Annotated in this window: 34 protein-coding genes and 1 tRNA gene; 12 read left to right on the forward strand and 23 right to left on the reverse strand. The window is 67.8% G+C overall.

Translation table 11 applies throughout. The annotated features are described in order from the left end of the window. Nucleotides 1-246: 246 nt before the first annotated feature. A complete protein-coding gene (locus ACWCPQ_RS30645; RefSeq protein WP_449905360.1) occupies nucleotides 247-1,068 on the reverse strand; it encodes a crotonase/enoyl-CoA hydratase family protein in 822 nt (273 codons plus the stop codon). A 148-nt stretch (nucleotides 1,069-1,216) separates the two neighbouring features. Here ACWCPQ_RS30645 and ACWCPQ_RS30650 point away from each other — a divergent pair, with 148 nt between their 5' ends. The 4 genes from ACWCPQ_RS30650 to ACWCPQ_RS30665 all read left to right on the forward strand — a co-directional run bounded on the left by ACWCPQ_RS30650 (nucleotide 1,217) and on the right by ACWCPQ_RS30665 (nucleotide 7,763). Then, the gene (locus ACWCPQ_RS30650) at nucleotides 1,217-1,690 is read left to right on the forward strand and encodes a YbaK/EbsC family protein (protein WP_449905362.1); all 474 of its coding nucleotides are present in this window, start codon (nucleotides 1,217-1,219) and stop codon (nucleotides 1,688-1,690) included. A gap of 72 nt (nucleotides 1,691-1,762) precedes the next feature. Further along, nucleotides 1,763-2,326 (forward strand): flavin reductase family protein, encoded by a 564-nt coding sequence (locus tag ACWCPQ_RS30655; RefSeq protein WP_449905364.1) that lies wholly within the window; start codon nucleotides 1,763-1,765, stop codon nucleotides 2,324-2,326. Between the two features lie 143 nt (nucleotides 2,327-2,469). Continuing rightward, a complete protein-coding gene (locus ACWCPQ_RS30660; RefSeq protein WP_449905366.1) occupies nucleotides 2,470-6,399 on the forward strand; it encodes a Pls/PosA family non-ribosomal peptide synthetase in 3,930 nt (1,309 codons plus the stop codon). Continuing rightward, nucleotides 6,399-7,763, forward strand: coding sequence for a M1 family metallopeptidase (locus ACWCPQ_RS30665; protein ID WP_449905368.1), 1,365 nt, complete (start codon nucleotides 6,399-6,401; stop codon nucleotides 7,761-7,763). The genes ACWCPQ_RS30660 and ACWCPQ_RS30665 overlap by 1 nt, the downstream gene beginning before the upstream one ends. Here ACWCPQ_RS30665 and ACWCPQ_RS30670 read toward each other — a convergent pair. Together ACWCPQ_RS30670 and ACWCPQ_RS30675 are read right to left on the reverse strand one after the other, a co-directional pair. Further along, nucleotides 7,748-7,936, reverse strand: a complete 189-nt coding sequence (locus ACWCPQ_RS30670) for a hypothetical protein (protein ID WP_449905370.1) — start codon at nucleotides 7,934-7,936, stop codon at nucleotides 7,748-7,750. The two genes, ACWCPQ_RS30665 and ACWCPQ_RS30670, sit on opposite strands and share 16 nt — an antisense overlap. Nucleotides 7,937-7,952: 16 nt before the next feature. Next, nucleotides 7,953-8,441 carry a DUF2752 domain-containing protein gene (locus ACWCPQ_RS30675; RefSeq protein ID WP_449905372.1) on the reverse strand — a complete coding sequence of 163 codons (489 nt, stop codon included), beginning with the start codon at nucleotides 8,439-8,441 and terminating at the stop codon, nucleotides 7,953-7,955. Nucleotides 8,442-8,684: 243 nt separating this feature from the next. Between ACWCPQ_RS30675 and ACWCPQ_RS30680 the strand changes: the two genes are divergently transcribed. Together ACWCPQ_RS30680 and ACWCPQ_RS30685 are read left to right on the forward strand one after the other, a co-directional pair. Beyond that, entirely contained in the window at nucleotides 8,685-9,737 is a 1,053-nt protein-coding gene (locus ACWCPQ_RS30680; RefSeq protein WP_449905374.1) for an alpha/beta fold hydrolase, read from the forward strand. A gap of 143 nt (nucleotides 9,738-9,880) precedes the next feature. Then, nucleotides 9,881-10,801 (forward strand): NADP-dependent oxidoreductase, encoded by a 921-nt coding sequence (locus ACWCPQ_RS30685; RefSeq protein ID WP_449905414.1) that lies wholly within the window; start codon nucleotides 9,881-9,883, stop codon nucleotides 10,799-10,801. Between the two features lie 75 nt (nucleotides 10,802-10,876). On the opposite strand, the gene ACWCPQ_RS30690 is transcribed toward ACWCPQ_RS30685, so the two are convergent. Next, nucleotides 10,877-11,350, reverse strand: coding sequence for a DUF1772 domain-containing protein (locus ACWCPQ_RS30690; RefSeq protein WP_449905376.1), 474 nt, complete (start codon nucleotides 11,348-11,350; stop codon nucleotides 10,877-10,879). 54 nt (nucleotides 11,351-11,404) lie between these two features. Further along, the gene (locus ACWCPQ_RS30695; RefSeq protein ID WP_449905378.1) at nucleotides 11,405-11,812 is read right to left on the reverse strand and encodes a DUF4267 domain-containing protein; all 408 of its coding nucleotides are present in this window, start codon (nucleotides 11,810-11,812) and stop codon (nucleotides 11,405-11,407) included. Between the two features lie 86 nt (nucleotides 11,813-11,898). Here ACWCPQ_RS30695 and ACWCPQ_RS30700 point away from each other — a divergent pair, with 86 nt between their 5' ends. Next, nucleotides 11,899-12,498 carry a TetR/AcrR family transcriptional regulator gene (locus ACWCPQ_RS30700; protein ID WP_449905380.1) on the forward strand — a complete coding sequence of 200 codons (600 nt, stop codon included), beginning with the start codon at nucleotides 11,899-11,901 and terminating at the stop codon, nucleotides 12,496-12,498. Between the two features lie 6 nt (nucleotides 12,499-12,504). Here ACWCPQ_RS30700 and ACWCPQ_RS30705 read toward each other — a convergent pair whose 3' ends face one another. Continuing rightward, nucleotides 12,505-12,891, reverse strand: coding sequence for a DUF1304 domain-containing protein (locus ACWCPQ_RS30705; RefSeq protein ID WP_449905416.1), 387 nt, complete (start codon nucleotides 12,889-12,891; stop codon nucleotides 12,505-12,507). Between the two features lie 272 nt (nucleotides 12,892-13,163). On the opposite strand from ACWCPQ_RS30705, the gene ACWCPQ_RS30710 reads away from it, so the two are divergent. Both ACWCPQ_RS30710 and ACWCPQ_RS30715 read left to right on the forward strand, forming a co-directional pair. Next, complete coding sequence (locus ACWCPQ_RS30710; protein ID WP_449905418.1) at nucleotides 13,164-14,420, forward strand: lipase family protein; 1,257 nt, start codon at nucleotides 13,164-13,166, stop codon at nucleotides 14,418-14,420. 980 nt (nucleotides 14,421-15,400) lie between these two features. Further along, entirely contained in the window at nucleotides 15,401-16,009 is a 609-nt protein-coding gene (locus ACWCPQ_RS30715; RefSeq protein ID WP_449905382.1) for a hypothetical protein, read from the forward strand. Between the two features lie 198 nt (nucleotides 16,010-16,207). Here ACWCPQ_RS30715 and ACWCPQ_RS30720 read toward each other — a convergent pair. The 5 genes from ACWCPQ_RS30720 to ACWCPQ_RS30740 form a co-directional block, all read right to left on the reverse strand. Then, a tRNA-Thr gene (locus ACWCPQ_RS30720) sits at nucleotides 16,208-16,283 on the reverse strand. 57 nt (nucleotides 16,284-16,340) lie between these two features. Continuing rightward, nucleotides 16,341-17,531: a DNA polymerase III subunit delta' gene (locus ACWCPQ_RS30725; protein ID WP_449905420.1), complete on the reverse strand. Its 1,191-nt coding sequence runs from the start codon at nucleotides 17,529-17,531 to the stop codon at nucleotides 16,341-16,343. Between the two features lie 131 nt (nucleotides 17,532-17,662). Continuing rightward, entirely contained in the window at nucleotides 17,663-18,169 is a 507-nt protein-coding gene (locus tag ACWCPQ_RS30730) for a DinB family protein (protein WP_449905384.1), read from the reverse strand. Between the two features lie 67 nt (nucleotides 18,170-18,236). After that, nucleotides 18,237-21,152 (reverse strand): type I DNA topoisomerase, encoded by a 2,916-nt coding sequence (gene topA / locus ACWCPQ_RS30735; protein WP_449905386.1) that lies wholly within the window; start codon nucleotides 21,150-21,152, stop codon nucleotides 18,237-18,239. A 953-nt stretch (nucleotides 21,153-22,105) separates the two neighbouring features. Then, entirely contained in the window at nucleotides 22,106-22,312 is a 207-nt protein-coding gene (locus ACWCPQ_RS30740; RefSeq protein WP_011206895.1) for a cold-shock protein, read from the reverse strand. 432 nt (nucleotides 22,313-22,744) lie between these two features. On the opposite strand from ACWCPQ_RS30740, the gene ACWCPQ_RS30745 reads away from it, so the two are divergent. Further along, a complete protein-coding gene (locus ACWCPQ_RS30745) occupies nucleotides 22,745-25,141 on the forward strand; it encodes a DEAD/DEAH box helicase (RefSeq protein WP_449905388.1) in 2,397 nt (798 codons plus the stop codon). Nucleotides 25,142-25,351: 210 nt separating this feature from the next. Here ACWCPQ_RS30745 and ACWCPQ_RS30750 read toward each other — a convergent pair whose 3' ends face one another. The 7 genes from ACWCPQ_RS30750 to ssd form a co-directional block, all read right to left on the reverse strand. Beyond that, the gene (locus ACWCPQ_RS30750; RefSeq protein WP_449905422.1) at nucleotides 25,352-25,747 is read right to left on the reverse strand and encodes an Rv3654c family TadE-like protein; all 396 of its coding nucleotides are present in this window, start codon (nucleotides 25,745-25,747) and stop codon (nucleotides 25,352-25,354) included. Nucleotides 25,748-25,767: 20 nt separating this feature from the next. Beyond that, nucleotides 25,768-26,106: a TadE family type IV pilus minor pilin gene (locus ACWCPQ_RS30755; protein ID WP_449905390.1), complete on the reverse strand. Its 339-nt coding sequence runs from the start codon at nucleotides 26,104-26,106 to the stop codon at nucleotides 25,768-25,770. 65 nt (nucleotides 26,107-26,171) lie between these two features. Next, nucleotides 26,172-26,336 (reverse strand): DUF4244 domain-containing protein, encoded by a 165-nt coding sequence (locus tag ACWCPQ_RS30760; protein WP_449905424.1) that lies wholly within the window; start codon nucleotides 26,334-26,336, stop codon nucleotides 26,172-26,174. 153 nt (nucleotides 26,337-26,489) lie between these two features. Then, complete coding sequence (locus ACWCPQ_RS30765; RefSeq protein WP_449905392.1) at nucleotides 26,490-27,086, reverse strand: type II secretion system F family protein; 597 nt, start codon at nucleotides 27,084-27,086, stop codon at nucleotides 26,490-26,492. Between the two features lie 85 nt (nucleotides 27,087-27,171). After that, nucleotides 27,172-27,990: a type II secretion system F family protein gene (locus ACWCPQ_RS30770; protein WP_449905394.1), complete on the reverse strand. Its 819-nt coding sequence runs from the start codon at nucleotides 27,988-27,990 to the stop codon at nucleotides 27,172-27,174. After that, nucleotides 27,990-29,189: a TadA family conjugal transfer-associated ATPase gene (locus tag ACWCPQ_RS30775; protein ID WP_449905396.1), complete on the reverse strand. Its 1,200-nt coding sequence runs from the start codon at nucleotides 29,187-29,189 to the stop codon at nucleotides 27,990-27,992. Before ACWCPQ_RS30775 ends, ACWCPQ_RS30770 begins: the two co-directional genes overlap by 1 nt. After that, nucleotides 29,186-30,292, reverse strand: coding sequence for a septum site-determining protein Ssd (gene ssd / locus ACWCPQ_RS30780; RefSeq protein WP_449905398.1), 1,107 nt, complete (start codon nucleotides 30,290-30,292; stop codon nucleotides 29,186-29,188). Before ssd ends, ACWCPQ_RS30775 begins: the two co-directional genes overlap by 4 nt. 385 nt (nucleotides 30,293-30,677) lie before the next feature. Between ssd and ACWCPQ_RS30785 the strand changes: the two genes are divergently transcribed. Beyond that, the gene (locus ACWCPQ_RS30785; protein ID WP_449905400.1) at nucleotides 30,678-31,511 is read left to right on the forward strand and encodes an HAD family hydrolase; all 834 of its coding nucleotides are present in this window, start codon (nucleotides 30,678-30,680) and stop codon (nucleotides 31,509-31,511) included. A 482-nt stretch (nucleotides 31,512-31,993) separates the two neighbouring features. Here the strand turns inward: ACWCPQ_RS30785 and ACWCPQ_RS30790 are convergent, their stop codons facing one another. The 5 genes from ACWCPQ_RS30790 to ACWCPQ_RS30810 form a co-directional block, all read right to left on the reverse strand. Continuing rightward, nucleotides 31,994-32,740, reverse strand: a complete 747-nt coding sequence (locus ACWCPQ_RS30790; protein ID WP_449905402.1) for an oxidoreductase — start codon at nucleotides 32,738-32,740, stop codon at nucleotides 31,994-31,996. A gap of 95 nt (nucleotides 32,741-32,835) precedes the next feature. Next, nucleotides 32,836-34,473 carry a dipeptide ABC transporter ATP-binding protein gene (locus ACWCPQ_RS30795; protein WP_449905404.1) on the reverse strand — a complete coding sequence of 546 codons (1,638 nt, stop codon included), beginning with the start codon at nucleotides 34,471-34,473 and terminating at the stop codon, nucleotides 32,836-32,838. A gap of 32 nt (nucleotides 34,474-34,505) precedes the next feature. After that, nucleotides 34,506-35,468 (reverse strand): ABC transporter permease, encoded by a 963-nt coding sequence (locus tag ACWCPQ_RS30800; protein WP_449905406.1) that lies wholly within the window; start codon nucleotides 35,466-35,468, stop codon nucleotides 34,506-34,508. Nucleotides 35,469-35,482: 14 nt separating this feature from the next. Continuing rightward, on the reverse strand, nucleotides 35,483-36,409 hold the full coding sequence (locus ACWCPQ_RS30805) for an ABC transporter permease (protein WP_449905408.1): 927 nt from the start codon (nucleotides 36,407-36,409) through the stop codon (nucleotides 35,483-35,485). A 40-nt stretch (nucleotides 36,410-36,449) separates the two neighbouring features. Then, nucleotides 36,450-38,063 carry a peptide ABC transporter substrate-binding protein gene (locus ACWCPQ_RS30810; RefSeq protein ID WP_449905410.1) on the reverse strand — a complete coding sequence of 538 codons (1,614 nt, stop codon included), beginning with the start codon at nucleotides 38,061-38,063 and terminating at the stop codon, nucleotides 36,450-36,452. Nucleotides 38,064-38,317: 254 nt separating this feature from the next. On the opposite strand from ACWCPQ_RS30810, the gene acs reads away from it, so the two are divergent. Next, on the forward strand, nucleotides 38,318-40,270 hold the full coding sequence (gene acs, locus ACWCPQ_RS30815) for an acetate--CoA ligase (RefSeq protein ID WP_449905412.1): 1,953 nt from the start codon (nucleotides 38,318-38,320) through the stop codon (nucleotides 40,268-40,270). Nucleotides 40,271-40,609 lie beyond the last annotated feature (339 nt).

Genomic DNA, 40,609 nt, shown 5'->3' on the forward strand with positions numbered 1-40,609 from the left:
GGGTCATACGGGCCCTCCTGGAAACCGGCCGGACGGCCGCTGTCGGTGAACCCGGTGGTGCGATCCAGTGGATCCTCGAGACTCGAGCCTTCGGCTCATGCGCTCTCGAGGCCTGAACGGCGAGACGGGCCTCAACCCTTTGAGGTGTCTCGTAAAACTCGACACATGCGGGTTGCGGGGCATTCGACGTGCGGTCGCATGCGACTTTTTGGGGGCCCGGGGTCGGTGGGGAGGGGTGGGGTGGGGTCAGCGGCCTTTGTAGTCGGGGGTTCGCTTTTCGAAGACTGCTTGGATGGCTTCCGTCAGATCCTCCGACGGCAGGAATGCCGCGTTCCAGGCGGAGACGTAGCGCAGGCCCTCGGTGACCGCGGCGGAGTTTCGTCGGCCCAGTACGTCCTTCACGCCTTGAACCACCAGGGGCGGGTTCGCGGCGATTTCGCGGGCGGTGGCGTGGGCCGCTTCCAGTACCGCTTCCTGATCGGCGAAGACGTCGTTGACCAGGCCGATCTTCTCCGCTCGCGCGGCGTCTATGTCCTTCGCCGTGAAGGCCAGCTCGCGCAGATGTCCTTCCGAGATAATCCCGGGTAGCCGCTGTAGCGAACCCACATCCGCCACGATGGCGACCTTCGCCTCACGCAGACTGAACTTGGCTTCGGCGCTGGCGTAGCGGATATCCGCGGCGGCGATCAGATCCAGTCCGCCACCGATGCACCAGCCGGAAACGGCGGCGATCACCGGTTTGCGGCATTCCGCGACCGCGGTGATCGAGGCCTGGAGGCGGCGGATATCGGCGAGGAAATCGGTGCGCGGCGCGGCGAGCGCGCGGTCGGCCATCAGCGGGCCGAAGGTACCGCTCATCGCGGGGAGGTCCAGGCCGTAGGAGAAGTGTTTCCCGGACCCGGTGAGCACGATCGCCCGGACCTCGGGATCGGCGTCGAGGCCGTGGAAGATCTCCGGCAGCTCCCGCCAGAAATCCGGGCCCATCGCATTACCCTTACCCGGCCCGGTGAGCGTCACACGGGCGACGTGATCATCGGTTTCGACGGTGAAAGCCTGCCAATCAGTCATCTGCCCAGCTTAATGGGGACGGATTCGGCGGCGACGGCCGTGCACCGGGCGGTCGGACTCCACCGGCACGACATCGCAGACAGATCGGTCCGGTCCGGTCAGTGGGTAATCGGGCGCGCGATATCGCGGATCGCTCTACCCTGTGCCCATGCGCAGGTCGCTTCCACAGATAACCTGCCGGGTCTCGGATACTCTGATCGCCCGTGGTCACCACGGGCTGATCGTCACCGCGCCGGAATCGGCGACCGGTCCTGCCGAGACCGCCGAGGCGCTGGAGGTGGAGCTCGAGGCGCTGGTGCACGCACAGGTCTTCCTCCTCGGCGACGATCCGATCCTGCTGCTGGTCTCGGCGGCGCACCGGGTGGATCCGGAACATACGGGCGCGCGCCTGGAGGGACCGCTGATTCCGGCGCCACCCCATCTGGTGGTGCGCTACACCGGGCAGCTCCCGGGCAGTGTCGCGCCGGTCGGCCATCCGGCGAACCTGCCCACCTGGGTGGATTCGGGTCTCGCGGCGCATCGGGAACTGTGGGCCGCGGGCGGCAGTCCGGGCACCGTCTTCCGCACCTCCTACCGGGAGCTGCTGCGGATCACGGCGGGGCTCTCCCTGGACCTGGATTGACCCCGGCCGGCACCTTCCCGGACAGTGGACCGGCCCGCCCCGGAGGGCCGATCCGGGCGTAGCGTCGGCGAGGTGACCGAAGCACCACGGCCCGATACCGGAATCCGGATCCCCGACGACCTCAGCGGTATCACCGCCGAGCAGTACCGCGCCTCCATGCGCCACTACCCGTCCGGGGTCACCATCGTGACGCTCGAGTCGGCCACCGGCCCGGTCGGATTCACGGCGACCTCGTTCGCCTCGCTCTCGCTGGACCCGCCACTCGTCTCGTTCAACATCAGCGATACGTCGTCGAGCCTGGCGGCCCTGACCGCCGCCGACTCCGTGGTCATCCATTTCCTGGGTGAGCACCAGCGCCATCTGGCCCAGCGATTCGCGCGGACGGCCGCGCACCGGTTCAGCGATCCCGCACTGTGGAGTGCCCTGGACACCGGTGAGCCGGTACTGCACGGCACTCCGCTCTGGTTGCGTACCACGGTGGAGCAACTCATCCCCATCGGCGACCACACTTTCGTGGTGGGCCGGGTGGTGCGGGTGCACGACGACACCGACGAGGACGAGACATCGGCCGCTCCCCTGCTCTACTACAACGGCCGGTACTACCGGCCCACCCCGCTCGCCGACGACACCGACTGATCCTGCCGCGACCCGTCCGCCGACATCGAGTGTTACCGATCGCCGAGTAATCTGGTCACCCGGTCGACCGCTGTTTGCCATGCGGTAACCCTCGTATGAGACAACCAGTCCGTCGGCTGGGCGATGGAAGGTGGGCCGGACACATGCGGTCGCAGGTGGATGCGGAGAGCGCGCTGAGGCGGGCCGCGGCTGCGCCACCGGCGCGGACGCTGGTCGATATCGTCACCCAGACGGCCGCCGCGTACCCCGACGCACCCGCGATCGCGACCGCCGACCGCAGCCTGAGCTACACCGAGCTCCTGATCGAGATCGACAACTCGGTACGGGACCTGCTCGCCGCCGGGGTCCGGCGCGGCGACCGGGTCGGGGTCCGGATGCCCTCCGGCACCTGGGAGCTCTATCTCACGATCCTGGCCGTCCTGCACGCCGGCGCGGCCTATGTTCCGGTGGACGCCGACGACCCGGCCGAACGCGCCGAACTGGTTTTCACCGAGGCGCGGGTGACAGCGGTGGTGACGGCCGACGGTATCCGTCCGGTCGCCGACCGCCCGGACGCCCCCGGCGCGGACCGGGCAATCGACGAGCAATCCGGCGCGCATCCGACGGTCGACGACGATGCCTGGATCATCTTCACCTCGGGCTCCACCGGTACACCCAAAGGGGTCGCGGTGACCCACCGCAACGCGGCCGCCTTCGTCGATGCCGAGGCCCGCCTGTTCCTCCGCGATACTCCGCTCGGCCCCGGCGACCGCGTCCTGGCCGGCCTGTCGGTCGCCTTCGACGCCTCCTGCGAGGAGATGTGGCTGGCCTGGCGGCACGGCGCCTGTCTGGTGCCGGCCCCGCGCGCCCTGGTCCGCACCGGCGCCGACCTCGGGCCCTGGCTGGTCCGGCAGGGCATCTCCGTGGTGTCGACCGTCCCGACTCTGGCCGCGACCTGGCCCGCCGAGGCCCTGGAATCGGTGCGGCTGTTCATCTTCGGTGGCGAGGCCGTTCCCCCGGAACTGGCCGAACGCCTCGCCGACCCCGATCGCGAAGTATGGAATACCTACGGCCCCACCGAGGCCACCGTGGTCGCCTGCGCGGCCCTGCTGGATGGCATCGGACCGGTGCGGATCGGGCTGCCGCTGGACGGCTGGGACCTGGTGGTGGTCGACGCGGACGGGGTACCGGTCGGTGAGGGCGAGGCCGGCGAGCTGGTGATCGGCGGGGTCGGCCTGGCCCGCTATCTCGATCCCGCCAAGGACGCCGAGAAATACGCACCGCTGGACACTCTCGGCTGGGACCGCGCCTATCGCAGCGGCGACCTGGTCCGCAACGAAGAGGCCGGTCTGATCTTCCTCGGCCGGGCCGACGACCAGGTGAAGATCGGTGGCCGCCGGATCGAACTCGGCGAGATCGACAACGCGCTGCAGCACCTGCCCGGTGTCGGTGGCGCGGCCGCTGCGGTGCGCACCACCGCGACCGGAGCCCCGGTGCTGATCGGCTATCTCACCGGCGTCACGGAGGACTACGACCTGGCCGCCGCCCGCACCAGGCTGGCCGAACACCTGCCGGCCCCGCTGATACCGCGCCTGGTGGTGATTCCCGAACTACCGACTCGCATCTCGGGCAAGGTCGACCGCAATGCGCTGCCCTGGCCGCTCGCCGACGCCGACCGCACCACCGAGCACGGGCTCACCGGGACCGCCGCCTGGGTTGCCCAGCTGTGGACCGATGTCCTCGGCGCCGAGATCACCGGCGCCGACGCCGATTTCTTCGCACTCGGCGGCGGTTCGCTGTCGGCCGCCCAACTGGTCACCGCGCTGCGCGCGCGGTATCCACAGGTCACGGTCGCCGAAGTGTACGACCACCCGCGGCTCGGAGCGCTCGCCGAACTGCTCGAGCAGAGCGCACCGGCCGTCGCCACCGAAACCCGCCCGGTCCGGCCGACCCCACCGTCCGCCCAGTGGATCCAGGTGCTGGCCACGGTGGCCCTGACCACGCTGACCGGGTTGCAGTGGGTGACCTGGCTCGCTGTCGCCTCCGGCGTCGCCGCGTGGTTCGAACTGCTGCCCTGGCTGCCGCGGCTGTCCTGGTGGTGGACGGCGCTGCTGTTCCTGGTGTTCATCACCCCGCTCGGCCGCATGGCGATCTGTGTGGTGGGCGCCCGGACGCTGCTCGCGGGTGTGCGGCCGGGCAGTTATCCCCGCGGCGGGTCGGTGCATGTGCGACTGTGGGCGGCGGTCCGGCTGTCGGAGGCCAGCGGGGCGGAGAATCTCTCCGGTGCCCCGTGGATGGTGCCGTTCGCGCGCGCGCTCGGCGCGAAGGTCGGTGAAGGTGTCGATCTGCACACTCTGCCCCCGGTCACCGGCATGCTCGAACTGCGCGACGGCTGCAGTGTGGAACCCGAGGTCGACCTGTCCGGTTACTGGATCGACGGGGACACCGTGCACATCGGGTCGATCGTGGTGGGTAAGGGCGCGGTGGTCGGCGCACGTTCGGTGCTGCTGCCCGGGACGAGAATCGGGCGCGACGCCGAGATCGCGGCCGGTTCGGCGGTGTCGGGGAAGGTGAAGGCCGGTCAGGAATGGGCCGGTTCGCCCGCGGTCAAAGTCGGCAAGGCCCGGCACCGATGGCCCGCCGAGACACCGCAGCGGGCGGTGCACTGGGTGCTGGCGTTCGGGATCGGCTCGCTGGCGCTGGGCGCGCTGCCGCTGTTCGGTCTGGCGGCGGGCCTGGTGGTGATCGCGTGGGGTATCCGGGATACCGCGGATTTCGGTGCCGCGCTGCTGCCCGCGTTCCTGTGGCTGCCGGTCGCCACTGCTTTCAGCCTGATGGTGTACGCCGTCACCACCGTGATCGCGGTGCGGCTGCTCAGTATCGGCCTCACCGAGGGCTACCACCCGGTGCGCAGCCGGGTGGGCTGGCAGGTCTGGGCCACCGAACGGCTGCTGGACTCGGCCCGCACCTTCCTGTTCCCGCTCTACGCGTCCCTGCTCACACCGGTCTGGCTACGCCTGCTCGGCGCGAAGGTCGGCAAACACGTGGAAGCGTCGACAGTGCTGCTGCTGCCGAAATTCACCACTGTCGCCGACGGCGCCTTCCTGGCCGACGACACCATGGTCGCCAGTTACGAACTCGGCGGCGGCTGGCTGCACATCGGCGAGGCCAAGGTCGGAAAGCGCGCCTTCCTGGGCAATTCCGGGATGGCCGCGCCCGGCCGGCGGGTCCCGAAGAACGGTCTGGTCGCGGTACTGTCCGCGGCGCCCACCAAGGCGAAGGCGGGCTCCTCCTGGCTGGGGAGCCCGCCGGTTCGGTTGCGCCGGGCCGCGGGCACCGCCGATACCGACCGCACCTTCGATCCCCCACTGCGGCTGCGTGTTTTCCGCGGTGCCTTCGAGACGTGCCGCCTGGCCGCGGTCGTGGTGACCTTCGCCATCGGCCTCGGCGTCCTGCTCGGGCTGGCCCGGGTGGCCGATCGGTTCGGTTATCCGGCGGCGGCACTGCTCTCCGGTGTGGTGCTGATGGTCGCCGGCGCGGTGGCCTGCGCGAGCGCGGTTACGGCGAAATGGGTACTGATCGGCCGGATCCGAGCCGGTGAGCATCCGCTGTGGAGTTCGTTCGTATGGCGTAACGAGGTATCGGACGCCTTCGTGGAAACCGTCGCGGCGCCGTGGTTCGCCCGGGCGGCGACCGGTACGCCCGTACTGAACCTGTGGTTGCGTGCGCTCGGCGCGAAAATCGGCCGCGGGGTATGGTGCGAGTCCTATTGGCTTCCGGAGGCAGACCTGGTGACACTCGGTGACGGTGCGACCGTGGAACGCGGTTGTGTGGTGCAGACCCACCTGTTCCACGACCGCATCATGGCCATGGACACGGTGACTCTGGAACCGGGTGCGACCCTCGGCCCGCATTGCGTCGCGCTGCCCGCCGCCACGATCGGCGCCGCCGCCACCGTGGGCCCGGGCTCCCTGGTGATGCGCGGCGATACGGTGCCCGCCTCCACCAGATGGTGGGGAAACCCGATCGCCCCGTGGTCCGGCCCGGTGGCCGAAATCGATACCGATCCGACCGAAGAGGAGACGGACAGCTGATGGGGAGCAGGTTCTACGACGCCCCCATCGACGACTATCTACCGCAGAACGGCAACCGGGGCTATCGGGTATCGCGATACGAACTCGACTTGAACTACAAGGTCGCCAGCAACCGGCTCGCCGGGCGAGCAGTGATCACCGCCGTCGCGACCGCCGAACGCCCCCGCTTCTCCCTCGATCTGTCCCAGGCTCTCGCGGTTTCGAAAGTACTGATCAACGGCGGAAAAGCCGGTAAGTACACCCATCAGCACGGCAAGCTCACCGTCACCCCCCGCGAGCGCATACCCGCCGGCGGGATCCTGCAGCTGGTCGTGCAATACGCCGGTGCGCCCAAACCGGTGCGCGGCCCCTGGGGTGAGGTCGGCTGGGAGGAACTCACCGAGGGATCGCTGGTGGCCAGTCAGCCCAACGGCGCCGCGTCCTGGTTCCCCTGCGACGACCATCCCAGTTCCAAGGCGAGCTACCGGATCTCCATCACCACCGACACCCCCTATTTCACGCTCGCCAACGGCGAACTGGTCGGCAAACAGACCAAGGCCGGTCAGACCACCTGGATCTACGAGCAGACCGAGCCGATGGCGAGCTATCTGGCAACCGTGCAGATAGGTCGCTACCGTCGACATCAGCTCACCGACCGGCATTCCCCGGTCCCGATCCACGCGGTGATCCCCACGGCGCTACGCGCCGCCTTCGACCACGATTTCGCCCGGCAACCCGAGATGATGTCGGTGTTCAGCGATCTGTTCGGCCCGTACCCGTTCCAGAGCTATTCCGTGGTGGTCACCGAGGACGAACTCGAGATCCCGATCGAGGCCCAGGGCATCTCCATATTCGGCGCCAACCACTGCGACGGCCGCCGCGGCGCCGAACGGCTGGTCGCACACGAACTCGCGCATCAGTGGTTCGGCAACAGCCTCACGATCCAGCACTGGTGCGATATCTGGCTGCACGAGGGTTTCGCCTGCTACGCGGAGTGGATCTGGTCGGAAGCAGCGCACGGGCCGAGCGCCGACCAGCTGGCCCGCGCGACCTGGCACACCCTGCATCGGGAGCCACAGAACATCCTGGTCGGCGACCCGGGTCCGACCCTGATGTTCGACGATCGGGTCTACAAACGCGGAGCCCTCACCCTGCACGCACTGCGACTCGAGCTCGGCGATACCTCCTTCTTCCGGCTCATCCGCGATTGGACGGCCCGTCACCGCCACGCCTCGGTATCCACCGAGGAATTCACCGATCTGGTCGGCCATTACAGCGTGACACCGATGCAGCCGCTGTGGCAGGAGTGGCTGTATTCCGAAGCCCTGCCGCAGTTGCCGCCGGTCGGCGGCAGCGCGGGGCATCCGGGTCAGAACACCAGGTAGCGGCCCGCGAGCTGTTCGACCAGTGGATCGTCCTCGGCGACGCTGTCCAGCGCGTCGAGATCGGTGACCACGGCGATGAGTCGGGGGTCCTCGGGCTCGCCACCCGGCGGGCCGTCCTCGGCGAGCTGGCGCCGCAATTTGTCGCGTACCCGGTCCTTGAGTGAATCGCGCATCGGAAAGCCTCGTCTGTCAGACCGGCGTCAGCCAGGTGCCCCAGGGGGTGTTGCGCAGTATGGTGTAGACCGCCATCGAGCCGAGCAGCGTCCACATCGTGACACTGCTGATCCCCGGCAGGCGTGGACCCTCGCCACGCCATCCACGGATCGCCCAATCGCCCACCCACAGCGCGTAGAGCGCGAGCACCGGCAGCGCCAGCAGATTGCTGTGCAGGGAATCGACGATATGTCCCTCGGTCAGGTTGTGCACTGCGCGCATACCCCCGCAGCCGGGGCAGTACACACCGAACAACGCATAGACGGGGCACAGACCATAAGCGCCCTCGACATGCGGGTCACGTACGTGCAGCAGCAACACCGCCGCCGCACCCGCGGCCGCGGCCGCACCGGGTAGCAATATGCCGCGCCACCCGGCCGGCGACATCCTGCCCGCCGACCCGTCCGCTTCCGGAACCACGGGGTCCACGAGCTCGCGCGGTTCGGCTGCGTCGGAGTCGTTCACGTCCTCAACGGTAGTCGCGGCGCGCGGGTTGATGCCACAACCAACGGAGGTGCTTGCTCCGTTTCCACCGTTCCAGGTATAGAACTTCCGCCGAATGGGCATTCTGGGCTAACAGTGCCCCTAACCGCACCGATATTCGGGACAACGCAGACATCTCGGAAGACGCGTACCGGAACGGCGCTTGCTCTTGTAAGCATCCAGCTTGCAGAGCTACCGTGTCAGCAGGCACAAAGGAGTGTTCTGATGCTGGTGAAGTCGATTACCGCGCTGTCGCAGGCGCACGAAGGCGCGCTGACCGCCCCATACCGAGCTGCGTTGCGCGCACGCCGATTCCGAACGGCGCACTACAACGCGCCGGCCGCCGTTCCCGAGGTCGTTGCGGTGACCACTGTCGACGGTGCCCGCCTGCGAGTGCACTCCTACGGTCCCGCCGACGGCGAGCCGATCGTGCTCGTCCACGGCTGGAGTTGTTGTATCGAATACTGGCACCCCCAGATCAATGCCTTCGCCGACCGCTACCGTGTGATCGCCTACGATCAGCGCGGCCACGGCGACAGCACGCTCGGTCGCGCCCCGCTGGGCGACAGCACCCTCGCCGATGATCTCGCCGCGGTCCTCGACGCGACACTGCGGCCGGACCAGATGGCCATGCTGGTCGGGCACAGCATGGGCGGTATCACGCTGCAGGCCTGGGCGGCCCGCCATCCACAGCAGGTGGCCCGGCGCGCCCGCGCGGTCGTCCTCGCAAACACCACCTCGGGCAATATCCGCTACGACACCGATCTGCTGCCGCTGCTGAACAAACCGCTCAGTGTGGGAAATCAGCCGTTGACTCTGCTCGGTTCGCCGATCCGGCTACCGATGATCGTCGCGGAGTCCATCCTCACGTCCCCCCTGCCGCTCCCCGGCGGCTGGGCGGCCCGGGAAATCCTCAAGGAACGGATCATGGCCCGCGGCGCCACCAACGAGCAGGCCGATTTCGCTCTGAACATCGTCCGCTCGTGCCGCCCGCTCGCCCGCGGCCGCCATGCCGCGATCCTGGCGGATATGCAACTGGGTGCGGCTGCGGCGAATCTGACCGTGCCCACCACGATCATCGCCGGCCGCTACGACCGGCTGCTGCCCGAACGTATGTCGCGACTCATCGCCGACACGATGGAAGCGGCCGGGCACCGGCCGGATTACCAGGTCTGGCCCACCGGCCACCTGGGCAATATCGAGCGGATCGACCATTTCAACACCGAGCTCACCGCCATCCTGAACCGCACCAGCCCGCAGTCCGTAGCCGCGGGCTGAGCGGAAGTCCCCGAGTCCGGTCAGTGTCGCCCGGCTCGGCGGACCCTCCGCATCCGCCCGGGCCACCGGGAATCCGGAGCCGGAATATCAGTTGCGGCGCGTCGTTGCGCGCAGGTGACGGCGGCAACCGATAGGACTGGATGATGCGCGCAGCCACCTACGACGAATACACCACCGAAAACAGCGATGTGCGAGTGCGTGACCTGCCGAAACCCAAGGTGTTCCCGGGTTCGGTGCTGATCGAGGTGCGCGCGGCCGGAGTGAACCCGGTCGACTGGAAGCTGATGTCGGGCGCCCTGGACGGCCTGATCGATGCCGTGTTCCCGGTGATTCCCGGCTGGGATGTCGCCGGTATCGTGGTCGAAACGGGTATCGATACACCTGAATTCGAGATCGGCGACGAGGTGCTGGCCTATGCCCGCAAAGATGTTCTGCAGGCCGGAACCTTCGCGGAACTGGTCGCCGTGGAGGCCGCGCATGTGGCGCGCAAACCAGCGGACCTGCCTTGGGAACAGGCCGGTGCGCTGCCGCTGGCCGGCGGAACTGCCTTGCGCACCCTCGATATTCTGGGGGTGACCAGCGAGGACACCGTGCTGATCCATGCCGCGGCCGGCGGCGTGGGCAGTCTGGGAGTCCAGATCGCCCGGGCGCGCGGGGCGCGGGTCCTGGGCACCGCTTCCGAACGCAATCACGATTTCCTGCGCGATCTGGGCGCCGAACCGGTGGCCTACGGGGAGGGCATCGTCGAACGCATCCGTGAGCTCGCTCCCGACGGCGTACAGGCCGTGGCCGATTTCGTAGGCGGCCAGCTCGACACCACGCTGGCGGTGCTGGCCCGGGGCGGGCGCCACGCCTCGATCGCGGACGGCACGGTCACCGAGCACGGCGGCCACTCCGTCTGGGTCCGTCCGGACGGCGCCCATACTCAGCGGCTCGCCGACCTCGCCGCCAAAGGCGATCTCACGGTCCCGGTCGCCGCGACCTTCGCTCTCGAGGAGATCGCCGATGCTTTCGCCGCAGGCCAGTCGGGCCATACCCGTGGCAAGAACGTGATCGTGCTCTGACCTGCGAGGTCCTCGACATACAACTGTGGCCCGCGCCGGAGGATTCTTCGGCGCGGGCCACTGTTCCGATCCGGGTCAGATCGCCGCAAGAGCGACCACCAGCCCGATCAACGCGATCAGCTGCAGACCGACCCGGGGGTAGAGGATGCTCTCCCAGCGGTCCTGCAGAGCGCGGGCATCCGGCGGAATGATCCCGGACTGCGCGGCCGCCTTCTGCGCGGTATTGACCGGCTTGGCGATACGCACATAGAGCGCCAGCCAGGCGACGAGGGCGAGCACAGCCAGACCCGCCGCGACAGCGGGCACGGTGTACCCGCCCACCGCGGCCAGCACTGCGGCCAACAGTGCGCTCACCACTCCGGTGATACCGATCGGCGGCATACGGGAGTCGGCATAGTAGTGACCCCAACCCGCGCTGATGGTCAGGCTCGTGTCGTCGAGCCGGCGGTTGACCGATCGCGTGACCAGCGCGGCGACAGTATCGGCGCCGTAGACGACGGCATTGGTGAGCACCGCGATCGCGGCGAGGATCTGGATGGATACGGACATGGTGGATCTCCTGAATTTCGCGGGTTTCGTACGGTCGAGGTCGGTATTCGGCGGTTACGCCCGAGTGGGCGCCGGGTCGCGCGGTTCGCGGATGAGCAGCACACCGGCGAGCGCGACCAGCGCGGCAGTGAGGCCGTGGATTCCGAAAGCGGCCGCGGTGGAACCGTCATAGGACAGCACCGTGGTCATATCGCCGATCGGGACCAGGGCGAGCGCGAGCATGGAAACGCCGAGCGCGAACCGCTGTCCGAGCGCCAGCAGACCGAGGATGAGGAGTCCACACACGGTGTCGCGAACGCCTTTGAGATTCATGAACGCCACGGCATCGCCGGTCGGCCACGCCGGGAGCCCGAATCCGGGGGCGATCGACTCGGGAGCGACCAGGTAGCTGATCCCGATGTAGAGGATGAACGCGGCCCCGAGCAGCGACAGGGCGGTAGCGAAACGACGAGTGGTGATCATTGTTGCTCCGAAATCTAGCAGTGCTATTGCTTAGAGCGACAGTAACCTAACCTGGCTATCTTGTCTAGCAGTGCTAGAGTTTTTGTATGAGTGTGCAGAACAGGCGCGAACGAGAACGGGCCGAACGCCATCGGCTGATCATCGATACCGCACGGGAGCTGGCGGAAACCGAAGGCTGGGACGCGGTCACCGTCCGCAAGCTGGCCGACCGGATCGAATACAGCCAGCCCGTGCTCTACAGCCACTTCACCGGGAAACGCGCCATCGTCACCGCGGTAGCGGAAGACGGGATCGCCGAACTCGCCGTCAGGTTGCGCGCCGCCCGGACATCCGCGGACACCGACTCCGAAGCGCTGGCCGCGCTCGCTCGCGCCTACAGCGAATTCGCGGCCGAACGACCGGCGGTATACGACGCCATGTTCGCCATGTCCACCGATCTGCGATTCGGGCCCGGCGCACCACAGCAGCTACGCGATGCGTTCGCCGAACTGGTCGCCGTACTGGCCCCTTTCGCCGGTGACGACGACGTCGAAACCTTCACCGAAACAGGCTGGAGCGCGCTACACGGCCTGGCCACTCTCGAACGCCGCGAACGACTGCGCCCGGGGCTGCGGGAAGACCGGTTGGCGATTCTGTGCCGGCTGCTGGAGCGGGGCCGGGCCGCGAACTCCGGGCAGAGCACCTGACCCACATCACCCGGTGAGCGCCCAGATCACCCCGAGAACCACCGTCACCAGCGGCGCCGCCCCCTGTTTCAGCGCCGCCGCACGCTTGTCCGGCGACGACACCAGCAGCACCAGCGCGGCAGCCGCCATCGACCCCGTCCCGGCCAGGATCAACGCCAGGCCAACCCCCCGATCCCCGACTGCCGCGACAATGATCCCCACACCGGCGACGATCGCCAGAAACAGGTTGTAGAAGCCCTGGTTGTAGGCGAGTTCACGGGTCGCCACCGCCTCCTCGGCGGTGGTGCCGAACACGCCCCGCGCCGCGCCCGTCCAAGCGAACGACTCCAGGTACCAGATGTAGACATGCAGCAGCACCGAGACCGCCGCGACTATTGCGATGGCGATGAGCACAGTCACTGACATTAGCCCACGAACCACTCCGATCAGCGGTTGTCACCGCCCGCGCAATTCGCCCGGCCGACCGGCGGTTCGTTGATTCGCCGACCCCGGTGCGTTTCAATGCAGCGGCGTCCGAAAAGACATGCTCGCTGCTCAGGCTTCTGCACATACATCGGACCGTGCGGCTCCCGGTTCCCGGAAGCGCCGCGCGGTAGCGCCCGGTGCTCGCCGGGGAAACGGAGTCGACCATGAGGACGATCGCATCCGGTTCCGGAGCCGGGCCGATGGTGGGCCGGGCACTGGTCACCGCGGCCCTGCTGTTCACCGGCGGCATATCGGCCACCCCGGCCACCGCACAACCCCCGGCACCACCTCCGTCCGAGGACCCCTTCTACACCTACGACCAACCCCTGACGACCACCGCACCGGGCACGGTCCTGCGTTCCCGGCCGGCCACGTTCGCCTTCGCCGATCTGTCCACACCCATCAACAGCACCCAGGTGGTGTACCGGACCACGGACCAGCACAACGCGCCCACCACCTCGGCCACCACCGTGCTCCGCCCTCTCGTCCCCGGACCCACCAGGCTGCTGTCGTACCACACCGCCTACGACGCGCTCGGATCACAATGCGCCCCCTCCTACACACTCACGGGTCACGCCGACAACCGCGGCGCGACCGCCGAACAGGCCATGATCGCCGGCTACCTCGCCGCCGGATACACCGTCGCGGTGCCGGACTACGAGGGCCCGGACCTGGAATGGACCGTCGGACGACAGTCCGGCTACGCCGCCCTCGACGGAATCCGGGCCGCCGAACAGATACTCGGCCTGCCCACATCGACACCGGTGGCGATGACCGGATACTCGGGTGGCTCCGTACCCACCGAATGGGGTGCCGAACTCGCCCCCCACTACGCCCCGGAACTCGCCCTGATCGGCGCCGCCGCCGGTGGACCGCCGGTACACCTCGGCCACAACCTCCCCTACGTCAGCGGCAGCACCGACTGGGCCGGCGTCATCCCGGCCGTGGTCGTCGCCCACCGCCGCACCTACGGAATCGACACCGACTTCTTCCTGTCCGAACGCGGCACCGAACTCGCCGACGCCGTAGCGAACCTGTGCATCGGCCAGTTCGCGGCAAAGTACCCCGGACTCACCGACGCCGAAATGGTCCGCGCCCCCTACGACTCCCTCCTCGACGTCCCCGCAGCCGTGAACGCCGTGAACGACAACATCATGGGCACCGCCGGACTCCCCACCGTCCCGCTGCTCCTCGCCGTCGGCCAGAGCGATCCGATCGGCGATTCCGTCATGGTCGCCGGTGATGTGGAAGGTCTGGCCCACCACTACTGCGAGCGGGGAGTCCCGGTGACCTATGCCAGGTACGACCGTCACGACCACGCTGCCGCATTCGCCCGCTTCCAGGTCCAGGCCGCACAATTCCTCGCCGACCGGTTCAGCGGCGCACCACCCACGACCAACTGCGCAGAGGTCGGCCCGGGAAACTCCCTGGCACCGGTGCCCGTCCCGGCCGAGTGACCGGCCGAAACACCCACGTCCTCGGCCCGATGGCGTCGACCCGTTTCGTCACGGTGACCACGGCCCCATCCGATCCGGATCGGAGGCGGCAGCGCCGGCGAATGCTCGCTCACCCAGCACGACTGAACACCGGACGACCGGATCCGCTCGAGTTCGACCGCAACCTCCCGGCCGGCCCGAGCCCGCTGTTCGGCCGAGGCCTCGGCTTTCTTCTTCGCCATGGCATCAAGTGTCGTCATCACAGCACCTTCCCGCTGACCATCGGTCAGCGAATCAGGCCGGAAACACCCTTGAATCCACAGTCCCCCACCGGGGCAGTCGGGGGACAAACCGGCGGCGGGGCTGTATCAACCCTGTCCGGTGGGATTCCTGCGGAGTGCCACACGCTGTGGCACCGTTGATATATGGACGAGATGGGTGTCGGGGCACGAGCTGCCAGGGCCCGCAAATTTGCGCGCCTCACTCAACCCAACTCGCGTACAAGGCGAACATCTCGCTATCGCTGCTGCGTAAAGTCGATCAGGGCGCTCGGCCCGCTTCACCCGCTTTCATCGCGGCGCCGGCCCGTGCCGTCGGGGTCGGCGTCGCGGATCTCACCGGCCAGCCGTACCCAGCAGAGCCGAAAGACGCCGGTGCTCACGCAACCATCCCTGAGTTGCGCCGGGCGATCGTGGCCTTCGGCGACGAGCCGGCCACTGCGCCAATGACGTTCGGCGAACTCATCAGCGCCCTGGATCGCGTGCGGGAAGGGATGCGCCGAGCGCGATACAGCGACTTGACGGCGGACCTACCCGACGTTATCCGAGGTCTGCACCTACTCGCTGACGCCGAAAGCCACGGACGACGACTGGAGGAGACTCACTCCGCTCTCGCCTACGCCTACAGCAAGGCCATGTTGTTCGCATACCAGTGGTTACCTCGATCTCGCCGGGCTGGCGGCAGAGCGTTGTTCGTGGGCGGCAGAACGCAGCGGGAACCAGGTGTGGCCGATTGCCGCCGAATACAACCGGGCGTTGATCCTGTTGTCCTCCGGCGCCTACATGGGCGGTCAGAGAATTATCGAGCATGCCCACGCTGCCAGCGAAGAACTGGCGACAACGGCTGATCTTCTGGCTGTTCGCGGGGCATTGCACCTGCGAGGGTCCATCCTGGCCGCACGAGCACTGGATACCGATGCCGCCGAATCGCATCTGCGGGAAGCACACGGTATCGCGGAAGCGGTCGCGCCAACTCGCTACCGCAATTACGGGACCGGGTTCCGCCCCTCGAACGTCGATATCCACTCTGTGGCCGTTCCGGTCGAGCTATCGGATTGGACTACTGCCGTAACCCGTGCCGAGCAGGTTCGTCTGCCCCCTTCGGTAGCCCCCTCGAGGGTCGGCCACCACTACATCGACCTCTCGCGGGCCTGGCTCCTGCACGGCGATAAGCAACGAGCATTGAGCAGCCTCGAACGCGCACGTGCGGTGGCGCCCGAGTTGACCCGCAATCACCCTCAAGTGCACGAGACCGTCAGAGCGCTCGCTCACACCCGCCGTGGCACCGACACTCTGGCACGGTTCGCGAAGTGGGCAGATGTGAAGGTTTGACCCACCTACCGAACGATACTTCCGCCACATTCACCGGACGATCAACACCACAACTTGGTGACGACCACCATGAGCATCTACATAGAGGCAATCGAACGACACAGCGTGGGGCGGCGTCGTGGATGGATGGGATGTTCCGGGACCAACAGCGACTGTCGTCAACACTGTCGTCATCAGCCCCGGAATACCGGGGAAAGGTGGAGCCGCCTAGGAGAATCGAACTCCTGACCTTTTCATTACGAGTGAAGCGCTCTACCGACTGAGCTAAGGCGGCGTGCCTTTCGGCGTGGCGAGTCTATCGTCTCCGACCTGGGAACGCGAAAACGGCTGGTCAGGAGGTTTCTGCAATGAGGGTAGCGGCCATGGCGGCGACCGCGAATCGGGGTTTGACATTCTGGTCGAGGGCTTCGCGGCAGGCGAGGATCGCGTCGATGGAGCGGAGCAGGCCCTCCGGGCGGACCCGCTTTGCCAATTCGCGGGCGCGGTCGGCCATATCCGGGTGGGTCATGGTGATACCGGCGGTGTCGCCGAAGCTCACGGCCAGAGCGTCACGGTAGAGGCCTGCGATATCGAGCAGGGCCCGGTCGAGCGAGTCTCGGCCGGTGCGGGTGGCACGGGATTTCTGGCGGCGTTCCAGATCCTTGAGGGCACCCGCCGAACCGCGGGTGGCGCCTGCCGCGCCTTTACCGGTGCCGCCGGCACCCAGCGCGGTGGCGAGTTCGTCGCGCTCGTGCTCGTCGCGTTCGGCGCTGAGCTGTTTCGCCTCGTCGTCGGCGGCTTTCACCAGCTCGTCCGCTGCCGGATAGCCGGTGCCGCGGGTTACCGCGGTGACCAGGTCCAGGGCCCGGCGGCGGCGGTCCCGGGCCTCGTCGTCGGTGGCGAGACGCCGCGCGCGGCCGAGGTCACCGCCGCTCACCCCGGCCGCCCATTCCGCTGTCTCGGCGTCGAGGCCGTCGTGTTCGCGCAGTACCCGGGCGATCGCGGGGGCGCCGGGGGTGACCAGATGCACATGGCGGCAGCGGGAGCGCAGCGTGACCGAGATGTCCTCCGGATCCACCGACGGCGCACACAGCAGGAACACTGTCCGTTCCGGCGGCTCCTCGACCACTTTGAGCAGGACATTGCCCGCGGCCTCGGTGAGCCGGTCGGCGTCCTCGATCACCACCACCTGCCAGCGCCCGGTGCTGGGGCGCCGGGCCGCGATCTGGACGATCCCGCGCATCTCCTTGGTCGAGATGCTCAGGCCCTCGGGAACCACACGGCGGACGTCGCCGTGGGTTCCGGCCATCGTCGTGGTGCAGGCATGGCACTGCCCGCAACCGGGTTGTCCGGGATCGGTGCACTGCAGCGCGGCCGCGAAGCACAGGGCGGCCGTCGAACGACCGGAGCCGGGCGGGCCGGTGAACAGCCAGGAGTGGGTCATCGCCCCCTCGGCGATCCCGGTCCGGCCGGCGATCGCGGCGGCGGTCAGATCGGCCGTCACCGAACCCTGACCCACGAGACGCTCGAAGACACCCACCACGCTCACACCCTAACCGTTGGTCGCAGCGCCGACCCCGACTCGCACAGGGCCGACAGGGTCGGGCCCGGCACCGTTCCGCGGGGCCTGGCGGACGCCGCCGGCGGCGCCGCGCGAACAAAACTCGGACCCGTTCATCCGGCACGCTGGGCGGTGGTGTTCGCACCGTCCAGCTGTTCGCGGATGATATCGGCGTGCCCGCTGTGGTGGGCGATCTCACGCAGGATGTGCAGGATCAGGAACCGCGCGGACCACCACACCCGGCCGGGAACCCACGGATTGGTGGGGGTGGGAATCGATGCGTCCAGATCGTCCACCGAGCGAACGAGTTCGGCGGTGTTCGCGGCGACGCGCTCCCACTCGGCGAGCAGTCCGGCGACTGTCTCGTCGTCGCCGATGAGGTATTCGCCCGCGTAGTCTTCCAGCTTCGTTTCGGCGTTCTCGTCGCGTTCGACCAGGACTTTCGTCCAGCTACGTTCGCATCGGACGATGTGGTGCAGCAGGCCGCCGAGGGTCAGTTCACTGGTAGTGGTGCGTCGGCGCGCCTGCTCTTCGTCGATACCGCGCAGGGTTATCCGGAACATCTCTCGTTGCTCGTCCAGCAGTTGGACGAGATCCTCACGTTCCCGGTCGGCGGGCATCGGCGCTCCTTGTCGTCGGACGATTCGCGCGCGACTCTACTTCGGCGGTCCGACAGACACCCGCGGTCTAATCGTCGCTCTCGGGCGCCGACCGTCCCGCGGACTGTTTCGCCGGAGCTTTTTTGGCCGGAGCCTTCTTGGCGGCGGTCTTCTTCGCGGCAGCTTTCGCCGTGGTCGTCTTCTTGGCCGCCGTGGTGGTCTTCTTCGCGGCGGTCTTCTTGGCCGGAGCCTTCTTCGCGGTCTTCTTCGCCGCCTTCTTCACCGGACCCCGCGCGCGGCGGTCGGCCAGCAGTTCGGAAGCGCGTTCGTCGGTGATGGATTCCACTTCGTCGCCCTTGCGCAGGCTGGCGTTGGTCTCACCGTCGGTCACGTAGGGGCCGAAGCGGCCGTCCTTGATGACCATAGGTTTACCGGTGGCGGAATCGTTGCCGAGTTCCCGGAGCGGCGCGGCTGCCGCGGCCTGTCTACCTCGGCGTTTGGGTTCGGCATAGAGCTTCAACGCCTCGTCGAGGGTCACATTGAAGATCTGGTCCTCGGTGGCCAGCGACCGGGAATCGGTGCCCTTCTTCAGGTACGGCCCGTAGCGGCCGTTCTGCGCGGTGATCTCCTCCCCGGAAGCCGGGTCGGCGCCGACCACCCGGGGCAGCGACAGCAACTTCAACGCGTCTTCGAGGGTGACCGTCGCAGGGTCCATGGATTTGAACAGCGACCCGGTCCGCGGTTTCGGGGCGTTCTTCTTCGCGGTCTTCTTCGCCGCCTGATCTTCCTCCGTCTCGGGCAGGATCTCGGTGACGTAAGGCCCGAAACGGCCTTCCTTGACGACGATCTCGTGGCCGTTGCCGGGGTCGTTGCCCAAGGTCCGGCCCTCCTGCGGAGTCGAGAAGAGCTTCTCCGCGACCTCCGGGGTCAATTCGTCCGGGGGCAGATCATCGGGAAGGTTCGCGCGCTGGGACGTCGGTTCGGCATCCGGTTTATCCGGGTCGGTGACCATCCGTTCCAGGTAGGGCCCGTACCGGCCGACCCGGACCACCACATCGCGGCCCGCGTCGTCGTCGAACAGTTTGATGGAGTTGATCACGCGGGCATCGATATCGTCGAGCCGCTCCCCGACCATCCGTTTCAGACCACCGGACCGCGCGACCGAACCCTCGGCACCGTCGTCACCACCGAAGTAGAAGCTGGACAACCAGTTTCCGCGCTGGGCACGCCCACCGGCGATCGCATCCAGGTCGTCTTCCATGGCGGCGGTGAAATCGAAATCGACCAGCCGGCCGAAATACTGTTCCAGCAGCCCGGTCACCGAGAAGGCGACCCAGGACGGCACCAACGCGCTACCGCGTTTGTAGACGTAGCCGCGATCGAGGATGGTCTTGATGATCGACGAATAGGTGGACGGACGCCCGATTCCGAGCTCCTCCAGGGTTTTGATCAGCGAGGCCTCGGTGTAGCGCGCGGGCGGGTTGGTGCTGTGCCCGTCGGGGTTCAGTTCGACGGCGGTGACGCCCTCGCCCTCGGCGAGCTGCGGCAATCGGGTCTCGGCATCGTCGGACTGACCGCCGGCCTCCTCGTCGACGCTCTCCACGTAGGCCTTCAGGAAGCCCGGGAAGGTGATGGTGCGACCAGAGGCGGAGAACACGCATTCCTCACCGGTACCGGCAGTGCCGGTGATCCGCAGGGTGAGAGTGGTGCCGCGAGCATCGGCCATCTGCGAAGCGACGGTGCGCTGCCAGATCAGCTCGTACAGCCGGAACTCGTCGGTGTCGAGCCGGGCGTGCAACTGCCCCGGCGTGGCGAAGGTATCGCCGGCGGGGCGGATCGCCTCATGTGCTTCCTGCGCGTTCTTCACCTTCCGGGTGTACTGCCGGGCGGTGGGGTGCACGAATTCGGCACCGTACAGCTGGGTGGCCTGAGAACGCGCGGCATTGATCGCCGACTCCGACAGCGTGGTCGAGTCGGTACGCATATAGGTGATGTAGCCGTTCTCGTACAGCCGCTGGGCGGTGCGCATGGTGCGCTCGGAGGTGAACCGCAGTTTGCGACCGGCCTCCTGCTGCAACGTCGAGGTCATGAACGGCGCATAGGGCTTACGGGTGTACGGCTTGGATTCGGCCGACGTCACCACCAGATCGGTGCCGTGCAGGGCCTCGGCCAGCCGCCGGGCCCGGGATTCGTCCAGGACCAGCGCCCGCGAATCGGCTTTCAACCGGCCGTCGGACCCGAAGTCACGACCGGTCGCGACCCGGGATCCGTCGACATCGACGAGGCGGGCGGCGAAGATCCGCGGGTTGGCGGAGTCGGCATCGCCGCCGGCATCCAGCTTGGCCGCGATATCCCAGTACTCGGCCGAACGGAACGCCATCCGTTCCCGTTCGCGCTGCACGATGACCCGGGTAGCGACCGACTGCACCCGGCCTGCCGACAGCCGCGGCATGACCTTCTTCCACAGCACGGGACTGACCTCGTAGCCGTAGAGCCGGTCCAGGATGCGGCGGGTCTCCTGCGCGTCGACCAGGTCGTTGTCCAGATCGCGCGTATCGGCCGCGGCCGCACGGATCGCGGGCTCGGTGATCTCGTGGAACACCATCCGCCGAACCGGGACCTTCGGCTTCAGCGTTTCCAGCAGGTGCCAGGCGATGGCCTCGCCCTCGCGGTCGGGGTCGGTGGCCAGATACAGCTCGTCGGCGTCGGCGAGCAGACCCTTGAGCTCGGTGACCTTGCCCTTCTTCTCCGGACTGACCACATAGATGGGTTCGAAGTCGTTGTCGACGTCGACGCCGAGCCGCGCCCAGTCCTGACCTTTGTACTTGGCCGGGACATCGGCGGCACCGCGCGGCAGATCCCGGATATGGCCGACCGATGCCTCGACCGTATAGTCGCGCCCCAGGTAGGGCGCGATTTTGCGAGCCTTCGTCGGGGATTCGACGATGACGAGACGACGCACGGGACGACCCGCCTCGGCTGCGTTTCGGTCTCGTGTTGCCACCAGCGAATCCCTTTCCCTCTCGACCCGCGGAACGCTACTCGGGGCGTACGACGCGGCTGACTGAGCGGATGGTGACGGTCTACATCACCATCAGTCACGTTTATACCTCGGCGCTGCGCGTGGTCGAACGATCGCGACCATCGGGCGGTAGCGCGCCGATGCCGTTCAGTATGCAGTGCCGCGCCACGGGTGGGTACGCACGGTGCATCACGAATTCGCCCAGTATCACCTTGACCGGTGCGTGCGGAGGGCGAACCGGCTGTCGCTCGCGCGTGGCGCGGAACACGTCCGACGGTAGCGGGCACGCGGCGAGTGGGGGGCTCGTCACCGCACGACAGTGGGTACCGCCACACTGCGCGCCGACCGACGAACCGGGTAGACGGCGCACGCCCGGCCCGGATTCCGAGCCGCGTGCGGAATACACGGCTATTACCGACGACGAGGTATTCGCCCAGGGCGAGGCGCCGACAGCCGAATAGTCCGCGGTCGTACCGGACGCGCCGACCCGCGACCGGAGCGCGGTCGACCCCGATATACCGATACGCGAAATACGGAGTAGCGAAGCGGGGTCGCTGCCAGCCATAATCCGCACCGCCGGACCGAATAGGCCGGTATGTGCAATACACACGCCCGGAGCGGATGCGGCGACCGTCAATGAGCCCGCGGCCCGAGTCGATGTATCGCTACGCAAAGTGCACGTGGCGCCGGCGCGAACACGCAATACGTACTCGGTCGACGCCGCGCCGTGGCTCGCGGAGCACATATCGCCTGCGCGGATACGCAGACAGCGCAAAGCGGATGCGCCGGTACCCAAAAGGCGCATGGCCGGAGCGGATGCGGAGGTACGCAAAGAGCGCATGGCCGAAGCGGATGCGGAGGTACGCATACTCCACATATAGTTCGTCCCTCGCTCCCGTTACGGGAGGCGAGGGACGAACTGGGAGGTGTCTCGCTCAGCTGAGCGCGCGAACTCCGGTGGCCTGGGGGCCCTTGGTGCCCTGACCAACCTCGAACTCGACCTTCTGATTTTCTTCGAGGGTACGGAAGCCCGAACCCTGGATCTCGGAATAGTGGACGAAGACGTCCGCAGAGCCGTCTTCGGGCGCGATGAAGCCGAAGCCCTTCTCCGCGTTGAACCACTTCACAGTTCCCTGTGCCATTCTGTTCCTTCTCTTTTCTTACTCGGAACGGCGGACAACTGGGTTTCGTCCACCGGGCCTGTTGCGATCGGCGCTACTCTGGACCCGCATGGGGGCCAACGTATGCCGGTCGCAACATCGATCCTGCCAGGGTTAGGACTTTGCATCCGTCCCTCGAACACAGAAGCTTTCGACCGAGACCCAGTGAACCATGTCTTTGCGAAATTCAACAGCGGAGTTACCGACAATTTGCAAAAAAAATGATCTCGCGAATGCGGGGGTAAGGGTTAGCCCGTCCGAAACTGAACTTCCGGTATGTTTGCCTACCGATAACCAGCTTGCGGACCGAGTACCCAGCTGTGACCCAGATCGCTATTGGGTATCGAACCCGCAGGTAGCACGGAGCGGACAGCGGTGTTTCACACCGTTCGGAGACCCGGAAGGCAGTTACGCATGACTCGCGAGATCCGGCCCGATCAGTCCTATGGGCGATCGTTGCTGAATCGTGTCCTCGACGGCGTTCCGGCCACCGATTCGCGTCTGACCCATATCAGCGAGATCCCGGGCCGCCCGGCCGAGACGACAGAATGGCCGGCCTGGGCGGCGCCCGCCGCGGTGAACGCACTGCGTACCGAGGGGATCGAGCTGCCGTGGAGCCATCAGGCGGCCACGGCCGACCACGCCCATCGCGGACAGCACGTGGTGGTCGCCACCGGAACCGCCTCCGGAAAATCGCTGGGCTATCAGCTACCGGTGCTCACCGCCTTGCACGACGATCCGCGCGCCACGGCGTTGTATCTCGCTCCCACCAAGGCATTGGGTGCCGATCAGCTCCGCATGATGGGTGCGATAACCCGGCACGGAGCCCTGCGCGATATTGCGGTCGCTTCCTACGACGGAGACACCCCCACCGAGATCCGGCAGTGGGTGCGGTCCGAGGCGCGCTGGCTGTTCACCAATCCCGATATGCTGCACCTGAGCCTGTTGCGGTCACATCACCGCTGGTCACGCTTTTTTCGCCGGCTCCGCTACGTGGTCGTCGACGAATGCCACGCCTATCGGGGATTGTTCGGTTCACATGTGGCGCTGGTACTACGCCGGTTGCGCCGGCTCGCCGCCCATTACGGCGCCGACCCGGTATTCGTACTCTGCTCCGCGACCGCGGCCGATCCGGCGGCGGCGGCTTCCCGGCTGGTCGGCGCCGACTGTGTCGCGGTGACCGAGGACGGATCGCCGCGCGGCCCGCGCACCGTCGCGTTCTGGGAGCCACCCCTGCTCACTGCCGTGACCGGGGAGAACGGGGCACCTGTCCGCCTCGGCGCCACCACCGAGGCAGCCCGGATCACCGCCGATCTGGTGGTGGAAGGCGCGCGCACCCTGACATTCGCCCGGTCCCGGCGGGCGGCCGAACTGATCGCCGTGCACACCCGGCAGCGGCTGGCCGAAATCGACCCCGAACTCGCCGAACGCGTCGCCGCCTACCGCGGCGGATACCTGCCGGAGGACCGGCGCGCGCTGGAGGCCGGGCTCTCGGACGGGTCATTGCTCGCCGCTGCCACCACGAACGCCCTGGAACTCGGGGTGGATATCGCTGGGCTGGACGCGGTGGTACTGGCCGGATTCCCCGGAACGGTCGCCTCGTTCCGGCAGCAGATCGGCCGCGCCGGACGGCGTACGCAGGGAGCATTGGCCCTGCTGGTAGCGCGCGACGACCCGCTCGACACCTATCTGGTGCACCATCCAGAAGCCCTGCTGAACCGGCCGGTGGAAGCCAGCATCATCGATCCCGCGAACCCCTATGTACTCGGCCCGCAATTGCTCTGCGCGGCCATGGAACTGCCCATCGGCGACGCAGAGGCCGAAGCCCTGGGCGCCCGCCGGGTACTTACCGAACTGGCAGGTCAGGGACATCTTCGACGACGCGGAGCCGAAGGCGCCGGACGCTGGTTCTACACGGCCGCTGAATCACCACACGACGACGTCGACGTCCGGGGCGGGATCGGCTCCCAGGTCTCGATCGTGGTCGCCGAGACCGGCCGGCTACTGGGTACGGCCGACGCCGGGCGCGCTCCGGCCACCCTGCACGAGGGCGCCATCCATCTACACCAGGGCGAGAGCTACCTGGTCGAGGAACTCGACCTCGAAGGTGGCGTCGCATTCGTCCGCGCCGACACGCCGGGCTGGACCACCAGCGCCCGCCGGATCACTTCCCTCACCTTGGAAGCGGTCCGGGAGATCAGGTCTTTCGGGCAGGTCACGACCGCTTTCGCGGAGGTCACGGTGCGCAGCCGGGTCGTGGGTTACCTGCGCACCCTGGCGACCGGCGAAGTGCTCGACCTGGTCGAACTCGATCTGCCCGAGCAGACCCTGCCGACGACGGCGGTCCTCTACACCGTGACACCCGAACTACTGAGTCGCGCCGGGATCGATGCCGCCGCGGTCCCGGGCGCGTTGCATGCCGCCGAGCACGCGGCGATCGGGCTGCTGCCGCTGGTGGCGACCTGCGACCGGTGGGATATCGGCGGCGTTTCCACAGCTCAGCATCCTGATACCGGCCTGCCCACGGTGTTCGTCTACGACGGACAGCCCGGCGGGGCCGGGTTCGCCGAACGCGGGTTCACGATGCTGCGACACTGGCTGCGGGCCACTCTCGATGCGGTCGAGGCGTGCGCCTGCCGTAGCGGATGCCCCTCCTGTGTGCAGTCACCCAAGTGCGGGAACGGCAACGATCCGCTCGACAAAGCCGGCGCCATTCGCTTGTTGACGGCGATTCTCGCCGAGTCGGCCACTCCTACCATTCGATACCCCTCGGCTATGACCATCGCCAGTGGTCAGAACGTTGCTGAGTGATCCGGAGCGGACACCTTACGCCGCCCAGCCGTCCGAATTAAGAGGATAAGCATCATATTAACTGAATTGTTGCCATAAGACCGGTCGGTAGCTACAGAAGGCGCTTTCGTATCAATTCCGGAACATATGACCAATTCGAGTAACGGGCCATTAATTGCCGTCGCTAACTGAATGCAGTATTCGTCGTTAACAAAAGTCGGCAAAGCGCGATCACGTCGCTTCTCCGACCGGCCCGGCTCGCGCAACCACTCGTATACTCGTCGCCCCGAACGGACTCAACGGTACTTTTTTCTCGATCGAGATCACGACATCCCAACCGGCTATCTCGCACCGCACGACCCCCGACCCGGTCCGGCGAATCAGTGATTCGGCGGCGGCACATCCGGCCTCCGCGCCGTTCCACAGTTCACCAGCGGCAGCCAGCGCGGCGAGGTCTGCCGCCGCCTGCGCACGGTGGCGCGTCACGATCACGGCACCGAACTGGACGACGAGTGTGGTCATGACGATCAGGGCCACCACGGCCAGGCATGCGGTGACAGTCGCCGAACCGTCATCTCCCCGCCGGAGCCGTTTTCGGTGACGGAGATGCCGGACGGATCGGGCCACCGTGGGCCACATCCCATGGCTCATGGCAGCGAATCCGGCTCTTTCACGGCGACCGCCTCGGCCCGGAGTTCGAGCAGCGGTAACAGCGGGGTATCGGACGATACGAGGGCGATCACCCGATCGCCCTCGTCACGCAACGAGATCTCGGCCCCATCCGGTGCGACCCGGCGCGCGGCGTCGACCGCCACGGCCCGATCGCCGCGGGCGGCCAGCCGCGCCGCCTCGCGTGCGGCGTCCACACAGCGCACCTGGGTGACCGCCGCGAAAACTGCCCCCACGCACAGGGCAGCGGTCACGGCGATCGCACCGAGCGCGATCGCGGCCTCGACGGTTACCGACCCGGTCTCACCGGCACCCACCCGCCGGACTGCCCCCAGCCACCCGTTTCCGGTGGCGGTCGGGCCGCGGGCCGGATCGGTGTGCGTCAGACGTTCGTGTTGAGCGCCTTCTCGATGATCCCGGTCAGCGCGTCGGGAATACTCTCGCCGGTCACCACGGTGTAGAGCACCGCGCCGAAGGCAGCAGCGGCAATGGTTCCGATCGCGTATTCGACCGTACTCATCCCCGCATCCCCCGATACAACTCCCATGAGGCGGGCGTTCACCCGTCCTCGTACCGCCCGCAGCTGCTCCCGAACCGACCGGGTAGTCGCCAGATTCATCAGCACCCGACCCTCCATTCTTCTCGCCTCGTACAGCCGATCCGCACGAGTACGTCTCGGTATCCACCCCCGGCACGACGCTCACAGTGCGACGCCGCCGAGCACTCCGCCGGCCAGGCCGACGATCACCGGCACGATCCCCAGGCAGATGAACGCCGGTAGAAAGCACAGACCGAGCGGGCCGGCGATCAGCACACCGGCCCGCTCGGCTCGCGCGGTCGCCGCCTCTTCGACCTGAGTACGCCGCTCGTCGGCGAGTTCTCCGACGGCCGCGGCCAGCGATGCGCCCGACCGGGCCGAACGCCGGGCCAATCTCGCGAGTGAATCGAATTCCGCGGCACCGGGCGTTCCGGACTCGGCCGGAGCCCAGGCCACGACCGCGTCGGCTCCCAACGCGAGTAGATCCGCGACTCGCACCAACCGATTCGCCAAGGATTCGGGCGCGGCCGGGACGACCGCACGAAGCGCGGCAGCCGTCGGCAGCCCGGCACGCAGACAGGCACCGAGCAGATCGAAGAGTGTGGCGACCGCGATCGGGTCGGAGGTCGTATCGACTTTTCCGGTCTGTACGTCGCGGTGAGCAGCGCCGGCGGTCAGGCGCAGCACTGCTGGAACCGGGGCCGGTACCAGCAGAACGACGGCCGAGATCAGGACGAACGCACATACTCGAGCTGTCATTGCTCCTTCTTCCGGAAGTCTGTGGAGGTGCTCCCGCCGGTCGCCGGCGAGCGCGGCAGGGAGAACTCGGCACCCACGGATGGATTCATTGCGGAACCACCCGCCGGGTGATCTCATCCGCCCAGAGCAACCCGGCGCAGACCAGGCCGGTGCCGAGCGGCAACAGATAGCTCCCGGCCGTGGATACGAACAGCACATGGACGGGATGTGCGCCCATCAACTGCCCGAGCCCGACACCGAGCAGCGGTAGAACCGCCAGGATCGTGGCGGTCGCACGGGCTCCGGCCAGCGAAGCGTCGGTGCGACTCCGGAATCTGATCCGCGATCCGAGATCGGCTCGCGCCGACGACAGCAGTTCGGCGAGCGCGAGGCCGTGCTGTTCGGCGACCCGCCAGGCGTCCGCGACGCGACCGAGCTCGGCGGCGATCACCGTGCCCGGACGGAGCAGACCTTCGGCACCCGACCCACCCAGCCGGCTGCGCGCCGACCCGATCGCGAACGCTGCCGCCGCGATTCCGTCCGTCTCCCGGGCCGCGACGGCCGCCGCGGCGCTCGGATGTGCACCGACCCGCAATTCGGCGACGACGGATTCGAGACCGTCCAGCAGATATGCGCATTCGGTGCGATGTAGGCGTGCCCGGCGGGATCTGCGCATCCGCACCGATACGGTGCCCCCGACGAGTAGTGCGGCCATGAGGCTGCCGCTGCCCAGAATCAGCGCCGCGACACACCCGATGCCGACGGCGGCGAACAGTACCCACCGCACCGGAAAGCATTGCGGCGCGGAGGTTTCGAACACTTTTCCGAATCGCCGCCTGCCCCGGCAAACCGGGATGAGCAGCAACGCCGGGATTGCGAGCCCGAGGGCCGCCACGGCAGGCCCGGGGCCTTCTCCATCGAACATCAGCCCAACCGTTCCGCGAGGACTGCGCGGAGAGCCCCGGCGGCGGGCGCGGGACCGGCCACCCGCCAGGCGGGGCCGATCTCCACATGACCGCCCGCATCCCGCTGTACCACCCCGATCTCCCCGAGATAGCGGAACCCGTCGGCACGACGCCGTACGTGCAGTACCACTTGGACGGCCGCGGCCAATTGGCTGTGCAGTGCCGATCGGCCCATTCCGCCCAGGCCCGCCAGCGCCTCGAGCCGGGCCACGACCTCTCGTGGCGAGTTGGCGTGGACGGTTCCCGCGCCGCCGTCGTGTCCGGTGTTCAACGCGGTCAGCAGGTCGACGACTTCGGCACCGCGGACCTCGCCGACCACCAAGCGGTCCGGCCGCATGCGCAACGCCTGCCGTACGAGATCGCGCAGCGTGATCTCCCCCGCCCCTTCGATATTCGGCGGCCGCGCCACCAACCGGACCACATGTGGATGTGGCGGCGCGAGTTCGGCCGCATCCTCGACACAGATGATGCGTTCGCCCTGTCCCACCTCGGCGAGCAGCGCGGAGAGCAATGTGGTCTTCCCAGCTCCGGTTCCGCCGACCACCAGAAACGCGAGCCGAGCGCGGATGATCTGCCGGAGCAGGGTTTCCGCGTCCGGTGGCACCGCCCCGGCGCCGACGAGTGCGTCCAGGCCTTGAGTCGCCGGACGCAGGATCCGCAGGGACAGGCAGGTTCCGGCCCGCGCCACCGGCGCCAGCACAGCATGCAACCGCACGCCGAAGTTCTGTCCCAGCAGTAGTTCCCGGCCGGACAGCTGCCCGTCGACCCATGGTTGCGCATCGTCGAGTCGGCGGCCCGCCGACAGCGCGAGTCGCTGTGCCAGCCGGCGGACGGCGGCCTCGTCCGGAAAGGTCGTGGCGGTGCGCTCGACACCCCGGCCTCGATCGATCCACACTGCGTCGGGAGCGGTGACCAGAACATCGGCCACCGCCGGGTCGTGCAGCAGCGGTTCGAGCACCCCGGCGCCGGTGAGTTCGGTCTGCAACAGTCGCAGAGCGCGCAGCAGATCCGTATCCCCCAGCATCCCACCCGCCTCGGCACGGATAGCTGCCGCGACGCGAGCAGGCTCGGGTTCGGCGGAATCTCCGGCCAGTCGTTCACGGACCCGCTCCAGCAGCTCGGTGGTGACCACGCCGGCCGGTTCGGCAGCGGTGCTCATCCGACGCTCCGCCGGTCAGGTGGGCTCAGTACCGCCAGCACCGCATCACAAGCGGCCCGCAGTGGACCGCGCCGCAGCCGCATACCGCCGCGCTCGAGCCGCGCGGCCAGCCCGGGTTGTGCCCGGACCGCCGCCAGCAGCGGGAGGTCGAGTACCGCGGCGATATCGCGGCCACGCAGATTTCCGGGTGCGGGGCCACGCACCACCAGGCCGCGATTCGGGTTGCGCCGCACTATCCATTCCGCGGCCGCCCCGGCTGCCGCTACTGCGCGCAACCGGGCGGGCACGACCAGCACCACGAGATCGGCGGCATCGAGAATCCCGTCCGTATGCGGGCCACGCTCACTGGAGATATCGCAGACGACGAGATCGCCTGCGCCCCGGGCAGCCTCGACCACGGCGCGTACGGCGGCCGCTCCGATAGGGCCGGTCCGCCCCGTGCCCCGGCCGCAGGACAGCACCGACAGACCGACGCCCGCGACCGGGAGCGCATTGTGCAGTTCGGCCGCGGCGACCCGGCCGTCGTCCACGACCAGATCCGGCCATCGCAAACCGGGTGTGGCCTCGATACCGAGGAGCAGGTCGAGCCCGCCGCCGTGCGGTGCGGCGTCGATCAGGACCGTATGCGGACGGAACCCCGCAGCCGCCGAACGCAGCGCTGTGGCAGCGGCGAGGACCGAGGCCCCGGCGCCGGCGCCGGCCCCCGCGACGGCGACCACCACTCCGCCGTCGGCGTGCGGTTGGCCGTACTCGGCGAATTTCTCGATGAGCCCGACGGCGGCACCCGGCAGGGCGATCACCTGTTCTGCCCCGATCACCGCCGCCGCCTGCCAATCCACCAGTTCGGGTTCGCCGTCGGTAACCGTGACCACTCCGCCGCGCCGCGGCGGCGATACGGTCGAACACGCCACCGCGGCCTCGGTATCGAGTACCACCAGCGGAGCCGAGGACCAGGGGTGCCGGCCGACCGGGGCCTCGCTCTCGGCGATCCGCCGACCGGCCGCCGCGGCGACCCGGCGCACCTCTTCGCGTAGCCGATCGTCTCGGATGAGGACCAGCACCGCGGGTGGCTCCACGGTGGTGGTCGTCGCGTCGTGATCCATGGACTCAGCGTGGCCCGGTCGAGCCCGGCGCAGCGGACGACTGTGGCGATTGTGGACAACTCACGGGCTGTGGAGAACTTTTCGAACTACCCGGAGACCGCCCCTTGAACAGGAGACCGCCCGTTGAATAGAGGACGGCCCCAGCCGGGGGGGGAGGAGGCTGGGGCCGTCGGGGTTCAGCCCCGGGGGGTCGGGCTGAACACGCCTGGAACATGTCCAGGTGCCAGCAATACTACACCCAAGCACCGACCGGAACGCAAGCCCGACGACGAAGAAGTTCCGCAGGTCACCCTCATATCGGAGGGACTCCGAAAACCACAGGTCAGAACATGCGCAAGCGGACAGTCAGCACGACACGCCACGCGTCGATGCCTATCCTGGAGCGGTGACGGGCTCCGGCAAAACGACACCCTCTCCCGGCGATCGGCACGGCGAGAACGGCCGTATCGCGGCGTTCTTCGATCTGGACAAGACGGTGATCGCCAGATCGAGCACCTTCGTGTTCAGCAAGCCGTTCTTCGACCAGGGTCTGATCAATCGGCGAACCGTCCTCGAGAGCAGCTATGCCCATTTCATGTTCCTGCTCTCCGGGGCCGATCACGATCAGATGGAGCGCATGCGTGCGCATCTGACCGATATGTGTGCGGGCTGGGACGTCGCCCAGATCCAGTCGATCGTGGCGGACACCCTGCACGAGCTGGTGGACCCGCTGATCTATGCGGAAGCCGTCGATCTCATCGCCGACCATCGCATCCGCGGCCACGACGTGGTCATCGTCTCGGCCTCCGGTGAGGAGGTGGTGGCTCCGATCGCCGAGGCGCTGGGTGCCACCCACACCGCGGCGACCCGGATGGAGGTCGTGGACGGGAAGTACACCGGTGCGGTCGATTTCTACTGTTACGGCGAGGGCAAGGTCACCGCCATCGAGAAGCTCGCCGCGACAGAGGGTTACGACCTCGCCCGCTGTTACGCGTATTCCGATTCGGTCACCGATCTGCCGATGCTGACCGCGGTCGGGCACCCCACCGCGGTCAATCCCGACCGCGCGCTGCGCCGCGAGGCGGCGAGCCGGGGATGGCCCGTTCTGAGCTTCTCCAACCCGGTCTCGCTGTGGTCACGGTTTCAGGCACCGTCGAAAACGGTGGCGACGGGACTCGCGGTCGGTATCAGCGCGCTCATCGCGGGCGCGGTCACCTATCGGTTGCTGAGGAGACGGTGACCACCCGCTCGAGCTGGACTTATAGCATAAGCCTCCGACCGATGTGCTCGATTTCCATTTGTTCAACGAACTTGCGCCAACCCTTGATGTGAGTGCAGTCACAGTGTAAAAATGGAGACACGGAAGGAAGGAAGGCCAAGGCGGAGCCGGAAGAGAAGGCTCAGTCTCCCGACCCACCCTTCCCAGCACGGACTCCAGGCACCCACGCGGAGCTCGCCGCGACAAGGGCAGAAGCGTTGTGGGCCTGCGAAATCCGGTCCGTTGCCGGCGATGGCCTCGCATAGCTGCGGGGATGAGCTGCTGCGGAGCCCGGAGGAACGCCGAGGCCGGAGAACACAACCCAAACCAGCACGCATGGTAACCGGGTAGTCCGTGCTCGCGGGCGGTGAGGTCTGATGACCACGCCGCCCGCTTTGACGTCCGGGCACCGTTCGATGACGGTCGCCACGGGGTGCGCTCGAACGGATCGATCCGAGGCGTTCTCAGCCCGCGGCGGCGTCCGCGATCGAGGTCGCTTCCCGGGCTCCGTCCTCGAGGGCCCCGCAGCAGAACAGCACCCAGCCGCCCACCCCCTCCGCCGTCCCGGATCCGAACCCGGCCGCGGCATCGAGGTAAGCCTGCCGCCGCCGGAGCCAGAAGACCTCGGGTACACCGAGCGACCGGGGATCCAGCCCGCTGGACACCGTCACCAACCGGGACGCGGCCCGCGCGACCACTCCGTCCGCGGAACCGAACGGTTTCAGGGTCAGCAGTTCACCGTGCACCACGGCGGCCGTAACCGGCGCGGGCGCGGAAGTGGTGAGCAGCGTCTGCGCCAGGACGTCGAGGCGCCGGGCGACGCCCCCGTCGGCACGGGGGCGGCCCAGTTCGTTCTCGTCGTCGACGAGGTCGGCGGCTGCCAGCAGATGCAGCCGGGCCAGGGCCTGTAGCGGCGCGCGGTCCCAGATCCCGACCAGATTCCGCAGCGCGTCACCGTCGAGCGCCTGGCCCACCCGCAAAGCGCCGGCCAGGATCGGGTCGGCGATCGCACCGTCGGCGGGTAACTCGGTGCTTCCACCTTCCAGCGCAGCCGAGGACCGCGCGGCCCGCACCGACGCCTCGGCGGCAGTGGTGGCCCAGCCCCGGCGGTTCGCCCGGTGCCGGTGGACCTCGGCCAGCGCATCCCGGGCCTTGTCGGCGGCAGCCCGGACCCCGGGCAGTTCGATGAGCGGCGCGAGCGGATCGGTCACGGATCAGCACGCTACCGGCGCCGAGCCGTGGGACGAGCGCTGGCCCCGCGGCGAACGCAGACCGGCGCCCCGTCCGGGCCGACCGGAGCCGGTGCTCAGCCGGCCAGCAGATCGCGGCCGGGGATGGCGTCGAGCAAACGGCGGGTGTACTCCTCGCGCGGTGAGTCGAAGATCTCCCCGGTGGGCGCGGCCTCGACGATACGGCCCCGGTGCATCACCAGGACCTCGTCGGCGAGCCGGCCCACCACCGCCAGATCGTGCGTGATGAACAGATAGGTGAGGCCCAGCTCTTCCTGGAGTCGAGTGAGCAGATCGAGGATGTTCTGCTGGACCAGCACGTCCAGGGCCGATACGGCTTCGTCGCAGATCAACAGTTCCGGTTCCAGGGCCAGCGCACGCGCGATGGCGACCCGTTGCCGCTGGCCGCCGGAGAGTTCGTCGGGGTAACGGGACAGCACACTGCCGGGTAGTGCAACCTGGTCCAGGAGCTCACGGACCCGGACAGCACGCTCGGCACGGGTGCCGAGGCCGTGGGTTCGCAACGGCTCGTCGATACACCGGTGGATCGAGTACATCGGATCGAGCGATGCGTAGGGGTTCTGGAAAATCGGCTGTACCCGGCGGCGGAACCGAATCTGTTCGCGACCGCGCAGCCCGCCGATATCCGCGCCGTCGAAGGCCACCGAGCCGGAGCTGGGTTCGAGCAACCCGAGGACGAGCTGCGCGACCGTGGACTTCCCGGAGCCGGATTCACCGACCAGCGCGGTGGTCCGGCCGCGATGCAGCGTGAACGAGACATCGTCGACGGCAACGGCTTCCCCGGGCCGCCACGGCACCGAGCCGCGGATCCGATACCGCTTGGTGAGCCGGTCGGCCACCAGCACGGGAGCCGCGTCGTCGAGTCCGCGGGCACGTGCGGGACGCCGGGCAGCCGTCAGGGAGGGCGCCGATTCGACCAGTTTCCGGGTGTATTCGTGCCGCGGGTCACGCAGCAGCTCCAAGGCCGGACCCGACTCGACGATCCGGCCGCGGTACATCACCACCAGATGTTCGGCCCGCTCGGCGGCCAACCCGAGATCGTGGGTGATGAGCAGCATCGCGGTCCCGAATCCCGCGGTGAGACTGTCGATGTGATCCAGGATCCGGCGCTGCACGGTGACATCGAGGGCGGAGGTGGGCTCGTCGGCGATCAGCAGATCCGGCCGGCCCGACAGTGCCATCGCGATCAGCGCGCGCTGCCGCAGACCGCCGGACAGTTCGTGCGGGTATTGATCGAGCCGCTGCTCGGGGTCGGGGATGCCCGCCGCGTGCAGGAGTTCCACCGCCTGTTCCCGAGCGGCGCGGCCCCGGGCGATACCGTTGGCCGCCAGAGTCTCCCGGATCTGGAAGCCGATCTTGTGGACCGGATCGAGGTTCGACATCGGATCTTGCGGTACGAAACCGATTCTGGTGCCACGAAGTTCGACCAGTCGCGATTCGGGCGCGCCCGACAATTCTGTTCCGTCGAATTCGATACTGCCGCCGACGATCCGTCCGGCCCGTGCCAGCAGACCGATGACCGCGTGCGCGGTGGTCGATTTCCCGGACCCGCTCTCGCCGACGATCGCGACCGTCTCCCCCGGATACACCGTCAGGTCCACACCGCGCACGGCGTCCACCTGTTTCTCCCCCGACCCGAACGCGATCCGCAGATCGCGGATCCGCAGCAGCGGGCGTTCGGTCTCGTCGCTCATTTCCGCTCCCTGGTTCGACCCGGCGAACTTCTTCACCTCGACGCCCGGCCTTTCGGATCCAGGGCATCGCCCAGGGCGTCGCCGAGCATGATGAAGCCGAGGACCGTCAGCGCCAGCGCCGTGGCCGGGTAGAAGAGGATCAGTGAACCACCTCGCAACTGCTGCTGGCCGGTCGCGATATCGGCGCCCCAGGAAACCTCGGTCGGGGGGAGGCCGACACCCAGAAACGACAGTGTCGCCTCGGTGACGATGAAGACGCCCAGCCAGATGGCGGTCACCACGATCACCGGGCCCAGCGAATTGGGCAGGACGTGCCGGATCAGGATCCCGGATCGAGATACACCCAACGCTCGTGCCGCCAATACGTATTCGCTGCTCTTCGCGGCGATCACCGCGCCCCGGGCGATCCGCGCCGCCTGCGGCCAGGTGAAGCCGGCGAGCGTGATGATCACCAGCCAGACCGTACGGGTGGTCGACAACTGCATGAGCACGATGGCGGCGAGCATCAGCGGGACGGCGTAGACGATCTCGGAGATCCGGGAGATCACCGAGTCGAGCAACCCACCGTAGTACCCGGCAAGCGCACCCAGCGTGGCACCGATCAGGACGAACAGCGCGGCCGCACCGACTCCGGTGAGGACCGAGGCGCGCGCCCCGTAGATCGTGCGCGCATAGATATCGCAACCCTGCAGATCGAAACCGAACCAGTGTGCCGAACTCGGCGGCAGCAGACTGTTGTCCACCACGCAGTAGCGCGGGTCCTGATCGGTGAACAGACCGGGGAACGCCGCGACCACCAGGACCAGCACGATGATCGCCACCGCGACCAGGAACAACGGATTGCGGCGTAGCCCGTGCCACGCCTGACTCCAGAACCCGTTCGGCGCGCCCACCACCCGCACTCGATCGGTGCTCTCGACGGTGACCGCGTCGGGCGCGGCGACCCAGCGTCGCCGGTCCGGCCTGACCGGGCGGGCCGGATTCTCATCGGACATGACCGCACTCCTGTTCAGGTATAGCGAATCCGCGGATCGAGCACGGCGTACAACAGGTCCACGAGGAGGTTGGCCAGCAGGAACACCACGATCAGGACCGTGACGAACGAGACCACCGTCGGAGCTTCGCCTCGGACCACCGCCTGGTAGAGGGTGCCGCCCACGCCCGGAATGTTGAAAATGCCCTCGGTCACGATCGCCCCGCCCATCAGCGCGCCCAGATCGGCACCGAGGAAGGTGACCACCGGGATGAGCGAATTGCGCAGTATGTGTACCCGGACCACCCGCCGCCGCGGCAGGCCCTTGGCGGTGGCGGTTCGGACATAGTCGGCGTCCCGGTTCTCGGCTACGGCATTGCGGGTCAGCCGTAGTACATAGGCGAAGGACAGCGCGCCGAGCACCAGCGCCGGGACCACCAACCGGCCCCAGCTCGCATCGGCGCCGACGGTGACCGGCGCGATCCCCCATTCGACGCCCAGCAGGTACTGCGCGAGGAAACCGAGTACGAACACCGGGATCGCGATCACGACCAGGCTCAGCACCAGCATGGTGGAGTCGAACAGTTTTCCCTTCCGCAACCCCGCCAGCGTGCCGAACAGGACACCGAACACGGCCTCGAACAGCAAGGCCAGGACCGTGAGCCGGATGGTGATCGGAAAAGCCCGGGCCAGTTCGTCTTTCACCGACCGACCGGAGAAGGTGGTGCCGAGATCGAAGGTGAAGATGCCCTTCAGGTAGTAGAGGTACTGCACCAGGAAGGAGCGGTCGAGGTGATAGCGGGCCTTCAGCTGGGCCTCGAGCGCGGGTGTGAGCGTGCGGTCGCCGGCCAGGGCGGCGACCGAACCGCCGGAGACCTTGTAGATCAGGAAATAGATGAGCAGGGTCGCCCCGAAGAACACCGGGATCATCTGCAGCAGGCGCCGCACTACATACCACGCCATGGGCACTCCTGCGGTCGGGGCGAGTTGTCGCGGGCGACGGTCATATCAGCTCGATGTTCTCGAAATCGGCCATACCGTTCCAGGAGAAGGTGACACCGCGGACCCGTTCGGAGTATCCGGCCGAATTCACATAGTCGAAGATGGGGATGGTCGGCATCTCGCGCAACAGCAGTGTCTGCGCGCGGGCCACCAGCGCCCACGACTCGGCCTCCGTCGAAGCGGCCTCGGCGGCCGCTATCAGGGCATCGAATTCGGGGTTGTGATAGTCGAAATCGTTGGTTTCGGAATTGCTCAGGAAGCCCGGCTCCAGGAACTGGAGCATGGTCGGATAGTCGCCCTGCCACCCGGACCGGAACGCTTTTCCGATGGTCCGCGTGGTGACCTGGTCCCGCAGCTGTTTGAACGTCGGCAGGGCCGCGCCCACGGCCTCGATGCCGAGAGTGTTCTTGATACTGTTGGCGACCGCGTCGACCCACGCCTGATGATCGCCGTCGGCGTTGTAGGCGATCTCGAAACGGCCGCTCCACGGCGAGATCTCGTCGGCTTTCGCCCACAACCGCCGCGCCTCGCCGGGGTTGTAGTCCAGCGCCTCCGCACCCGGCAGCTCGCCGTTGTATCCCGGTAGCACCGGGGAGGTGTAGTCGCGGGCGGGCGCGCGGGTACCGCGGAATATCTTGTCGCCGATGGCCTGCCGCTGGATGGCCATCGAGATGGCGTGCCGGCGCAACCGGCCTTCCTCGCCGCCGAAATGCGGCAGCCCGGGCTGAGTGCCGATCCACTGGTTCTGCGCGGTCGGCGCCGATACCGAGCGCTCCCCCAGATCGGCATCGACCACGGTCAGCGCACTGGAGGGAACCGTGTCCAGCACATCGAGGTTCCCGGCCAGCAGATCGGCGTAGGCGGCATCGAAGTCCGAGTAGAAAACGAAGGTCAGACCCTTGTTCCGAGCCGGACGCCCACCCCGGTAGCTCTCGTTGGGCACCAGATCCAGTTTCACATCGTGGCGCCAGGCATCGGGACCGGCAAACCGATAGGGCCCGTTGCCGATCGGGTATCTGCCGAATTCGTCCATATCCGCGTACGCGGCCTGCGGCAGTGGATAGAACGGGGCGTAGGCAAGCCGGGTCCGGAAGTCGATCGTCGGCTCTTTCAGCGCCACCGTGAAGGTGAGATCGTCGAGAACGCGCAGCCCCGACATCGTCTGCGCACGGGGCGGATCCGCCTGCACATCCTCGAACCCGGCAATGGGCGCGTAGGTGTAGCTCTGCAACTGCGCGTTGGTGATCAGGGCACCGTAATTCCAGGCGTCGACGAAGGACCGCGCCGTCACCGCCGACCCGTCGGAGAACGTCCAACCGGGTTTCAACCTGATCCGGTAGAACTGCTGATCGGTGGTCTCGATGGATTCGGCCACCTCGTCGTGCAGGCTGCCGTCCGCCGCGATCCGGCGCAACCCGGCGAACAGCCGGTCCACGATGCGCCCGCCGCCGTTCTCGTTGGTATTCGACGGCACCAGCGGATTCTGCGGTTCGGAGCCGTTGACCGCGACGGATTCGCCGAGTGCGGGAGTCACCGTACAGGCGGGCAGGACCGTCACGCCGACCAGCACCACCACCAGGGCGGCGGCCCGCAACACCCACGACGATCCCCTCACACACCCTCCCGGCTCGTCATGATCGCTGCCTCGGCACCCCGCAGAGTTGTCTGCCGAATATAAGCCCCGTCGCACGATCCTGCCGGGTTCGTGAACTCCCGGGACGCCGGTGACCCACCGTTCGTCCGCCCGCGGCTGCCGCTCACCGGGCACCGGCGACCATTCGTCCCGGGACCGCCTCGGGCATCCGGAGCGAGAGTCTAGGGTCACAGTCGGCCCCTTATGGTGCAGGTAACGCGAAGGAAGTGACTCAGATGACCGAAACCGCCGATCACCCGGACGCCTACCCGCCGAGCGCGGAGTTCGCTGCCGCGGCGAATGTCGACGCCGGTATCTACGAGCGTGCCGCGCAGGACCGCGAAGCGTTCTGGGCCGAGCAGGCCGACCGGCTGCACTGGCACGAACGGTGGAATCAGGTACTCGACTGGACCGATGCTCCCGTCGCGAAATGGTTCGTCGGCGGCCGGCTCAACGTCGCCTACAACTGCGTGGACCGCCATGTGCTCGCGGGGCGCGGCGACAAGGTCGCACTGCACTGGGAGGGTGAGCCGGGCGATTCCCGCACGATCACCTATTCCGATCTGCTCGCCGAGGTGAGCCGGGCCGCCAACTATCTGACCGAACTCGGGCTGACTGCGGGCGACCGGGTCGCGATCTATATGCCGATGATCCCCGAGACCGTGGTCGCGATGCTGGCCTGCGCCCGGCTGGGCCTGCCCCACTCGCTGGTCTTCGCCGGCTTCTCGCCGACCGCGCTGCGCCAGCGGATCGACGACGCCGAAGCCCGCCTGGTCATCACCGTCGACGGCCAGTGGCGGCGCGGTAACCCCGCGCCGCTCAAGGAAGCCGTCGACGAGGCGCTGCTCGCGAAGGGCGATGTGCCCTCCAGCGTGGAACACGTCCTGGTCGTACGCCGCGTCGGCACCGAGGTGGAATGGACCGAGGGCCGCGACCTCTGGTGGCACGAAACCGTCGCGCAGGCCGATCCCGTCCACGAGGCACAGGCCTTCGACGCCGAACATCCCCTGTTCATCCTCTACACCTCGGGAACCACCGGCAAACCCAAGGGAATCCTGCACACCAGCGGCGGTTATCTGACCCAGACCAGCTACACCCACCGCGTGGTCTTCGACCACAAACCCGAAACCGATGTGTACTGGTGCACCGCCGACGTCGGCTGGGTGACCGGGCACAGCTATATCGTCTACGGCCCGCTGGCCAACGGCGCCACCCAGGTCCTCTACGAGGGCACGCCGAACTTCCCCGACGAGCACCGGCACTGGCAGATCATCGAGAAATACGGCGTCACGATCTACTACACCGCGCCGACGCTGGTGCGCACATTCATGAAATGGGGTCGCCAGATCCCCGACGCGCACGATCTGTCCAGTATCCGGGTGCTCGGATCGGTCGGCGAACCGATCAACCCGGAGGCATGGCGCTGGTACCGGGACGTGATCGGCTCCGGCACCGCCCCGATCGTGGACACCTGGTGGCAAACCGAGACCGGCGCCATCATGATCTCCCCGCTGCCCGGGATCACCGCGACCAAACCCGGTGCCGCCATGACCCCGGTACCCGGTGTCACGGCTGCGGTGGTGGACGAAGAGGGCAAGGCCGTGCGCCGCGGCGAGACCGAGGCCAACGGTTATCTGGTGCTGGATCAGCCGTGGCCGTCGATGCTGCGCGGCATCTGGGGCGATATGGAGCGCTACCGCGCCACCTACTGGGACCGTTTCGGCGAACAGGGCTGGTACTTCGCCGGCGACGGCGCGAAACTCGATGTCAACGGAGACCTCTGGGTGCTGGGCCGGGTCGACGATGTGATGAATGTGTCCGGCCACCGCATCTCCACCGCCGAAGTGGAATCCGCGCTGGTCGGACACTCCGGCGTCGCGGAGGCGGCGGTCGTCGGCGCCACCGACGAGACGACCGGCCAGGGCATCGTGGCATTCGTGATCCTCACCGCCGGTGCCACCGATACCGGCGCCGCGATGGTCGACGAACTCAAGGCCGAGGTGGCCCGCGAGATCAGCCCGATCGCCCGGCCGCGCGAGATCCATGTGGTACCCGAACTCCCCAAAACCCGCAGCGGCAAGATCATGCGCCGACTGCTGCGCGATGTGGCCGAGGGCCGGGAACTCGGCGACACCTCGACTCTGGTGGATCCGCAGGTCTTCGAAGCCATCCGCGCCGGCCGTTCCTGAGCGCGGCCGGGGCCGGGCACCCGTCCACGCAAGCTTTCCGTCTCCCCGGTCGGACTGCTTCCGTGGATGGGTCTGCCGCGTTCCCCCTTTCGCGGTTCTGCAGCGCGTGCTGTTGGTGGACTCGCTCGCGGAGGCGAGAGTGGACTCGCTCGCGAGGGTGGGTAATTGGACGAGCTCTCGCAAAGGTGGGTAACGGGCGAGCTCTCGCAAAGGTGCTGTGTTTTTGGCGCGCTGGCGCGCGCGGGGTCGAGGCCCCCTGAAGTCTCGCCGTTCAGGCCTCGAGACTCGAGCCGTAAGCAGATAAGCGGTAGAGGGCAGAACGGCGAGAACGGGCGCCAA

This window comes from Nocardia sp. NPDC001965, from assembly GCF_053594175.1.

Coding starts and splice junctions, on each gene's coding strand:
- ACWCPQ_RS30765 (WP_449905392.1), bottom strand. CDS start 27,086: ATGACAGCTCGAGTATGTGCGTTCGTCCTGATCTCGGCCGTCGTTCTG.
- ACWCPQ_RS30660 (WP_449905366.1), top strand. CDS start 2,470: ATGCGGTCGCAGGTGGATGCGGAGAGCGCGCTGAGGCGGGCCGCGGCT.
- ACWCPQ_RS30695 (WP_449905378.1), bottom strand. CDS start 11,812: ATGATCACCACTCGTCGTTTCGCTACCGCCCTGTCGCTGCTCGGGGCC.
- ACWCPQ_RS30710 (WP_449905418.1), top strand. CDS start 13,164: ATGGTGGGCCGGGCACTGGTCACCGCGGCCCTGCTGTTCACCGGCGGC.
- ACWCPQ_RS30685 (WP_449905414.1), top strand. CDS start 9,881: ATGCGCGCAGCCACCTACGACGAATACACCACCGAAAACAGCGATGTG.
- ACWCPQ_RS30670 (WP_449905370.1), bottom strand. CDS start 7,936: ATGCGCGATTCACTCAAGGACCGGGTACGCGACAAATTGCGGCGCCAG.
- ACWCPQ_RS30795 (WP_449905404.1), bottom strand. CDS start 34,473: ATGAGCGACGAGACCGAACGCCCGCTGCTGCGGATCCGCGATCTGCGG.
- ACWCPQ_RS30805 (WP_449905408.1), bottom strand. CDS start 36,409: ATGGCGTGGTATGTAGTGCGGCGCCTGCTGCAGATGATCCCGGTGTTC.
- ACWCPQ_RS30760 (WP_449905424.1), bottom strand. CDS start 26,336: ATGGGAGTTGTATCGGGGGATGCGGGGATGAGTACGGTCGAATACGCG.
- ACWCPQ_RS30665 (WP_449905368.1), top strand. CDS start 6,399: ATGGGGAGCAGGTTCTACGACGCCCCCATCGACGACTATCTACCGCAG.
- acs (WP_449905412.1), top strand. CDS start 38,318: ATGACCGAAACCGCCGATCACCCGGACGCCTACCCGCCGAGCGCGGAG.
- ACWCPQ_RS30690 (WP_449905376.1), bottom strand. CDS start 11,350: ATGTCCGTATCCATCCAGATCCTCGCCGCGATCGCGGTGCTCACCAAT.
- ACWCPQ_RS30680 (WP_449905374.1), top strand. CDS start 8,685: ATGCTGGTGAAGTCGATTACCGCGCTGTCGCAGGCGCACGAAGGCGCG.
- ACWCPQ_RS30645 (WP_449905360.1), bottom strand. CDS start 1,068: ATGACTGATTGGCAGGCTTTCACCGTCGAAACCGATGATCACGTCGCC.
- ACWCPQ_RS30800 (WP_449905406.1), bottom strand. CDS start 35,468: ATGTCCGATGAGAATCCGGCCCGCCCGGTCAGGCCGGACCGGCGACGC.
- ACWCPQ_RS30745 (WP_449905388.1), top strand. CDS start 22,745: ATGACTCGCGAGATCCGGCCCGATCAGTCCTATGGGCGATCGTTGCTG.
- ACWCPQ_RS30700 (WP_449905380.1), top strand. CDS start 11,899: ATGAGTGTGCAGAACAGGCGCGAACGAGAACGGGCCGAACGCCATCGG.
- ACWCPQ_RS30730 (WP_449905384.1), bottom strand. CDS start 18,169: ATGCCCGCCGACCGGGAACGTGAGGATCTCGTCCAACTGCTGGACGAG.
- ACWCPQ_RS30740 (WP_011206895.1), bottom strand. CDS start 22,312: ATGGCACAGGGAACTGTGAAGTGGTTCAACGCGGAGAAGGGCTTCGGC.
- ssd (WP_449905398.1), bottom strand. CDS start 30,292: ATGGATCACGACGCGACGACCACCACCGTGGAGCCACCCGCGGTGCTG.
- ACWCPQ_RS30775 (WP_449905396.1), bottom strand. CDS start 29,189: ATGAGCACCGCTGCCGAACCGGCCGGCGTGGTCACCACCGAGCTGCTG.
- ACWCPQ_RS30770 (WP_449905394.1), bottom strand. CDS start 27,990: ATGTTCGATGGAGAAGGCCCCGGGCCTGCCGTGGCGGCCCTCGGGCTC.
- ACWCPQ_RS30650 (WP_449905362.1), top strand. CDS start 1,217: ATGCGCAGGTCGCTTCCACAGATAACCTGCCGGGTCTCGGATACTCTG.